This window comes from Alishewanella sp. HH-ZS (assembly GCF_001704375.1).
In the GTDB taxonomy this organism is placed as follows: domain Bacteria; phylum Pseudomonadota; class Gammaproteobacteria; order Enterobacterales; family Alteromonadaceae; genus Alishewanella; species Alishewanella aestuarii.
Genome location: NZ_LZEJ01000024.1, coordinates 1 through 48,042, shown reverse-complemented (window position 1 = coordinate 48,042; position 48,042 = coordinate 1). Strand labels below are relative to the sequence as shown.

The following is a 48,042-nucleotide window of genomic DNA, read 5'->3' as shown; positions in this document are numbered from 1 at the left end:
GCCAAGATAGTTGACGCCGAACAGCCGCTAAAGCCTTCAAATGTGTTCAGGTGCTCAATGGCTTTGATAAAGGTATCGAAGCTGGCAGGAAGTGCTTTGGCACGCTCGTAGGTGCTGTTCAGGCGGCCTGAGCCTGTTGTTGAGTCGGTATCATCACCCTGGGCGCTGCTGAGCTGATCGCTGTGTACCGGTGGTTTGGCTATGGCAACAGATTTGTACTCACATTGTTCTTTGGTTGGCTTGTCTGGCTCTTTACCCGCTATGTCACCAAATCTGTCTGTTGGCAGGTTGAATACTTCCATACAGCTGTTCTTATTGGGAGCCTGCTGGCTTTGAAAATCTTTGTCCAGGTTGCCCTTTACAACTCGTGGGCCTGGCCAACCTGGTTTCTTTTCGTTATCAGGCTTATCCTTACCTTCCTCAGCTCTGTTGTTATCGTTGTCGCGGTATACCGTCAGATGCCGGAAGGGAAAAGCTGCTGTGCAGCGTACTAATGACAATACCAGGTAACGCCATATCTTAGGGTCTTTGGTTGGAATCAGCTTACAGCGTGCGGTCAGATTTGTAAGGCCACTAAATGGAAAGGCGCTTTCTATATGGCTGGATTTGCCATTAAAACGATTCTTCAGCATTTCGTCATGCACTGCAGTAGCGCCAGCCCAGGCTTCTGGCGAATTTATAATTCTTGCCAGCACCCAGCCGTCTTCATCAGAGAAACGTTGGCGTAAGCCAATCACTTCGCGATCATCTTCAGGCTCGGACCAGGTGTGCTCCATATTCAGCACTGAATGCAGGTTGTGTTTTAAATCGCCGGAGAACACTACATCTGCCAGATCGGTCGACACTGCATAATAAAACCGGACCAACTCAGCCATAGGTACCAGAATGCCGTATGGGTCGCCTTCATGCTCTATAGCTACCATTTTGCTGAAGAAGCCATCTTTGCCGAAACGGTAGTGGCTGAAGGGGATTATGTATTGATTCTGCTCTTTGCTGCTGGCGTTTAGTGTACGGGTAGTTCGGTCTGAAATCTCCAGAGAATTAAACTCTGTCACCTGACCGGCTAACTGGGGCTGAAACTCGTTGTTACGCCAAATAGAACCGATACAAAGCATCGGAAGCTGGCCTGTGCCAATCTGGATAGTTCTTTGTTCGCTGTAATCCACCAGGCTTGAGGATGCCGAAGCAAGCTTATTTGGCGTAAGTGTTTTTATATCAGGAGTTTTAAAGGGGGTAATGATGACCTGCAGGGCAGGTTCACGAGCTACTTTTGGGTTGGGCTGAATGGCACCGAACCACTCAAGCCGCCAGTAACGATTATCGGAGGGGAATTCCTTGATCCGTGGAATCCCCTTCACTAAGCCACTTCGCTATTACAACGAAGTGGCGGTACAAAACAGCGATGTACAGTACAAAATAGCATTGTGGAGTACTATTTAGCGTTGTAAGTCACAATATCTTCACCTGCTGCCTGACGGTCTGCATGATAGCTGGAGCGGACAAAGGGGCCGCAGGCAGCATGTTTAAAACCTAACTCATCGGCATAGGCTTTGATCTCTGCAAACTCTGCCGGTGGCATATAGCGTTTTACCGGCAGGTGGTGCTTACTTGGTTGCAGATACTGCCCCACGGTTAACATATCGACCTGATGTTCGCGTAGATCGCGCAACACTTCCAATAACTCGTCTGTAGTTTCACCCAAACCCACCATCAAACCAGATTTGGTGGCAACCTGCGGATGTATTTCTTTAAAGCGCTTAAGCAGTGTTAGTGACCATTTATAATCTGCACCTGGACGAGCCAGTTTATACAAGCGAGGTGCGGTTTCCAGGTTATGGTTAAATACGTCAGGCGGATTCTTACTCAAAATTTCTAATGCCACATCCATCCGACCACGGAAGTCCGGTACCAGTACTTCAATTTTAATCTCCGGGCTATATTTACGAATGGCTGCAATACAGTCGGCAAAATGCTGGGCACCGCCATCACGTAAGTCGTCGCGGTCTACTGAGGTAATCACCACATACTTTAGCTTCATATCGCGAATGGTCAGTGCCAGCTTTTCCGGCTCTTCAGCACTGGGTGGCAGCGGCCGGCCATGGGCGACGTCACAGAACGGGCAGCGACGGGTACAGATGGCACCCAGGATCATAAAGGTGGCGGTACCGTGGTTAAAACACTCGGATAAATTGGGGCAGGAGGCTTCTTCGCACACTGAATGCAGGCCGTGTTTGCGCAGTGCGCCTTTGATTTCGTCGATCCGCTCGGTGCTTTTCGGCAGTTTGATCTTCAGCCATTCTGGCTTGCGTAACATCTCGTCGCGCTCGGTGGGCAGTACCTTTACCGGGATTAATGCCATTTTCTCCGCATCGCGCAGCTTAACGCCGGGTTCCATACGTGCTGTTTTGGTCATTTTAGTTCTCTAACCCTGTTTTAACCACCGGGCTGCTAATTGCCAGATGTTGTTGAAAAAGTTCGGCCATGACGGTTGCGGCCTCAGAGACTTGAAGCGGTCCGCCCAGCTCACTACATTGTACCATTTGCATACCGGCATAACCGCACGGGTTGATCCGGCTAAAGGGCTCCATATCCATCTGCACATTCAACGCCAGACCGTGAAAGGTACAGCCTTTACGTACCCGCAGCCCGAGCGAGGCGATCTTCGCTCCCGCAACATAGACGCCAGGTGCATCGGGTCGGGCTTCGGCGTTGATGTTATAACGGCGCAACAGCTCAATCAGGATATTTTCCAGCATGCTGACCAGCTGGCGCACGCCCAGATTACGGCGCTTGATATCCAATAGTACGTAAGCCACCAACTGGCCCGGGCCGTGGTAGGTGACCTGACCGCCGCGATCAACCTGTACCACCGGAATGTCTCCCGGAAACAGCAGATGTTCGGCTTTACCGGCCTGCCCCTGGGTAAAGACCGGTGGATGCTCTAACAACCAGATTTCATCCGGCGTGTTACTGTCGCGCAGATCGGTAAACTGCTGCATGGCTTGCCAGATCCGGCTGTAGTCTTGCAGACCCAGCTGGCGGATCACCAGTTGCTCGGTAATAGACAAGGTAAGCTCCGTGCTGATTTAAGCGGGCATTATACTGGATAAGTCGCGGATTTCGAGTACCTCTGGCGGCGTAAACTGCTCAGAGTACGTAGCGCACCAGCTCAATTTTGCCAAGCTCAGTGTACAGTAATTCAATATGCGACTTACTGGTGACTGTCACCTGTACTGTCACCGAATGGTAGGTTCCCTTACCGCTGGGCTTAACACTGGGGCTGTAATCGGCGGCGTCGGCATGTTGGCGGATCACCATCATCACCTCGTCAACCAGCCGCGCATCGGCCAGACCCAGTACTTTAAAATTAAACTGGCAGGGAAATTCCAGAAACTCATCAAAACGGGTATTTTTAACTTCAGTGACCATCTGCTTTACTCAGTAAAAATAAAAAAGTCCCGGCCAGGCCGGGACTTAGCTTAATCTCGGTGTGGCGTTATTGAAACTTTAACTTCACAGCATCAACCAGCCGGCTGAAAAAGCCTGCCTGTTCAATACTTTCCAGGGCCACAAGCGGGTAGCTGCCAAGCTGTTCATTGTTCAGCTGCAGCACCACCTTGCCAACCACATCGCCCTTGTTAATGGGGGCGATCAGTTGCTGATCCAACTGGATGTCTGCTTTTAAATTCCGACGCTGACCACGTTGTAAGGTCACAGTCGCATTTTCCGCCAGACCAACCGCAACCGTTGGTTGCTGACCTTTCCACAGTCGCTCGTCGGCCAGTTTTTCACCGGCCTGATGGGTAGTGACAGTTTCAAAAAAGCGGAAACCGTAGGTCAGTAACTTTTTATTTTCGGCGGCGCGGGCGCGTTCGTTAGCCGTGCCCATGACCACCGACACCAGCCGCATACCTTCACGGGTGGCTGAGGTGATCAGGCTAAAGCCGGCTTCTTTAGTATAACCGGTTTTAATGCCATCTACTTCCAGGCTGCGATCCCACAGCAGGGAGTTACGGTTGTGCTGGGTAATGTTATTAAAGGTGAACTGCCGCTCAGAATACAGGGCGTATAAGTCTGGTACATCCCGGATCAGTGCCCGCGACAGTACGGCCATATCACGCGGCGTAGTGTACTGCTCGTCCAGATGTAAACCATGACTATTGCCAAAGCGGGTATTGACCATGCCCAGACGCTCGGCGTGCGCATTCATCAGATCGACAAAGGCACTTTCGGTACCGGCGATATGTTCTGCCATGGCAACACAGGCATCATTGCCTGACTGGATCATAATACCACGCGCCAGATCTGCAACTTTGACCTGAGCGCCCACTTCAATAAACATCAGCGAAGAGCCGGGGAAGTTTCTCGACCAGGCGCGCTCGCTAACTGTAACCATATCGTCCAGACTGATATTGCCCTGTTTCAGCTCCATACCGATAACATAGATGGTCATCATCTTGGTTAAACTGGCAGGGGCCAGCGACATATCGGCATTTTCTTCCGACAGTACCGCGCCGGTATCATAATCGACCAGAATATGCCCTTTCGCGGCCACTTGCGGTGCCTGTGGCATCACACTTTGTGCGCTGGCTTGCGCTACCAGAAATGCACTGCTTACGGCTAAGGTTGCCGCACCAAAAACCTGATAATAACTGTTCATAGCACCTTTCTTATAAGTTCGGGACTAGCTGGAGTGATCAGCCGCACTGACCACCATCGACAAAAAATGCCTGCGGATAGCTGCCGGTGCGGAACTGATTCAGCCATTGTTGCGCCAGTTGGCTATCCGAGGTTGGACCTATTAACAGCCGGTGTAAGCCGTTACCGGAGCGGATCTCCGTTGGTACTGACCACTGGCTGGCAATTTGTTGCTGCAACTGACGCGCTCTGTTGTTGTCACTGATCGCAAACAGTTGGATATAGCATTGTCTGTTCGGTAGTTCAGCACTTCTAATCCGTGTTTCACCGGCACTGGGCGGCGCCGCGCGCTGCATCGGAATGCCTTGTTGCCCTTGTTGCTGCGCCAGCATCGCCGGCGATTTTATCAGCTCAACCTTAACCCTGGCTGTACCGCGTTGTAGCATGCCGATTTTATGGGCTGCTGAATAAGAGAGATCAATAATCCGGTCCTGGTGGAAAGGGCCGCGGTCATTGACCCGCACAATAGCGCTTTGGTTATTATCCAGATTGGTTACCCGCACATAAGACGGCAACGGCAGGGTTTTATGGGCCGCGGTCATGGCGAACATATTGTAGATCTCGCCATTCGAGGTATGGTAACCGTGAAATTTATTGCCATACCAGGAGGCAATACCGACTTCGGTATGCTCGGTCAGCTGTTGTAACGGCAGGTAATCCTGGCCGAAGATATTGTATGGGTTATTACCACCGCGGCTCAACGGCTCGGCCTTGGGTACCGGGTCGGTCATTTCCAGCAAGGTCGGTAAGCGGGGCGGTTTGCTGTCGGTTTCATCACGATAGCGACCGGCATTCGGTGATACCATCGATGGTGGTTTTGCCGCCGGTGTACCCGGGGCTGGTGGTTTGCTGCTACAGGCCGCCAGGGTAGCGGCAGCAAGCAGGGTGATCAGGCTGAGGCGTAATTTAGTCATATCAGGTTTGGGCCATACTGCGTTTATGTGTACTTACCGACATAATAATGCCAAAAGCGGCCATCATGGTCACCATCGAGGTGCCACCATAACTGACCAGCGGTAACGGCACCCCAACAACCGGTAACAGCCCGGAAACCATGCCTATATTGACGAACACATAGACGAAAAATGTCAGGGTAAAGCTGCCGACAACCAATTTGCCATAATTATCCTGTGCCCGGGTGGCGATAAGCAAGCCCCGGCCAATAATAAACAAATAGATAGCCAGTAAAAACAATACGCCGACCAGGCCAAATTCTTCACTTAGCACTGAGAAAATAAAATCGGTATGACGCTCTGGCAAAAACTCCAGCTGCGACTGGGTACCCTGCAACCAGCCTTTACCATGCACGCCACCAGAGCCAATGGCGATCTTGGATTGGATAATATGATAGCCTGAGCCCAGCGGGTCACTTTCCGGGTTGAGAAAGGTCAGTACCCGGCGCCGCTGATAATCGTGCATGCCAAACAGCCAGAGCACGGGCGCAAAGGCAGATACCAGTGCCACGATAAAGGTGATGAGCTTCCAGCTCATCCCGGCCAGAAATAAGACAAAAATACCTGCAGTGGCAATTAGGATAGCAGTGCCCAGATCGGGTTGCTTGGCAATCAGCAGCGTCGGGATCACACACATTAAGAAACCAACCGTCAGATGGCGCTTTTTCGGCGGCAGGTTATGCGAGGCAATAAACCAGGCAATCGCCATTGGTACTGCCAGCTTCATAATTTCGGACGGCTGAAACTTCATAAAACCCAGGTCCAGCCAGCGTTGGGCACCTTTACCGACATGACCAAACAGCAATACCGCCACCAATAGCAGGGTACCGACAATAAACAGCGGCAATGACCAACGCCGGATAGTGAGCGGGTTGATTTGCGCTACCCCGATCATTACCGCAAAGGCCAGACCCAGGCGGATAATCTGCGCTTCGACCATCCGCTCGCTCTGGCCAGAGGCGCTGTAAAGCACCAGCAGACCATAGCCGATCAGCGCCAGTAGGCCCAGTAACAGCGGCGTATCGATATGAAAAAACGCCAGCCGGCTGATGCGGGTTTTCGGGTTAACCAGACTGTCATTCATTGCTATTGACTCCGGCACTGAAATAATAATCCATCAACTGACGGGCAATGGGCGCGGCTGTGCTGCCACCACCGCCAATATTTTCTACGGTAACGGCGACAATAATGGTTGGATCAACCGCCGGTGCATAACCGACATACATGGCATTATCGCGCAGCCGCTCATCCAGTGCATTGGCATCGTATTTGGCATCCTGCGCAATTTTTACCAGCTGGGCAGTACCGGTTTTGCCGCCTGAGCTATAACTGGCGCCACGAAAGGCGTTAAAGGCGGTACCCTTTTGCGTACTGACGGTTTGCTCCATCGCATCGCGGATCACTTGCCAGTTGCGTGGGTTAACCACATTGACGGTCGGTTGCAATTCGGTACTGACCTGCTCGGTGCCGGCATCATTCGTCAGAGTTTTCGCCATATGGGGGATCGGCAGCATGCCATTATTCAGTAAGGCGGCGGTGGTGGTCATCAGCTGGATTGGTGTAGAAGTCCAGTAGCCTTGGCCGATACTGACCGCGACGGTGTCACCGTGATACCAGGGCTGGTTATGCCGGGCGCGTTTCCAACCGCGTGACGGCATATTGGTGTTGGACTCTTCCAGAATATCAATACCGGTTTTTTCACCAAAACCAAGCTTGTTCATATAATCAGAAATACGGTCAATCCCGAGTTTGACCCCCATATCATAAAAGAAGGTATCACAGCTCTCGATAATGGCACTGTAAACATCGACCCAGCCATGCCCCCAGCGTTTCCAGTCGCGGTAACGATGCTCGACGCCGGGTAGCTGAAAGAAGCCCGGATCCCAGATCCGGGTGCTGGGGGTTATAGTATTGGTTTCCAGCCCCAGCAATGCCAGATGCGGCTTAATGGTAGAGGCTGGCGGATATACGCCTTGCGTCACCCGGTTAATCAGCGGCCGGTCCGGTGAATTTAACAACGCATTGTAATTGGTACTGCTGATACCGTGCACAAAGAGGTTAGGGTCGTAGCTGGGATTACTGTAAAACGCCATCACGGCACCATCGCGGGGATCCATTGCAACAATAGCCCCGCGCTTACCTTCCAGTAACTGCTGGGCGGTGAGTTGCAGGCCCACATCCAGATTAAGCTGAATATTTTTACCCGATTGCGCCGGTACCGAGCGTAATACCCGGATCAGGCGGCCGCGGTTATTCACCTCAACTTCCTGATAACCCATGGTTCCGTGTAATTCGGTTTCGTAGTAGCGCTCTAAGCCAATTTTGCCGATATCGCGGGTGGCGGCGTAATTTGCCAGTTGGTCGCTCTCTTCCAGCCGTTTCAGGTCGTTGGTATTGATGCGGCCGATATAGCCCAGCGCATGGGTAAACAAATTACCGAACGGGTAGTGGCGGCTAAGACGGGCTTCGACAGTGACGCCGGGAAAACGGTGCAGGTTAACCGAGATGATTGCCACTTCTTCATCATTGAGCTGCTCTTTCAGCGCTATGCTATTAAAGCGACGCTGTTGGCGCACATCACGCAGGAAGCTTTGTTGTAACTCGTCCGGGATCTCGATTAGCAGCGCCAGCTCTGCCACCGTTTCGGTCATATTTTCGACCTGCTCCGGTACCAACTCGAGGGAGAACACCGGCCGGTTCTCAGCCAGCAAAATACCGTTACGGTCAGTGATCATGCCGCGGTTTGGCGCCAGTGGCACCACTTTAATCCGGTTACCCTCGGAGCGGGTTTGGTAGATCTGATAGGATTTCACCTGCAGGTGATACATATTAACAATTAACACGCAAAACAGCAGGCTGACTACCAGCATAGCGGTCAGCGCCCGCCGGCTGAACAAGCGGGCTTCGGCAGCAACATCCTGCATAGTGACGCGTTTTTTCAGCATGCCTACTCGCGGTGATAAGGGTGATTGGTACTAATACTCCAGGCGCGGTACAGGGCTTCTGCCATCACCACCCTGACCAGCGGATGCGGCAGCGTCAGCGCCGAGAGTGACCATTTGGCTTCGCTGGCTGCAATACAGGCTGGCGCCAAACCTTCCGGGCCGCCCACCAGTAAGCAGACATCACGGCCATCCTGTTGCCATTCCTGTAACTTGCCGGCCAGCTGCGGGCTGGTCCAGTTTTGACCCAGCACTTCCAGCGTCACGATGCGGCTACCTTTGGGCACTGCCGCCAGCATTTTTTCGCCTTCTTGCTCTAAAATGCGTTTGATATCCGCATTTTTACCGCGCTTACCAGCGGCAATTTCAATCAGTTCAAACGGCAGATCACGGGGAAAGCGACGGGCATATTCCTCAAAGCCGGTTTGTACCCAGGCAGGCATCTTGGTACCCACGGCAATCAGGATCAACTTCATAACTACTTAACCGCCCCAGAGCTTTTCCAACTGATAAAAATGCCGGCTTTCTTCCTGCATCACATGCACGACAACACTGTCCAGATCCAGTAATACCCATTCCCCCGAGGCTTCACCTTCGATGCCCAGTGGTTGAACGCCTTGTTTTTTCACTTCTTGCGCCAGGTACCCGGCAATAGACTTTGCGTGGCGGCTGGAAGTTCCAGAGCAGATCACCATAAATTCGGTGACGCTGGATTTACCCCGGACATCTAAGGTCACGATATCGCGGGCTTTCATGTCATCAACCTTGTCTACGACAAAGGCGACCAGTTCGTTTGTTTGCACCCTTATTCCTCATGCAAGCTAAAAGGGCGCTATTTTATCACACTTTGGCAGCGGAAACAGCGCAACCATAGAGCCCATGTTGCTGAATATAACTAAGTACCGCTGGCGGTAGCATGGCCTGCACGGCCGGGTCCACGGCTAACTGCGCACGGACAAAGGTTGCGCTTTGTGGAAAATCCGGATTATCCAACAGCAGGATGCCACCGGCTGGCAGTGTGCTGAGCTCTGGCAGGCTGATGCCGTATTGGGTGAGTAGCGCTGGTGCGTCGCCATCCTGTGCGCTATAGCCGGGGCGCTTAAGTACGATCAGATGGGCCAATGTCAGGATCTGCTGCCACTGATGCCAGCTGCGAAAATACTGCAGTGAGTCCATGCCAATAATAAAACACAGGTGCGCAGCAGGATCTTGCTGCTTTAGCAGCGTCAGGCTATTTACCGTGTAAGACGGTTGTTGCAGGCTCAGTTCCAGCGGTTCGAGCTGCAGCTTTGGCTCTGCACTGATAGCCAGCTCGACCATCCGTGCCCGCTCGACACTGCTGACGCCCGGACTGGCACGGTGCGGCGGCAGATGGCAGGGCATCAGCTTAACGCTATCTAAAGCGCAGTGCGTCAGCACATAACGTGCAACTGCCAGATGGCCAAGATGGATCGGATCGAAGGTGCCGCCAAAAATCCCTACTAGTTTAGTCTGCGTCATACTGTTGCAAAGCAAAGGTTTTGGCTACCGGATGGCAGAATAAGGTCACCAGATGTAATAACGCCAGCGTGGTGTTAGTCAGCCGGCCGGCTTTAAATAAGCGATCAAAGGCCGCCAGTTCCTGTAACAAATAGTTTTGCCAACCCCGGCTAAGTCGCTGCAGGGCTTGTTGATATAATGGCTGGCGTTTCGGCCAGATCGCCAATTGTTTAAACTGTGCGCTCAGTTGGCCTTGTTGCTCCGCCTGGGCCAGCTGTTGCAGGATGCTCAGCTCTTTATGTAATTGCCAGGCGATAATCACCGGCTCAGTGTCCTGTTCCAGCAAGCGCTGCAGCCGGTGTGCGGCTTCGGCACTATGCCCGGCTAATACCGAATCGGTCAGTTGAAACACGTTGTAGCTGGAATGATCGGCTAAAAAGCGGCTAAAGGTCTCGGCATCAATGCGGCTATCCGGATGGGTCAGTGCCAGCTTTTCCAGCTCCTGCCGGGCGGCCAGCAGGTTGCCGGCACAGTGTTGTTGCAGCAAATTCAGCGCATCAGAGCTTAGCTGCAACTGTAACTGGCGGGCGCGTTGCTGCAGCCATTGCAGTTGTTGCCGCTCATCCAGTGGGTAAATTGCCACTTGCACTGCCTGCTCTGACAGTTGTTTAAACCAGGCCAGTTTGCTGACTTCACTAAAGCTGCGACTGCCATGCACCACCAGCACGATATCGGGATGCAGTTTGGCAGCCAGTTGCTTCAGTTGTTCGTTGACGGCAGCCGGCGGTTTGGCTTGTGCCAGTTCCAGTTCAATCAGCCGCCGCTCGGCAAACAAGGACATGGCACTGAGTTCGTTATCCAGCTGCTGCCAGTCGAACTGGGCATCAGCGCTAAAGCTCAGCCGCTCCAAAAAGCCTTGCGGTTTGGCCGCGTGCCGGATCGCTTCGATGGCTTCCAGTTTTTGCAGTGGCTCTTCGCCAAAAATCAGATAACAGGGCGCCAGCCCCTGTTGCAGCTGGGCTGGCAATTGATTGGCGTACAGCTTCTGCATCAGCCCAGGCGAGCCAGTTGGCGGATAATACGGTTGGCAGCCTGCTGGCGTAATTCGCTTAACAGCAGCTCCAGTTCCTGGGCTTTCGCCAGGGCCTGATTCGGATCATCCTGATAATCACGGTATAACTCGAACTGATAAAACTGTTCCTGCTCGCCGGGTAATTGGATCCGATACTCGACTTTGTAAATCAGCTCATATTCGGCAACCTGGCCATTGGCAAACAGCGACAGGGTGCGCCGCTCCAGCGTATCGCGCACCAGCTGCAGCGCCGGTCTGTCTTGCTGGTAACTGCCCAGTAACTCGACCTGATTTTGACTAAAGCGCTGTTTTAACAGCGCTGCCAACTCAGAGTGCGCTTCGCTTTGCACATAGATGGCCGGAAACTGACTGAGCGGCAGATTGCCGCGCAGGTGAAAGCCGCAGCTGCTCAGCAGACTGAACAGCAGCGCCAGCAGTGTCAGGCGCCAGGCCATCTTAGCCCACCACCAGATTAAGCAGTTTACCCGGTACGTAAATCACCTTTTTCATGGCGACGCCGTCCAGATAACGCTGCACATTCTCATCCAGTTTGGCAATCGCCAGTACCGCATCCTGCTCTGCAGCAGCCGGCACGGTAATTTTAGCGCGCACCTTACCGTTGATTTGCACCACCACCAGTTTCTCGTCTTCGACCAGGGCGCTCTCGTCGACGCCAGGCCAGGCGACCTGTTCAATCAGGCTGCTGTTACCCAACTCGGCCCACAGATACTGCGCTACATGGGGCACGATCGGGTTTAATAACTGCAGCAGCGCGTTACAGGCCTCGTGCATTACCGCACGGTCCAGCGGCGTGGCCAGACTGGCTTTTTGCAGCTTGTTACTCAGCTCCATTACCGCCGCGATAGCAGTATTAAAGGTATAGCGCCGACCGATATCGTCGGTAACCTTAGCAATGGTTTTATGCAGCTCGCGGCGCAGGGTTTTTTGCTCGTCATTTAGCGCGTCTAGCTGCAGTTCGCCTGGCGCACCGGCTGCCAGCAGATCATGGATCAGCGTATAGATCCGCTTGATAAAGCGGTGCGCGCCCTCAACGGCGGAATCTGACCATTCCAGTGTTTGCTCTGGCGGCGCAGTAAACATCATAAACAAGCGCACGGTATCGGCACCGTACAGATCGATAACTTTTTGCGGGTCGATACCGTTGTTTTTCGATTTCGACATCTTGCTCATGCCGGCAGATAACACCGGCTGGCCGTCGGTTTTCAGGATGGCCTGGGTAATGCGGCCCTTCTCATCGCGCTCAACCTGTACGTCCTGCGGCGAGAACCATTCTTTGCCGCCATTGTCGGTTTCGCGGTAGAACGTTTCGGCCAATACCATGCCCTGACATAACAAGCGTTTAAACGGTTCGTCGCTTTGCACCAGACCGACATCGCGTAACAGTTTATGGAAAAAGCGGGCATACAGCAGGTGCAGGATGGCGTGTTCAATGCCACCGATATACTGATCAACCGGTAACCAGTAGTTGGCTTTCTCCGGATCCAGCATCGCCTGATCATAATCCGGGCTGCAGTAGCGGGCATAGTACCAGCTCGATTCCATAAAGGTGTCGAAGGTATCGGTTTCATGGAAAGCGGCTGCGCCCTGATATTGGGTTTTCGCCCATTCCGGATCGGCTTTAATCGGCGAAGTCACGCCGTTCATCACCACATCTTCCGGTAAACGCACCGGCAGCTGCTCGGCCGGGACCGGCACCACACTACCATCTGCCAGATTTAACATTGGGATCGGCGTACCCCAGTAGCGTTGGCGTGATACCCCCCAATCGCGTAAGCGGTAGTTCACTTTAACTTCGCCCTTGCCCAGCTGTTGCAGCTTGGCTGCAATGGCGCTAAAGGCGGCGGCAAAGTCCAGGCCGTTAAATTCGGCTGAGTTAATCAGCAGACCTTTTTCGGTATAAGCTGCGTGCTCCAGTGTGACACTGCTGCCATCCGCTGCGGTAACCACTTGCTTAATCGGCAACTGGTACTTGGTGGCAAACTCGTAATCACGTTGGTCGTGGCCTGGCACCGCCATCACGGCACCTGAACCGTAGTCCATCAGTACAAAGTTGGCGACCCAAATCGGGACCTGCTCGCCGGTCAGCGGATGAATGGCGTACAGGCCGGTGGCACAGCCTTTTTTCTCCATGGTCGCCATTTCGGCTTCGCTGACCTTGCTGCCTTTAATATCTTCGATAAAGGCGGTCAGAGAGCTGTTGCTCATTGCCGCTTGCTGCGCCAGCGGGTGCTGGGCGGCTACCGCAACATAGGTCACACCATACAGCGTGTCCGGACGGGTAGTATAGACTTCCAGTTCAGTGTCGCTGTCAGCGACGCCAAAACGGATATTGACGCCCTCGGAGCGGCCAATCCAGTTTTTCTGCATGGTGCGGACTTGTTCCGGCCACTCGGTTAACTGTTCCAGATCCTCTAATAACTCTTCGGCATACTGGGTAATACGGATAAACCACTGTGCCAGCTCGCGCTGCTCAACTAAGGCGCCGGAGCGCCAGCCACGGCCATCAATCACTTGTTCGTTCGCCAGTACGCACTGATCCACCGGGTCCCAGTTTACCGTCGCCATCTTTTTATAAACCAGGCCTTTTTCATACAGCTTGGTGAAAAACCATTGTTCCCAGCGATAATAATCCGGTTTGCAGGTAGCAATTTCCCGATCCCAGTCGTAACCAAAACCCAGCCGTTTCAGCTGTGTTTTCATATAATCGATATTGGCGTAGGTCCACTTAGCCGGCGCGGTCTTGTTATTAATCGCAGCGTTTTCAGCCGGTAAACCAAAGGCATCCCAACCCATAGGTTGCAGCACATTTTTACCCTGCATCCGCTGAAAGCGGCTGATCACATCACCGATGGTGTAATTGCGCACATGGCCCATATGCAGGCGGCCACTTGGATAAGGGAACATCGATAAACAGTAAAATTTCTCTTTGTTTGGATCTTCAGTTACTTTAAAAACATTCTGATCCTGCCACTGCTGCTGCAGGGCGGTTTCAATCTGCTGCGGGTTATATTGCTGTTGCATTGAGCTCTTCCAGAAAAGTCGGGGATGACCCGGCGTCAGCCTCAGGCTGAAATGGGTAAAAAAAGTGGCTATAGCATACCTTAGCCGCGGTTTGACAACAATAAGCTACCCTTTGTCTATACTCAGAATAGCGTTGCTAAATTACCAGTGGAGTACAAGATGGCAGACTTTAACGCGAAATACCGCAACTGGCTTAAAGATCTGAGTCAGACGCTGCAACAGGCAGGGCAGGAACAGCTGCAAAGTATGCTGGATGTTGCCGACACCCTGAAAGCTTATCTGAAAGCTGGCAAGGAGCTCAGTGCCTATGAGACGCAACTGTTTCTGGAAACGCTGAAAAGTCAGTGGCAGCAAGCAGCTGCCGAGGAGCAGCAACCTTCGATGTGGACTGAGGAGCTGTGGGAGCAATTAAGTCAAATTACCGACCGGACGCAAGTAGAGTGGGCCGAGCTGATTGACGATTTCCAACATCAGGGCGTGTATTATCAGGGCGAATATGTTGGCATGGGCCGCTATCGCTGCAGTCAATGTCAGCACAGTATCGATTATACGCACCCGGCCGAGCTGTTAAGTTGCAGCCACTGTGGTGGCGTACAATTTTTCCGCGACGGCTTGCCGGTTTAGCAGGCTAGAGCCAAGCAGGGGATAATTGCGCTAAAGGACACTTAGTTGCAGTGAGTAAGCTAAGATGGCGATTTTCAATCGTTTTCAGAGGTTAAAACTGCTATAATCCCCCGTCATTTTATAAGGCGGCTGCTAATAAGCACGAGCAGAATCTCTTCTAATTGATTGAAATACAACGAGGGTGGGCCGGTGTAAATAACGCAATATCTGGATAATTTGCCTGGTGCAGTTATTTTTTATGTCTGTAACGCACTAAAGCGAAAAAGCTGTTATTCGCTGGTCGCTACCGGCAGCCATTTCTGTGGTAACAGTAAAGTCACTGCCGACAGGCAACTGCCATTTTGTTGTTATCGATACTGTCAGACTCTTGTTGGATGCTCTATGTTAAATTCCTTACGCCAAACCTGGTTTTCCAATGTGCGGGGCGATGTGCTTTCTGCCTTGGTGGTCGCGCTGGCCTTAATTCCTGAAGCCATTGCCTTTTCGATTATTGCTGGCGTCGATCCTAAGGTCGGCCTTTATGCCTCTTTTTGTATCGCGGTGATTACCGCCTTTGCTGGTGGTCGGCCGGCGATGATTTCGGCGGCAACCGGCGCCATGGCGCTACTGATGATTACGCTGGTGCGGGAACATGGTCTCGAATATTTACTGGCCGCAACCTTATTAACCGGGTTACTACAAATCCTGTTTGGTTTACTAAAGCTGGGCGAGCTGATGCGTTTTGTGTCACGCTCTGTGGTTACCGGCTTTGTTAATGCACTGGCGATCCTGATTTTTATGGCACAACTGCCGGAACTGAGTGGGCAACATGGTACCTTGGTGGTGTATGGCATGACCGCGGCGGGCCTGGCCATTATCTATTTGTTTCCTTATGTCACCAAAACCATTCCATCCCCTCTGGTGTGTATAGTGGTGTTAACCGCTATCGCTGTTTATTTCCAGCTCGATCTGCGTACTGTCGCCGATATGGGGGAGCTGCCTGATAGCTTACCAGTCTTTTTATGGCCTGATGTGCCGCTGAATGTTGCAACGCTGCAAATCATCTTCCCTTATGCGTTGGCGCTGGCCGTGGTGGGTTTACTCGAGTCACTGATGACCGCAACCATTGTTGATGATCTGACCGATACCAGCAGCGATAAGAATCGGGAATGTGTCGGGCAGGGTATCGCCAATATTGGTTCTGGTTTACTGGGTGGCATGGCTGGCTGTGCCATGATCGGGCAATCGGTGATTAATGTGAAATCCGGTGGCCGCACCCGCCTCTCGACCCTACTGGCTGGTATTTTCTTGCTGCTGTTTATTGTATTTTTAAGTGACTATGTCGGCATGATCCCGATGGCGGCGCTGGTTGCTGTGATGATTATGGTGTCTATTGGCACCTTTAGCTGGAGCTCGGTGCGGGACTTACGTAAAAACCCGCTAAGTTCCAGTATCGTGATGATCGCGACGGTGGTGGTAGTGGTCTTTACGCATAATCTGGCTTATGGTGTACTGCTTGGTGTGTTACTCAGTGCCTTGTTTTTCGCCAATAAAGTGGGCCAGATCCTCTACATCAGTTCTAGCCTGCAAGCCGGTGGCCGCGAGCGGCATTATCAGGTGGTCGGGCAGGTCTTTTTTACCTCGGCCGAGCAATTTGTCGCCGCCTTTGACTTTAAGGAAGCACTGGATAAGGTGCAGATTGATTTAAGTCGGGCGCATTTCTGGGATATTACCGCCGTTAGTTCATTGGATAAGGTCGTACTAAAGTTCCGCCGTGAAGGTACCATGGTTGAGCTGCTGGGGTTAAATGAAGCCAGCGCTACCCTGGTGGATAAATTTGCTGTGCATCAACAGCCTGACGCAGTCGAAAAATTGATGGGACACTAACGATGACAAAGCATGTCTACGCCTGTATTGATGCCTCACCCTATGCTGAGGCGGTTTGTGATGGTGCGATCTGGGCCGCGAAGGCGCTGACCGCGCCCCTTAGTCTGGTGCATGTGATTGACCGGGCTCAGCATACCCAAACGCCGGATTTAAGTGGCAGTATCGGTTTGGGATCGCAGGAAGTGTTACTGCAACAACTGGCAGAGCTGGATGAACAACACAGCAAGCTGGCATTGCAGCGTGGCCATCATATTCTGGATGCGGCGCATGCCCGGGCTAACGCCGCCGCAGTCGCTGAGATCAGCGAACTGATGCGGCACGGTCCGTTACTGGAGTCATTAAAGGCACTGCAGGATGATACCCGGTTATTGGTATTAGGTAAGCGAGGCTTAAGCAGTACCGATGCGCATGGGCAGCTGGGGATGCATATCGAGATGATTATCCGCAGTATGCAAAAGCCTATTTTACTGACGCAGCAGCGTTTTTCCGCGCCGAAGCGGGTGATGCTGGCCTATGATGGCAGCGCTACCGCGCAAAAGAGTCTGGAAATGCTGGCCGCCAGCCCGCTGTGTCGTGGCCTACCGGTACATCTGGTAATGGCCGCAGTACGCAGTGAACAAGCCGAAAAACAACTGGCCGAAGCCGCCAGTGTGCTAACGCTGGCCGGTTTTGATACCCGTACCGCGATAGTGACCGGCGAGCCGGACGAGGCCCTGCACCAGTACCAGCAGGAACAAGTCATTGATCTGCTTGTGATGGGCGCCTACGGCCATTCGCGGATCCGGCAGTTTATTCTGGGTAGCACCACCACGGCGATGCTGAGTAAAGCCCGCTGCTCAATGTTAGTGTTACGGTAATTACTGGCGCTTGCCATAAAGATAAAGAGTAGCGTGATGTCAAAGAAAGTCTATTGTGTGGCACAGTTTCTGCCAAAAGCCGGTAAAGAAGCTGAGCTATTTAAGGTGTTGCAAAGCTTAGAACCTAATACGTTGCGGGAAGACGGCTGTTTGCAGTATGTGGTGACCCGGCAGATCCAGAGTCCTTTTGCTGATGGTACGAGTTTTCCGATTGCTTTTAATGAAATCTGGGCCGATTTAGCCAGCTTTGAAGCGCATTGCCAACGCGCCGAAATTAAAGCCTTTTTTGAACAATATTGTCTGGCAGAAAATGGGCTGGCGGCCCGGTGGAATGTCTGTATTTATACGGACGAGCCAGCCAACTACGATGCACCTAAACTGAGTTAAGCGTTAAGCTTAGTTTTTCGGACACGACAGGTCGCTTAAGCAACCTGCTTTTCTGCCAGATGTAACTCCATCAGCGCCTTTAATAGCCGGAACAAGCGGATAGAGGCATCGATTTCTTCCTTGCGGTTGGTCAGGCTTTCAACGTTCAGGCCCAGCGGCACCTCCAAATTCGCGCAGTGGGTTAAGATCTGCGTCAGATTGTCGCGGCAGATCTTAATCGATTCGTTCAGTGGGTTTTCGGCATCCAGAATACGATAACGCGAGGCCTGTGGCACCGAAATACCGAGCCATTGCATAAAATCCAGCGTCTGTTCACTGCCGCACGGGGTAAAGGTTAAAATCAGACGTTTTGGCGTCAGACCTTGCTGTTTACAGCTGCGGGCATAGCTGGTAATCAGATCAATGGTCGCCTGGGCGTTATATACCGCCTGCGAAATAAAGAACTGACAGCCCTGGGCCGCTTTATCAATTAAGCGTAAATGTTCATCGCCTTTTTTGGCATGGCGTTCGGCAATGGCAACTCCACCCAAAAAGAAGCTTGCCGGATGGGCGGCGAGCTGCTGATAGGCATGCGGTAAACTGAGCTTGATCTGGCCATGTGATGAAGGGCTACCCACTAACACCAGATTTTTCAGGGCAAAAGTTGCGGCACTTTCACTAAGCCAGTGCTCAAATTCGCTGCTATCACGCTGAGCCACACTTTTATAAGTAATGACATCCTGCGCCGATAGCTCGCGTAACAACCGGCTGTATTCGCGCGGGTCCAGAGTGCTCTGAAACGGGAAAGGACGCTCGGTGGCAACCCGGCTACTTTCATCCTGAATATCATAGACAATCAGGCCATCGTATTCGAGCTGTTGCAAACGGCCTAACAACTTACCCGCGATCCGCAAGCTTTTATCAGCAGCGGTGCCGGCTTTGGGTGGAGTAGTACCAATCAGATATACCCCTTGCTGTGGATCTGCAATTTTCTCTGCCAGTGATAATGCCATAATGCTGTTACTCCAAAACCTGATAGCATAAGTATACAGCTATTTAGACGTCTGGCTATCCATTTGGCGTGAAAGTTTTTTCAATCAAGATGAAAAAAATTCAAGTTGAGCCGGCTAAGGCGACAAGGCCAACTTAGCCGCCATCGTGCAGCAGTGCGCCCTTAACGGCCAACTCTGTCAGTAAGGGTAGCGCAAATTCGGTCAGTTGCGCTGCGCTGTAGGGCGCGAGTTGTGGTGCCAGGCTGGCAGTCAGTTGTGGTAAGGTTTGTCCCGGCTGCTCCGTCAGCAGATGTAACAGCAGTAAGCTGGCCTGATTTAACTGCACAAAGATCACTTCATCCTGCCAATCGCGGTAGATTAGAAAGGCCTGGCCTGGTCCGGGTTCGTTAACCTGATAATCCGGGCTCAGATGCTGCACCGGATACTGGTATACCGCTAACAGGCTGGCTTCGGTTAGCCTTAACCTGGCCGACATTAGTTGTGCCGGTATCACGGCCTGCTGTGCTGACGTGACGGCTAGTGTCCCGACATAGAGCTCAGCCCATTCGTAATGGGCCAGTTCGGCTAAAAACGGCGGATCGGCGGCAGCGGGCTGATATTGCTGCAGAAAATCGACAAATTGCTGGGCAATATGCAAGAAATAGGGCGAGTGACAGCGATAATCGGCGAAAAAGCGTTGTTTCAGGCTTAGCCAGGCATCGGGCTGATAAAGGGTGCTGAGCACCGGGAAGGCATTATCGATAAAGCCGCTGACATTATTGAAGAACAGCTGCTGATAGATCTGCAGCCGTGCTGTTGGCACTGTCTGCTCCGCATAGGGCTCTTGGGGGTGGCGAATGGCCCGGGCGAACGCCAGTTGGGTTTGCTGTAAGTTAGGGGCTGTCGGCTCAGTCATACTGCTGCTGGTCTCGGGCTGGCAACTTGCTGCAATTGCTTAATCTGCGACAGTTCCTGGCAAAGGTCGGCCAGCGGCGGGATATTAAAGTCCCGCTCGTATAAGGTCGGTTTTACACCATGCTGCTGATAGCTAAGACGCAACAATTGCCAAACCGGATCAGGAATGGCAGCGCCATGGGTATCAATCAGTAAGTCGGCCGCTTGCTGGTAATGTCCGGCAATATGGTAGTAGGCAATGCGCTCGCTTGGCATCGCAGCTAAAAAGGCTCTGGCATCGTAGCCATGGTTGATGGAATTGACATAGATATTATTTACGTCCAGCAGCAGCGGGCAGTCGGCTTCCGTAAGCACCGCCAACAGAAATTCCAGTTCACTTAATTGCTGTGCTGGCGCAGCATAGTAGGAGACATTCTCGATAATCAATGGCCGCTCCAGGATCTGCTGCACCTGTTTAATCCGTGCCGCCACATAATGTACCGCTTCCTCAGTAAAGGGGATCGGCATCAGGTCATACAGATGACCGTCGGCAGCACAATAACTCAGATGTTCGCTATAGCGCAGGATCTGATGCTGGTCGAGAAAGTGTTTTAGCTGCTGCAAAAAATCCAGATCCAGCGGATCCGGGCCACCAATATTTAACGACAGGCCATGACAAAAAAACGCATAGCGTTCGGTCAGTTGCCGGAAATCCTTCGCCAGTTTACCGCCATAAGGTAACCAGTTCTCTGGCGCAACCTCAAAGAAATCGATGATAGCTGGCTTATCTGCTAACAGTTCTGGCAGCAATTCGCGGCGCAGGCCAAGGCCTGCGCTGCTGCTACTAAAGTGAGCGAGTGGTTTCATTTGGCGTTAGATAGAGCCGCATTTACCTTCGCCGCACTTCATTTCTTTGGCTTTATCACTGGCTTTTTTCTTGGCATCAGCGGCTTTTTCCTGACCGGCAGCTTTAGCTTCAGCGGCCTTAGCTTTGGCATCGGCTTTATGCATCTCGGCACCGCACTTGCCTTCACCGCATTTACCTTCGCCACATTTCATTTCTTTGGCTTTGTCGGCAGCCTGCTTTTTGGCATCCGCCATTTTTTTCTGCATTTCGGCGCCGCATTTGCCTTCACCACACTTACCTTCACCGCATTTCATTTCTTTGGCTTTATCGGTGGCTTGCTCTTTTACCTTAACTTTAACCCCGGTATTGTCCTGAGTGGTCACTTGATAGGCCATACTCAGTTGTTGCGCCTGAAATGGGTTGCTATCCGCCAGGGCATTACCTGAGCCCAGTGTAAGGGCGCCCAGCGCCAGAGTTAATTGCGTTTTGGTTAATGTATTCATCACGTTTTCCTCGTTTGTTCAACTGGCCAGCATTTCCGCTGGCCATCATCAGAAAATAAAAGTCTGTTCAGTACCCGGTAATACAGCGCCGGTTTAGTTTGCTGTTACGACGTAGTTAATAACGGGTAATCAGTTCCAACCAACTCGCCGGCAAATTTTCAGTCGCGAGCACCAATAGGGTTTGATCAAGGTTGGTTAAGATTAACAACGCCACCAAAATTAAACTATAACCCAAAATCTGGCGGCCGCGCTCACCTTTGGCAGCAAACTTGGGTAAAAAGCGATCTGCTGAGCCTGCCATCAGATAAGCAACGATAATCAGCGGCAGGGCTGCACCTAAGCCAAAGACAAACATCTGTAGCGTCGCGCTTACTATCGATGCCGAGGTGTTAGTAAAACTTAATGCTGCACCTAACACAGGTCCGGCACAGGGGCTCCAGATGGCACCTAACAACAACCCCAACCACAAGGTCCCACCGGGCTTTTGTTCCAGGCGGCTTGCCAGGTTATCCGCTTTTGCCGCTAATGGCGCCAGTAGTGAAGAAGAGCCGCTTTTAAATACCGGCACCACCAGCATCACACCCATCAATAAGATAATAATGGCAAAGACAGGTCTGCTTTGCGCAATGCTAATATCGAGTAACTGGAGTAAGCCATTTAGGCTTGCGCCCATTAATGCAAATCCAATCGCTAAACCCAGTCCGGTCAATACTGGTGCATAACGGTGTTTAGCTAACCCTGACGCCGCCATTACAGGCAGCACCGGCAGAATACAAGGGGACAGTGTAATCAGCATGCCAGCCAAAAACAGCAAAGGTAAAACGGAGACGTCAGGTAACATGGTGCCTCCGCTTACAGCGCTTTCATCAGTTCAGTTTTGATCGCATCAGCCTCGGTCAGCCCTCGGGTTCTTGATACTTCAACCCCGTCCCGGTAGACAATAATGGTGCTCTGGCCGGTTACACCAAAGCGTTTGTTCAATGCTTTTTCGGTAACCTGGTTATATTGCAGTACGGTGAGATTAGCGAACTCGGGCAGTTGCAGCGTGCTTTCGATGACTGGAATTTGTTTGCTACACACCGGACAGCCTGGCTTGGTCGCAACCAGCACAAAACTGCCTTTTGCTTCAGCCAGCTGAAAACTGTCTGCGGAATAAGCGGGTAAACTCAGAGTGCCAGCGTATGCAGCAGGCAACTGAGCGAATGTCAGAGTGATGACGGTGCTGATTAAAGCCGCGGTCAGTAACGAAGTCTTCATACTATGTTCCTTTTAGAAAGTCAGATTAAATGTGCCAGAACACGCTCTGGTCGCTAGTTATTGCCTGACGCTAAGTAAAAGGTTACAAAAAAAAGCGAAAATTATTTTATGCGGGTCTGTAACCTTTTGCTGTTTACCGGTCAATACTCCGATACAGGCAGATATGCCACGGGAATGAATAGAGAAATCTGATGGATGAGTGGTCGACTTTGCTAGTTAGAGCACAACAAGGGGATAACGCAGCCTATGAGCGCTTTTTGCGCCAGGCAGTACCCTTTATCAAGCGTCGTGGGCGACGTTATGTGAATAGCGACCAACTTGACGACCTGGTTCAGGAAAGCTTGTTAACGATACATCGGGTGTTACACAGCTATCAGCCGGGTTTGCCGGTTGAACCCTGGATTAGCGGTATTTTACGGCATAAATTTTACGAGAACCGGCGCCAACAGATCCGCCAGCAAGCAGAGACTTACCCGGAGGATGACTCCTGGCATCCAACAGTCGTGGCAGATCACGAGGATCAGGCGGAGGCATTGCAGCGATTATTATTACCGCTAACAGAGCTGCAAGCGGAGGTTCTTTACGCAACCAAGGTCGAGGAAATGTCAGTGGCGGAAACGGCAAATATGATGCAACGCAGTGTGGCATGGGTAAAAGTCAATGTGCATCGCGCGTTAGTGCTGCTACGCAACGAAATAAAAGCCGGTAGCACCGGGGGAGAGCGCAGATGAAGGATAAAACAGAGCAGTTAATCAACCAGCTGCTGGTGCGGCACAGCGCCGTTGTCCCAATGCTAACCGACAGACTGATAATGATAGGGTTGTTATTGTCATTTTCGCTGGCACTTTTGCTGCTAGCACCTTTGGGTTTCAGAGCGCAGTGGTCAGTATTGGCGCTGTTAAAAACGGTTGCGCTTTTCGCGTTCACCTTTGCGCTGCTGCGCTGCACCCAATTAAGCAGTCAGCCAGCCGAGTATTCCTATAGAGAATATCAGGGTGCGGCGCTGAGTGCGTTGGCGGGAGGGGCGGCTTTGCTGGCTATTGGTTGGCTGGCACCAGAGCTGTCGCTGACTGACGCCCTTGCTGAGCCATCATTCTGGAGCTGCGTAGCGTGGATTGGTGTTGTGGCATCGTTTTGCCTGCTGGGTTTGTTCCGTTTACTACGCCGGGCTAAACCACTTTATCGTTGGCGTTTGGTGCTGAGTTGTAGCGGTTTAGCGGGTTTTCTGGCCGCCACGGTTTACTCTTTACATTGTCCGGTGGATGCGCTGGCCTATTTAAGCACGGCCTATCTGTTGGCTATGCTGCTGGTTGTCAGCATTGGCTATGGCTTGAGCCGACGGCTCTGGCATTGGTAGCAGTTAGTGTTATACGGTTTAATGCACGCGATAAAAACGGCAAAAATAGTCGACGATAGCCGTAGCATCCAGGCGTTGAAACTTCAGCTGATGCCGCTCCATCAGTGCCTTGCCCAGAGTTCTGAGCGTATACTCCAGTGGTGCACCGGTCGGCCGTTCTAACTGGTGCTCTTTAAACAAAAAGTCCAGCGCTACCGAGGTATAGGATTTGCCCGGCTGCGGTCTGGCCAGCTCCAGCTCCTGCAGGCGAACCCCCAGGTTACGGATTTTTTGCAGGCAGTCGCGCTCGTTCATCTGATACTCCGGTTTACAGTTATCGCACTTACCTGCTTATCGGCGTTAACGCAGAAAACTTTAGCCACAGCCTACAGCGCAGTAACCGGCTTTTTGTTACTATATAAAAAACTTACCTTTATTGTTAAGGCACTAAATGACGCAATTAGAGCAGCAACTGGCATTGACGCCGGCACAACTTGGCCCGCAACTGGATTCAGCACTGGTCTCCGATATTCTGCAGCAACCTGCTGTTCCCGCCGCCTTTATCGGCCAGGACCGCGCCCGAACTGCATTGGAGTTTGCCATTGGGATGGATATGCCGGGCTATAACCTCTATGTGATGGGGGAGCCGGCTTTGGGGCGCTTTACGCTGGTACAGGAAATTCTGCAGCTGGCCGCCAGTGAAAAAGCCACGCCGGAAGAGTGGTGCTACCTGAACAATTTTGATGACGAACGGGTACCTATTACGCTGCGCTTGCTACCGGGTGAAGGCCGGGTGCTGGTCAAAAAGCTGGAAAGTTTGATTGATGATTTGCTGGATACCTTTCCGGCTGCCTTTGATAACCCTGGCTATCAACGCAAGAAAAAAGCCATTCACCGGGCCTTTGATGAGCGTTATGAACAGGCCATCGAACAGGTTGAGAAGAAAGCGCTGGAAAAGCAGGTGGTATTGTACGAAGAAAATGGTGCGGTAAGCTTTTCGCCAATCATTGATGGCAAGCCTTTGGATGATCAGGAATTTACCAAGCTATCTGAAGAGCAGCGGCAGTATTTCTATGATTTGGTATCGGAGCTGGAAACGATCCTCAACGAACAGCTGTTGGAATTGCCGCAGTGGAAGCGGGAATTGTCGGAGAATTTGCGGGCGCTGCGCAAAGATACCATTGAGCAAGCGATTAAGCCGATGCTGAAAAAGCTGGAGCATCACTACAATGCCGAGTTGGGGGTCTTAAAATACCTGCGTGAGATGCGACCGGAACTGGTGAAAGCGGTAATGGAGCTGCTGCCGGATGAATCGGAAGGCGAGAAAGGCGAGGAGCCGGTTAGCCGCGAAATCTTTATCGAAGAGTTTGTGCCTAATGTGCTGGTACATCATGAAACGATGTCTGGCGCGCCGATTATTTTTGAACCTAACCCCAGCTATGGCAACCTATTTGGCCGGGTGGAATACAGCTCGGCCGGTGGTTCCTTATTTACCAATTACCGGATGATCCGCCCCGGCGCCCTGCACAAAGCTAATGGCGGTTATCTGATCCTGGATGCCGATCGGCTATTAACCCAGCCCGCCGTGTGGGATGCGTTAAAGCTGGCATTAAAGGCCGGTGAAGTGGTGATTGATACCCTTAGCGATCATGCAGTAACGAACTCGACTATTATTACGCCGCGCGCCATCCCGCTCAGCGTTAAGGTGGTGTTGCTGGGTTCGCGCGATCTGTACTATTTAGTGCAGGATTTCGACGAAGAATTTAATGAGTTATTCCGGGTACTAGCCGATTTCGAGCACTATTTGCCTTATTTGCCGCAAACCTTAAGCGATATGGCAGCGCAAATTCAGCTGCAATTGCAGGAGATGGGTTTACTGTCGCTAAGTAGCTGTGGCTTGCAGCAGCTATTGCAGTTTAGTTTCCGTCAGGCTGAACACCAGCGTAAGCTGTCTGCCCGTTTTGCCGACGTGCTGGAGTTAGTGCGTGAAGCCTGCTTTTTTGCCCGGCAGCAACAGGCTGAACAATTAACCAGTGAGCATGTCCGCCAGGCGCTGGCAGGGAAAAAATACCGCACCGGCCGCATCAGTGAGGCGTTTTTAGAAGATATTCAGGAAGGACATATTCTGATCGATACTGACGGCCTGGCAGTCGGTAAGATCAATGGCCTGACGGTACTGGAAATCGGTGATACCGCCTTTGGTACCCCAGCGCGGATCAGCGCGACGGTATTCGCCGGTTCCAGTGGCGTAGTGGATATCGAGCGAGAGGTGGAGCTGGGTAAAGCGATCCACTCCAAGGGTGTATTATTACTAACCGGTTATCTGGGGGCCAAATATGCCCGCGATTTTCCGCTGACCTTAAGCGCGAATATTGCAATGGAGCAGTCCTACGGCCACATTGACGGTGACAGCGCCTCACTGGCTGAAGTCTGTGCCCTGATCTCGGCCATTACCGAGATTCCAATCCGGCAAAGTCTGGCGGTGACCGGCTCGATTAACCAATACGGTCAGGTGCAGGCAATAGGCGGTGTGAATGAAAAAATTGAAGGCTATTTCCGGCTCTGTCAGTCACGAGGCCTGACTGGTGAGCAAGGGGTGATTATTCCGGCCAGTAATCAGTTAAATCTGGTGCTGGATCAGGATGTGGTGACTGCGGTTGCTGCCGGGCAGTTCCATATTTACACCGTTAAAACTGTGGATCAGGCATTGGAGCTGTTAACCGGTGAAGTCGCAGGAGAACGTAATAACCGCGGTCAGTATCCGAAAAAATCCCTTAACGGTCGGGCGTTACTGCGCCTGGCGGAAATCGCCGAGCTGGTTAACGGCGGTAGTGAGGAATAACGGCGAGTTGCAACAAGCCAGTAAAAACAAAGCCGCGATATCGCGGCTTTCTATTATCAGGGCTAGCTAATAACTGATACAGCGCTCAGCTACACTTTTTACCTTTGCAGCTGCCGCCACCACCACCAGTGTCGCCACCACCCGAGCTGCCGCCGGCACAACCATGGGTTGCCAGGTAATCATGCGCCGCTTTCGCTTTGACAATACCTTTACCAAACTTCACCGCATCGCCGCCCGTCGGCCGCACTGCGGTCGCTTTTAAGGCATTGCGGATTTCAGTACCGGTACACTGCGGGAAGTTAGACCATACCCGCGCCGCCAGACCCGCAACAGCTGGTGTTGCCATCGAGGTACCGCTCATATAACCATAATCTGACGCACCGTTACTGATCGAAGCCGAGGTTGCAGCGACCAGAGCGCTGCGATCTTCAAAGGCGGCGCCAACAGCAGGGATGCTGGTTTGATTGCTGGTGCCAAGGGTGCCATACAGCATCCCGGGTTCGTTATTAATCAGGATCGCGCCAATACCGCCCGACAACTGACAGTTACGTACCTTGTCGTGGAATGAGATAGTACCACGATCAATAACACAGATCTTACCGGCTGCGGCGCTGTTAGTGCTGGTCGCCAGGCCCATAAAATAGGTGCTGCCTGAGGCATCGCCGGTGTTTTCCATCGCTGATGCGGCGTAGCCGTTATTCCCTGCGGTGAGTGCTGCAAAGGCGGCACCACCAGAGGGGTAAGTGGATAAGGTATCCACGCCACCCGCAGTCACTTCGACACAGAGGCCTTCATTCGTGGTCTGATTTTTGCCAACGCCGGTAGTGCAGGATGGATACTGCGAAAATGAGGCAATCTGATCATTGGCATCATTAGCTCCGACCATCATTACCGATGGATAGCCAGCCGGGAAAGAGCGAACGTTATTACCGCTGTTACCAGCTGCCGCCAGCACCAGACCACCATTATTGGTAAAGTTGATAAAGGCATTCTCTTCAGTACTGTTGGCGCGGCCGCCTCCCAGACTCATATTGATAACTTTGGCGCCATTTTGTGCACAAAGATTAGCAGCATGGGCTAAATCAGAAGAATAGCCCCAGCCACTGTTATTAAAGACCTTGATAATATGCATCGGCGTGCCCGGTGCCATCCCGATCACACCAAAGCCGTTGTCCGCGGCGCCGATCGTGCCGGCAACGTGGGTGCCGTGCGGGCCGCCATCGCGGAACCAGTCACCGGTACCTGAGTTACTGGTGCCGCTAATGCTACCCCAGTCAAAATCAGCATTATAACCACCGGTTTCGCCAGTATCCCGGGCAATACCTGAGTCAATCACACAGACCTTGGGTGAGGCGCCCAGATTAAACGGGGTTTGATGTGCCTGTGACTGCAGATAAGCATAGGGGGTTAATTGCTGCACTGTCGGATCGCCGGCGGTATCGTTGTACAGCGCCATTGGGTAACGCTTGGCGTCCTCTTCAATCAGCTTAATATGCGGATTCCTGAGCAAGCCTTTAACCTGGGACAGATCTTTACCGCTAAAGGTAGCGGCGATAAAGCCGTCTGAATCAACATGGATCTCGGCGCCCAGTTGCGCAGCCAGCGCTTTAACGATGCCTTTTTTATCGTTATCGACCTGAATAATAAAACGATCTGACGCGACGGCCTGACCGGCTAAACCCAGAGCAACCAGGGTTGCCAGGGCCAGAGGGGTAAGGTGATTTTTTTTCATGAGACTTCCTTCATTGCTGTGGTATTGGCCAAGGGCCTTATTATTATTTTTGTCGCATCTAGGTGGCGACTTATCGCAAATGACTTTGCTGCAGAAGTTTTGTCATGAATTGCCAATAATTGCAACCGGCAAACTGGGTACAGCAGAAAAAATAGTCGGGTGGAGGCTACACCCTATGTTGCAGGGGTTAACGGCTTGGCCGCGCGCGGCGATAAGCGGCAAGCAGTAATAGCAAAGTACTAAAACCAAAGACTGGCAGATTGCCCAGGCGCAGGTACAGAGTATTCGCATCGGTCAGCGATAGCTGGTCACTTAATACTGCTTCAGTAAACTGCGGCGCGCGTTGCCGGATCTGGCCATCGGCATCTATGGTCGCGGTGATGCCATTATTGGTGGCGCGTAACAGCGGTAAACCAAATTCCAGTGCCCGCATACGGGCAATTTGCAGGTGCTGATGCGGGCCTATGCTATCGCCAAACCAGGCATCATTACTGACGGTCAGTAACAGCTGGGTCTCGCTGGTCAGATTGGCGCGGATCTGCGCCGGGAAGGCAATTTCAAAGCAGATCGCAGGCAATAAATGAAAGCCATTGGCAGTCAGGTTGGGTTGCACATAGCTGCCGCGGTTAAAAGAGCTCATCGGTAAATCGAAAATCGGTGCCAGCTGGCGCAGAAAGCTCTCAAATGGCACGAATTCGCCAATCGGCAGTAAATGATGTTTGCTAAAGCGGTTGGCGTGGCCATGGAAATAGTGACCACTATTGGCATCGGCAGTTTGTTTACCCAATACAATCAGATTATTCCACGCTTCCTGGGTTTTCAGGTTGTAATCGATAATGCCGGTAATGACCGCGGTATCGCTATAAAACGCTGATTTATCCAGGTTCTCCAGAAAGTCATCGGCCAGAGGTTCAATACGCGGCACGGCAGCCTCCGGCCAGATCACCAGTTGGTGTTGACTCAGATGCGGCCGGGTCAGATCCAGATACTTCAGCATGGTCGGCCATTCCTGCTCCGGCACCCAGCGCAGCTCCTGCTGCACATTGCCCTGTACCAGCAACACACTTAACTGCTCGTTGTTGTGGTGCCAGCCTTTAAACTGCACCAGCATTGGGCTCAGCAGGCAAAGTAGTACACTAACTACGGCTGGCCAGCAGCGCCCAGGCCAGGAAAGACGCTGCAGCAGATTGGCCAGACTGGCTGCGATAAAAACCAGCACGGCGCTGATACCGATTTCACCCAGCAGCGGCGCATAGTGCCTGAACAGTGAATCCGTTTGACTGTAGCCGAGCGATAACCAGGGAAAGCCAGTAAGCAATACGCTGCGCAGCCACTCACTAAGGGTCCAGCACGCCATTAGCAGCAGTGGTAAGGCGAGAGTGCCCAGCAGGCGACGACTGAGCCAGGCTGTATAGGCCGGAAACAGTGCCAGATAGGCGACTAATAGCGCCATTAAACTCAGACTACCAGCCAGCGGCAAGCCACCAAACTGGTCGATACTGACATGTACCCAGCTGATGCCTAGCCCAAACCAACCGACACCATAGCTAAAGCCATAGCCGGCGGCCTGGCGCGGGTTGGCGCTGTTGGCAATGGCTGCGCTAAACCAGGCCAGCGTTAATAGCGGCAACCACCAGAGGGTATAGGGAGCGAAAGCCAGAGTATTGGCTAAACCGGCCAGCAGTAAACTGACGGCAACCAACCAGGGCCGGGACCACAGCGCTTTGATGATTAGCTTCCTTCTGCTTCGCTCGGGCGCGAGCGGATCACCTGTAACTGCATCAGGCGGCGGCTATTGGCTTTACTGACTTTAAAGGTCAGATCGCCCAGCGTAATCGCTTCGCCCTTTGCTGGCATATGGCCAAAGGCATGCAACACAATACCGCCAATGGTATCGGCATCTTCCTCGTCAAACTGGGTACCAAAGGTTTCGTTAAATTCATCCAGTGGCGTCAGAGCGCTCACCTGAAATACCCGCGAAGCCATCTTCTTGATATCGTGCTCTTCTTCATCGTCGTGCTCATCTTCAATCTCGCCGACAATTTGCTCCAGAATATCTTCAATCGTCAGCAGGCCGGAAACGCCACCGTATTCATCCACGACGATTGCCATATGGTAGCGTTTTTGCCGGAATTCCCGCAGCAGGGCATCGACTTTCTTACTTTCCGGGATGATGACCGCCGGGCGCACCAGATCGCGCCACTGCCAATCGGTATTGCTGGGGTCCAGTGCATACTGCAGCAGATCTTTGACTATCAGAATGCCTTCGATATGGTCTTTATCTTCATTTACCACCGGATAACGGCTGTGATTGTTTTCCAGCAGAATGGGTAGGACTTCGGCCAGCGGTTGCTCGATATCCAGCGTGGCCATCTGGGAGCGGGGGATCATAATGTCGCGGGCCCGCATATTGGATACGTCCAATACACCCTGCAACATATTCTTGGTATCGGTATCAATCAGCTCGCGTACGGCGGCTTCGCTGATAATGTCTTCCAGATCCGAGATATCCTGTGGCTCTGCGCTAAAAATGCTGGCAATACGTTCTAACCAGCTACGCGACGCAGAGCCGCGACTAGAGTGGGGATTGTCGTCACTCATCAGTGAACTTTAGCTCCATAACAATTGAACATCAGATTTCATCCAGTAAATAGGGGTTGCTGATACCAAGTTGCTGCAGAATCTGAATTTCTTCTGCTTCCATCTGCTCAGCATCAGCGTCATTTATATGGTCAAATCCCAATAAATGCAAGCAGCCGTGCACCACCATATGTGCCCAGTGTGACGCCAGCGGCTTGCCCTGCTCAGCTGCTTCCGTAGCAACGACTTGCGCACAAATCACCAGATCGCCAAGCAGCGGCAGCTCAATGCCGGGAGGGCATTGAAACGGAAAACTCAGCACATTAGTCGGTTTGTCTTTGCCGCGGTATTGCAGATTCAGTTGCTGGCTCTCTGCGGCATCCACAACCCGGATTGTGACCTCAGCCTGCTCCTGAAACGGCAAGATGGCCGCGTCCAGCCAGGTTTGAAACTGAGTTGTGTCAGGCAGATCCTGAGCACTGCTGGCCAGTTGTAAATCCAGGATAATACTCATCGGCGACTCCCGCTACGTGCTGGCTCTTCAGTTTTTGGTTGCGCCGCTTCATAGGCTTCATAGGCCATCACAATGCGCTGCACTATCGGATGGCGCACCACATCTTTGGCATTAAAGAAGTTAAAGCTGATTTCCGGCACGGCACTGAGCACATCAATCGCATGTTTCAGGCCTGAATACTGACCGCGGGGCAAGTCGACCTGTGTGACATCACCGGTGATCACGGCTTTAGCGCTAAAACCGATGCGGGTTAGAAACATCTTCATCTGCTCGATGGTGGTATTCTGGCTTTCATCCAGAATAATAAAGGCATCATTTAGCGTACGGCCGCGCATATAGGCCAGCGGCGCAATTTCAATCACGCCACGTTCCAGATATTTCTCGACCTTTTCAAAACCGAGCATTTCAAACAGGGCGTCGTACAGCGGGCGCAGGTAAGGGTCGACTTTTTGCGCCAGATCACCGGGTAAAAAGCCCAGTTTTTCGCCGGCTTCTACCGCCGGACGGGTTAACACTATCCGTTTGACCTGGCCACTTTCCAGCGCATCCACCGCACAGGCCACGGCCAGATAGGTTTTACCGGTACCAGCCGGGCCAATGCCGAAACTAACATCATGTTGCAGCACGTTTGCCACATAGGCAGCCTGATTCGGGTTGCGGGGTTTGATTAAGCCTTTTTTGGTTTTTAGTGAAAATTCGCGCTGGGTGCCTTCCTGCCCCTGATACTGAATATCAAAGTGTTCACTAATAGTCAGATGTACCTGCTCCGGGCTGATAGCTTGCACTTGTTGCTGGCCATTCAGCGTTTGCTGATACAGCTCGCGCAGGATCAGGGCGGCGGCGTCAATATTAGCTGTGGGACCGTCGATGCGGATCTGGCCGGCGCGATGGCTGATCTCGACCAGTAAGCGCCGTTCCAGATGCTTCAGATTATCGTCATAGGGGCCGCAGAGTAAGGTGAGCCGCCGGTGGTCGGCAGGCTCAAGTTGTAATTCAATACTGCTACTGTCGCTGTTCAAGCTGGCTCTCTCTATTGGTTCAGACGCAGGCTTAGGGGACGTATGCCGTCACGCCTAACTCATCGGTTTTTGGCTGCCGGGCCAGAATTTGTGCCGGGGCGGTCTGGCGGCGCAGTTCCATTTGTTGTTCAGTTCGCAATACAGTACCACGCAATGAGTTACTGAATACATCGGTGATCTTAACATCAACAAACTGACCAATCATCTCGGGTGAGCCTTCGAAATTCACTACCCGGTTATTTTCGGTACGGCCGGTCAGCTCCATAATATTCTTTTTCGAGGGTCCTTCCACCAGGATCCGCTGTTCAGTACCCAGCATACCACGGGCGATTTTTAATGCCTGCTGGTTAATCCGGTCCTGCAGAATATAAAGGCGCTGTTTTTTGGTGTCTTCGCTGACATCATCCGGCAGATCGGCGGCTGGCGTACCGGGGCGGGCGCTATAGATAAAGCTAAAGCTCATATCAAAATCAATCGCCTGGATCAGATCCATGGTGGCCTGAAAATCTTCATCACTTTCACCGGGGAAGCCGATAATAAAATCGGATGACATGCTGAGGTGAGGGCGGATCTTCTTCAGTTTGCGGATCTGCGCTTTATATTCCAGCGCGGTATGGCCGCGCTTCATCAGCGTTAAGATCCGATCCGAGCCAGACTGTACCGGTAGGTGTAAATGGTCTACCAGCTCCGGCACATCACGATACACTTCAATAATATCGTCGGTAAATTCCACCGGATGCGAGGTGGTGTAACGAATACGGTCAATACCGTCGATGGCGGCCACTAAGCGCAGTAATTCGGAGAAATGACAAATACCGCCATCATGGGTGGCGCCGCGGTAAGCATTGACGTTTTGCCCCAGCAGGTTGACTTCACGCACCCCTTGCTGGGCTAATTGGGCAATTTCAAATAACACATCATCCAGTGGCCGGCTGACTTCTTCACCGCGGGTATAGGGCACCACGCAGAAGGTACAGTATTTCGAGCAGCCTTCCATAATGGAGACAAAAGCAGTCGGACCTTCGGCCTTTGGCTCTGGCAGACGGTCAAATTTCTCGATTTCCGGGAAGGAGACATCAACCACCGGTGAGCGGTCACCGCGCACGGAATTGATCATTTCCGGTAACCGGTGCAGGGTTTGCGGGCCAAATACGATATCAACAAAGGGGGCCCGCTCACGGATGGCACTGCCTTCCTGTGACGCCACGCAGCCGCCAACACCGATAATCAGCTCCGGATTCTTTTCTTTCAGTGGCCGCCAACGGCCCAACTGGTGAAACACCTTTTCCTGAGCCTTTTCACGAATCGAGCAGGTATTCAGCAAGATCACATCGGCCTCTTCTGCCTCTTCGGTCAGCGTATAGCCATGTGTGGCATCCAGCAGGTCCGCCATTTTCGATGAATCGTATTCGTTCATCTGGCAGCCCCAGGTTTTAATATGCAGCTTCTTACCCATTATTCTTGCCTGTGTTGTCGCCTGTAAAAAAGGGAGCGTATTTTAGCCTGTCTGACGACGCAGTACCAGAGCGGGACGCTAAAGTATTCCATTCAGAGTAAGCGCTGCCGTGTAGTGATATAACCAGCATAGAAAATCACCAGCACCCCGGCAGCCCAGCTCATGGTGACCGGCTCCTGCCAGAACAGGTAACCAAAGGCGCCGGCAAAGATCACACTGCTGTAAGTCCACATGCCAATATCACTGGCCGGCGCGATGGCATAGGCACGGGTCATCGCTAACTGGCCCACCGCTGCCAATACCCCCATGCCCAAAAATGCCAGCCAGACTTCGGTATTTAGCGGCTGCCAGTAAAAAGGCACCGGCACCGCCGACAGCACAGCCGTTAACAGCGAAAAATAAAAGACGATACGCACCGCCGGCTCGGTATCAGACATATAGCGGATAGTGGTTTTGGTCACCGCGACCAGGATCGCAGACGCCAGCGCCACCAGTAAGATCAGATTCAGGTTAGGGTCCGGGGTGGGTAATGCCAGTACCACCCCGGCAAAGCCGAGCACAATGCCGGCCAGCGTGATGCGCGAGGGCCGCTCTTTTAGCCAGAAGCGGGCGATGATTGGCACCACAAAGGGGGAAAGCAGCAGCACCAGCATGCCCTGTGCCAGTGGCAAGCGGGCCAGTACATAGAAAAAACAGTACATCGAAATAATACCGGTCAGGGCCCGGCTGGCATGCAGATACCAACGCCTTGTTTTCAGCAGGCTAAAACCGTGTTTAAACAAAAACGGCAGCATTAGCAGCAAGGCAAAGAAATTACGGAAAAACACCACCTGGGCTTCACTGGCGGTGGCGCTGGTAAACTTTACTACGGCGCCAATGCCGGCAAAACAGGCCTCGGCCAGCAATAACAGCAGGGCACCTTTAACGAGATGGGGAGCCATAATGCATCCGGCGAATTACAAAGCCGCCAGTATACCGCTGAATCGTGACAAAAGCCTGAACCAGCGACTAAACAGCGTTTAAATCTGCCAGTTTTCGTTTTCACTGTAAGGCGCTGGTGCAAATTGTTCTGATTGCAGCAACGCCAGCAGGGCCTCGGCAGGTAAGGGTTTGCTAAACAGGAAGCCCTGGATCAGATAGCAATGGCGTTTATTAAAAAACGCCAGTTGCTGTTCGGTTTCTACCCCTTCCGCCACGCAATACAGGCCGAGACTGCCAGCCATGCTAAGCATGGCATCAATAATGGTTTCGTCGTTATGGTCGATACCGATGTCCTGCACAAAGCTACGATCAATTTTAATTGCATCCAGTGGCAGCTCCTTTAAGTATTTCAGTGAAGAGTAGCCGGTACCAAAATCATCCAGCGCCAGCTTAATACCGGCGTCGCTAAGTGATTGCATGGTGCGGATCGCACTTTGCTGATCGCGCATCAGCGCACTTTCGGTAATTTCAAAACGCAGTGCATGGGCTGGTAACCGGTATTTTTTCAGTAGTGCCAGCACGGTTTCCGCCAGTGCCGGTTGTTCCAAGTGTTGGGTGGTCAGATTGACTGATAAATAGAGTGCATAACCGGCCTGGCGCCATTGCTGCAGATCTGACAGCGCCCGTTCCAGTAGCTGTTGTGTCATATTGACGATCAGTCGTAAATCTTCGGCTAACGGAATAAATTCCGCCGGCGAAATCATGCCGTCACTACTTTGCCAGCGTAACAGTACTTCCGCACCGACAATACTATGCTCGCGGCTGTCGATAATCGGCTGGTAGAAGTTCACAAACTCCTGCTGCGCTATGGCTCTACGTAAGCGGGTTTCCCGCGCCAGTTGCATATGGGCTTTTTCGTTCATTTCCCGGATAAAGAACTGGAAGTTATTGCGACCCGCTTCTTTGGCATGGTACATGGCGACGTCGGCATGCTTCATCAGCTCAGTGCCATTTAACGCATCATCCGGGTAAATGGCGATGCCAATACTGGGTGAGACGGCGACGGTCTCGGAGCCAAGCTGCATCGGCTCACTGATGGTATGCAACATTTTGCGGGCGACATGACTGATATTGTCATTACTCTTATAACCTTCGAGCAGTACAACAAACTCATCGCCACCCAAACGGGCAACCGTATCACTGTCGCGCAGTGTTAGTTTCAGGCGCCGGGCAACCTCTTTTAACATCAGATCGCCGATATCATGGCCCAGGGAGTCATTGATATGTTTGAACTTATCTAAATCAAGGAAGCACAATGCCAGTGAGCGCCGCTCGCGTTTGGCCTGCTCGATAGCATGCAGAATGCGGTCCATCAGCAGGGCCCGGTTCGGTAAGCCGGTTAATGCATCATAGTTGGCCAGATAGCGTAACTCGTCTTCGGCTGCCTTTTGCGCGGTGATATCAGTAAATACCAGTACAAAGAAACTGACGTCCTGTTCGCCGACTGCGCTGATATTAATCAAGGTCGGACGTTCGCGGCCATCAGGCGTGATCACCTGCTCTTCGCCCTGCCAGTGATCGCCTTTGGCCATGGTTTTCAGCAACTGGGTGTAATAGCGGCGACGTACCAGACTGATCCCAAGATGATGCACCCGCGGGCTGTCAAGATAAGGTTCGATACCGCCAAAGGCCTGGCAGAACGACTGGTTTGCCGCCAACACCCGTTGCCGGGTATCCAGGATCACCACCCAGTCGCGGGTTTGCTGGAAGGCTTCACCAAACAGCCGGGCTTTTTCTTCGTTGGCCTTGGTTTCGGTAATGTTGCTGTAGGTGCCGGTGACACGGCTGGGCTGCAAAGCACTGTCCAGTTCGATCACCCGGCCCCGGTCACGGAACCATAACCAGCGGCCATCCTGATGCCGCATCCGATAGGTGATATCCAGCATTAGCTCAGGTTGGGCCAGCACTCTTTGCCACTGTTGTTCAACATTGGCCAGATCGTCGGGGTGGATCAGTGAGCAATGTTGTTGCCAGGTAATGCGGTTCATCAGCTCTGAGGTACCGAGCATTCTGGGCAGGCGGTTAGATTCCAGGCTGTTATTACCGGCCTGCCATTCAAAGGCGCCGCTGTTAATCGACGATAGCGCCTGATTGAGCCGCTGTTCGCTGCTTAACAGTTCTTTATGAGCGCGTCTTAGTAATAGTTGCTGCTGGCGCCGGCGCTGCCAAACCAGTAAGGCTGTCAGCATCAATACTAAGGTATACAACAGGTAAGCCGGCACAGAGCGCCATAAGGGCGGGGTGATGGTCAGCCACAGGCTGGCCACTTCACTTTGTTCACCGGTAAGGGGGGAGATTGCCAGCACATTAAACTGATAGTGACCCGGTGCCAGTTGCGGAAAAATCACCTGGTTGCCTTGTTGCTCGGCAGTATGTTGTTGCTGTTGACCGCTGAGCCAGAAACGGTAGCGCAGCCGGTGATTTTGCTGAAAGCTCATAGCGCTGAACTGTAAACGAACGCCACTTTGATTATAGGGCAGAGTAAAGCTGCGATTGTTCAGAAAACCCTGAGCTAGCGGTTGTTGCAAACTGAGGTTGGCGAACTCAGTGATAACGACTCGAAGTGGCACCTGCTGGTAATTCACCTGCGCCGGGGAGAGCAGCATGACGCCATTTTTGGCGCCAAAGGCCAGACGACCATCACTCAATTTTAACACTGCATCCGGGTTAAAATCGTAGAATGCCAGGCCATCAGCTTTACCAAAATACTCAACTTGTAGATTGGTGGTATCCACTCTGGCCAGGCCATGGCGTGAGGAAAACCAGAGATCGCCCACAGCATCACTGGTCAATGCCAGAATTTCGTCACTGCGTAATTGGGATTGCACTGAGAAATGTTTCAGTAACTCAAAAGTATCGGGTTGAAAAGCATATAAGCCTGCGCCCTTGATCCCAAGCCATAACACGCCATTGGCGCTGAGGTGCAGTGTCGAGGCATAGCGGTTTAACTGCGGACGCTGATCCGGCAGGCTGAACACCAGTTCTACCTCTCCGCTGGCAGGATCATAACGCCACAGCTTGTCTGAGGTGCTGAGTAACAGGGTTTTGCCATTGTCGGCCGAACCCAGAAACTCACCAAAGTATTCCATTGGTAGCGCGGCAGTCAGCTGTTCCAGCGCGGTGATCTGGTTTCGTTCAGGGTTGTACCGGTAAATTGCCTTGTTTTGCACAAAGTAAAAAGTGCGCTGAAAATAAAACAGTGAATGTAACCCCGGACCGAGCAGATCGGCCTGGGCAATGGCAATGGGTTCTAGTTCACCACTGGCCGGGTTAAAGCGTTGCAAGCCGGCATAATAACTCTGCAAATACAGTTTGTCGGCAAGTGCGACCAGTTTCTGGATCCGGCCCTGGTGCAGACTGGGTGTGGCATTCGTATTCACCAGGTACTGTTTAACTTCAGCAGTTTGCGGATTAAGCCGGTTTAAACCATTCTGGGTTGCCAGCCAGATATCACCTTGCAATTCAGTCATTGACTGTACATTGGGGTGGCTAAGTGCAAAACCGGTGTTCGCAGACCAGCTCTGGAAGGCATCGGTTTGCGGATGATAATAAAATACGCCTTCCCCCCGGTTTGCCAGCCAGAACCCCCCTTCGTTATCCAGGGCGATATCAACCAGCGTATTATCCTGTAATTGCTGATTGCTTTGGCTAAAACACAGTAATAATTCAGGGACGCTTTGGCTGGCGGTCAGTTGCCAGAGTCCGCTATCTGTCGCGAGTAGCAGATTATCGCCGCGGTAGCGTAGATGCCAGATATTCCGTTCTGCCACCAGGGTTTGTGCCTGATATGGCGTACCATGGTGCAGAAAATTGTCGATATCCTGCCGCGCTATACGGTAGAGGCCACTGACAGTACCAACGTATAGCTGCTCGTTTGTTGCCAGCAAGTATTTGGTATGTTGTTGTGCGGTGCTTGGTGTAGCGATCTCTGCTGGTAAATGTGGCAGATACCGATGCTCGCCACTGCTGAGATCCAGGTGGATCAGGCCATTAAAAGCGGCGATAAACAGCTGCTGCTGTTGCACCAGCAGATGACGGATCCAGCCTGCAGGGTAACCAATATTCGCCAGATCGAACACCTTGTCCAGTTGCCGATCTTTAATACGCAGCCGGTACACGGCCTGATTCACCACAAATAGTAAATGCTCAGCATCTAATTCAGTAACTGTGAGGATGGTGGCTTCTACCGGATGTCCGGGTTCACGCGGCGCTTTTACAAACAGCTCAAAATCACCGCTTTGCACGTCATAGAGGTACAAACCGGTATGATCCGCACTTAGCCAGAGCCGGCCCTGGCTATCTTCCAGAATATCGTTAAAGGCAATTTCCGACAGACGATGGTCTTTGCTGTGCAGTTCGATTAACTGATTGCCATCATAACGGTTAATACCGCCGGCCGTGGCGATCCACAGGAAACCATGGCGATCCAGATGCAGATCTCTGACCATGCCGTTGGATAAGCCTTGTTCCGGCGTTAATGGCAATAATGTTGTTTGCGCTTGCACGCTCAGCTGGCTGCAGATCAGCAGTAGCAAGGCAACAAAGACTGTTCGCACTAATTGTTCCTTTCACTGGTCAGGTCGGCGCTGCGTCACTGCTCTGATATCTGGCTATTGTATTGAAAAGACAGCGCCGGCGAACTCAGGCTGATAGCAAAGCTACCTGAGTCGGCTAAGCAACATATAACGAGCAGACAGGGTTTGTCCAGTCTGTCGCGATACGCTAAGTGATCTGTCGGCGCAGAGGTTTAGCCTGGCATTGCGACAAACCATAGCAGGCAACAGCACAGGCACAGTAACAGCAGCCAGATATAGAGCTGATAATCGAGCAGGGTCAGCAGCCGTCTGACATCTGCGACCACCGGCTCATAGCGTTGTTGTAGGCGTGGCCGGCGAACCTCATGTTGCTGATAACGAGCCGGACCGCCCAGACTTACCTTCAGGGTACGGCTAAGTTGCTGTAACAACAGGCGGCGGCTAACAGGAAAGGCTTTACCCTCAGTCCGTTCGACCGGTGCTTGTGCCTGACGGCCAATACTTTGCAGGTGCAACAAAATGGCGCCGAGTAGATAAGCTGGCACATTAAACAGGCGGCTGCACAGCGCCGCGGCACGGCCAAATTCCCGGAACTCAGGCCGTTTAACTGACCACTGCTGACTGGCTATCTGGCATAAGCGACAGCACAGGGCGCCGGCGGCACCGGCAATAAGGTACCAGAAGATGATCGCCACAACCTGTTGCTGAAAGCGTACGGTCAGGCTCTCCAGCGCGGCCTTTACCAACCCTAACTGACTGAGCGCTTTGCTATCGCGCAATAGAAGTAGTTGAGCTTGTTGCCTGGCTTGGGCCAATTGCCCTTGCTCCAGCTGGCGGCACAACGATAGTCCCAGCTGGCGGTAGCCGGCCCAGCTAAAACAGCAGAGTAAGATAATGGCATCCAGTAACAGGGGCCAGGATGACATCAGATAGAAGCCATACCACAATAGCAGGGGCAGACTCAGCACTAACAACAGCGCCAGCAAACCGGCAAGACGCTGTTGTGCTGCGGGACGCCGGGCATCGGGATGGACTTTCAGCGCCAGTTTTTGACAGAAGCGGGCGACCAGGCTAACCGGGTGCAGTTGCAGGCTGACCGGCAGCAGCCAGGCAGCCTGCAAACTGACCGCGCAAAGTGCTGCGGCAAACAGCAGCGATTCGGCCATCCGTCAGTTACAACGTTAAGTCGCCAACTGCTGCCAGTAACTCCAGCACCATGGCAGAGCTGTGCTTGGAGGCAACTTCAAGATAGGCATCAAAGGATTGCGGCGATTCTTTGCCGGCAATATCGCTGAGGCTGCGGATCACAACGAAGGGGGTTTGCAGCATATAACAGCTTTGTGCAATGGCGGCGCCTTCCATTTCTACTGCCAGCATCTCTGGAAATTGTGTGCGGGTGCGGGCAATCCGCTCCGGATCGCACATAAAACTGTCACCGGTAGCAATCAGCCCTTTCTTGGTTTTACAAAAACCCAGGGTACTGATGCTTTGCTCTGCGGCCCGCACCAGCGCCGGATGCGCGCTAAAGGCCGGTGGCATCTGTGGCACCTGACCTAACTCGTAACCAAAGGCAGTGACATCGACATCATGATGCCGGACCTCGGTACTGATCACCACATCGCCGACATTCAACTCCGGATCAAAACCGCCTGCTGAGCCAGTGTTAATAATACAGTCGGGTTTGAACTGACAAATCATCAGGGTCGTCGCCACAGCCGCAGCAACTTTACCGATCCCTGATTGCACCAGCACCACCTGTTTGCCGGCCAGTTCACCCAAATAAAAGGTATAGCCGCCCAGCTGCTCGGTACGAACCTGGTTAATTTGTTGTTTTAGCAGGGCGACTTCCTGCTCCATCGCCCCAATAATACCAATCAGTTGCATGTGTTGAATCCGGATTAGTCGAAAACAACATTATAAAGCCAGTGCCCCGGAAAAGCACCGGCTTTCTAAACGGTCTATTGATGTAAGCGGATGCTCTGCGCCGGCTTGCCGGACGTTAAACGGCCACTCTGATAGTCGCGGATAGCTTGTTCAATTTCCTCCACACTATTCATAACAAAGGGACCATATTGCACGACGGGCTCGTTCAGCGGCTTTGCGGCCAGCAACAATACCCGGCAGGATGTCAGTGCCGTGAACTCGACGTCGCCTGAGGTTCCCAGCACCGCAGCATGATGCTCTTTGACTTTACTACCCGCCACGTTAATTTCGCCACTAAAAGGGTAAAGCAACACATTGTGGCCATCCGGTACCGGAATACTGAGGCTAGCGCCAGCCTCGACAGTAAAATCAAAATACAGCGGTGCTGTGCTCAGGCCTTGAATTGGACCAGCCCATTGCTGCCCTGGCTGTTCAAGGACTCCTGCGATAACTTTTGCGCTGATCCCTGCTGCAAGCTGAGCTGTCGGGATCTGCTCAGGAGCAATATCGACATAAGCTGCGTCTTTCATTTTTTCAGCGGCGGGTAAATTCAGCCATAACTGAAAACCGCGCATCAGGCCTGATTCCTGCTGTGGCATTTCGGAGTGGATAATACCGCGGCCGGCCGTCATCCATTGCACACCACCACTCTTCAGATGGCCTTTATTACCCAGGTGATCTTCATGCAACATATGACCATCCAGCATATAGGTGACCGTTTCAAAGCCCCGGTGTGGGTGGGCCGGAAAGCCGGCAATATAGTCACTGGCTTGTTCAGAGCCAAAACAATCCAGCATCAGGAAGGGATCTAACCGCAGTTGCGGTTGTTGTCCCAGGCTACGTTTGATTTTTACTCCAGCACCGTCCGATACAGTAACGGCTGGGATCAGTTGTTTGATGCTACGCATAGTCACCTCCGGTTAAGTTGTTGGTGCTATTAAATCTGATAATCGTTCGAAAGATAAGTGCAAAATTCGGCACTCTTTGTTCGCTTATCTAGAACTATCTCGCCACTTAGCCGCGATTCATAGCCGGTTAAGGCTAGCCGGCTAAATTAGGTCCCTGTGTAAAGCGCTAATTTAGCGCAGCAACCTTTATCTGGAGTTGTGATATGAACAAGACGTTTATTGCTCTTACTGTGCTTAGCACACTGACGCTGGTGCCCGCTGAAGCAAATGTCCGCTGGAATTATATTGGTGCCGGCTATACTGACGCTGGCGGCGATGGCCCTTATATCGGTGGCTCAGTGCAGTTTGCGCCAAACTGGGTCTTGCGTGCCGATTACAGTCGCCAATCACGGGGCCGGGCTGATTTCAATGTTGTCGATCTGGGGGTGGCCTATTTAACCGGCTTTAAGCTGGATTTCTCACCGCAAAGCCAAACCTATCTGCTGGCGGGTGTGAATTCTTATTCCGGCGATGCGGATGAAAGCGGTCTCTACTTTGGTGCTGGCGTTAAACATGCGCTGACACCCCAGGCCGAACTCTTTACCGAAGCCAGTTATCATACTATTGCCGATAATTACGGTAGCCTGGGGGCGGGTATTGCGTTTTATCTTAGTCGCGACTGGGCAGTGCGCAGCAGCCTGGCACTAAACAGTGGTGCAGCAAAGAACGAATTTCGTCTTGGCGTTTCTTATCAATTCTGAGTTAAGCCGCGCCAGACTGACAGCAGCCTCTGCTGCTCTGTCAGCTGGTGCCAGATTTTATTTGCCAAGGTAGTGTCAAGGGCATTGCAGTTGGTGGGGCAGGCTTTTAAGATGAGCCCTCTGCAATTGTTGCCGGGAGGGGCCACATGCTAGATGATTTTTTTATTCAACTCAGTACTGAGCCGGATAGTATCAGTTTTGCGCAAAGTATTGCGGTAATTGAACAACATTATTATTTCACACCGGTCGCCTTCCAAAACGGTGAGCTTAGTAATGCTGCCGGCGAAAATACCGGTTCTTGTAAAATTCTGGCCTTTGCACAATTACATCAATTGTCGGAAGCGCAAACGCTGCAATTATTCGGTGAGTACTACCGGCAGGTAATGGAATCTCCGGCTGGTACTGACCACCAGAATATCCGCAACTTTCAGCGTAGTGGTTGGGCCGGGGTGAGCTTTTCGGCGCCGGCTTTGCAGCTAAAACAAACTTAACGCTATAATCTTTCTCGCTTTTACTGGCGAAGCCAAACCTGCTTGCTATGCTTGGTATCAGGATGTTAAGCAAGCAGGAGCACTAATGCGTATCAATCAACCCGTCACCCAGCACGAACGTACCTTTAGCCCCGATGTTAAACTGATCTCCACCACCGATTTACGTGGCATGATACAGCACTGTAATGATGACTTTGTCAAAATCAGTGGTTTTACCCGCGAAGAACTGATTGGCCAACCGCATAATATAGTGCGGCATCCGGATATGCCGCCGCTGGCCTATAAAATTATGTGGGAGCATTTAAAAGCCGGCCGGCCCTGGATGGGGCTGGTGAAAAACCGCAGTAAAAATGGCGATTATTACTGGGTCGATGCCTATGTGACGCCAGTGACTGAACAGGGTAAGGTGGTGGGGTATGAGTCGGTTCGCTCCTGTCCCAGCCGGCAAAATGTTGAGCGCGCTGATAAGCTTTACCGGGCGATCAATGCCGGCAAATATTCGACCCGGCATTGGCATTTTAATGCCGAAAAAGCCTATATGTTGCTAACGCTGGTCGCGGTCGGTCTTGGCTACTGGCTGATGCCGGGTGTCGGTCTCCCGGTATTGTTGCTGGCCTTGTTGGTAGGCCATTTCGTGGTAGCGCACTACAGTCGAAAAAGCGCGTTACATAGTCTGGAGACCCTGTTACACAACGCCTTTAAGCATGAATTAGCGGTGTTAACCTTTACTGATGATGAGCCGGATCTCGGGGCACTGAAAGTCAGCATTATGAGTTCGGAAGCGCATTTGGGGGCGGTGTTAACCCGGATTGAAGACGCGGCTAAATCTGTTGCCGGGCAAGCGGAGCTGGGGCAACAACAAGCCGATGCCAGTCGGCAGAAAATCCGTTTACAACAGCAGGAAACGGATCAGACTGCTGCGGCGATGCATCAGATGACCACCACCATCAATGAAGTGTCCGGGCACGTGCAGGAAACGGCGGGCCGGGCTGAGCATGCTAATGAGTTGGCGGCACTGGGACGGGATGCTGCCCGCACCACGCGCAAAGTGATTGAGGATTTGCGGCAAACGGTGGCTGAGATTGCCAGCTCGGTGGCGGAGGTATCAGAGCAAACCCAAAAAATTGCCTCGGTGGCGCAAATGATTGAGCAAATTGCCGAGCAGACCAATTTGTTAGCACTTAATGCCGCTATCGAGGCGGCTCGCGCCGGGGAGCAAGGACGGGGTTTTGCTGTTGTGGCCGATGAGGTGCGTAATCTTGCGCAGCGCACCCAGCATTCTACCAAAGAAATTCATAGCATTATCAATGAGCTTGGTAGCAGAGCGACCAATGCGGTACGGGTGGCGGCTGCGGGTACGGAAGGCGCCGAAAGTGGCTTACAGCAAGTCAGGCAAACGGCCGAAATGCTAAATGGTATCTCAGAAGCGGTTAATGCGATTACCCAGATGGCGCTGCAGATGGCGACAGCGGTCGAGCAACAGGCGCATGTTGCAGAAAGTGTTAATCAGCAGGTGGTAAATATTGCCGATCTTTCCACGCAAAGCCTGCAACAGGCTGATGCATCAGCCGCAACGACAGTGCAAATGCAGCATATTGCGCGCGAGTTACACGAATTAGTGGTGCGCTTTAAACGCCGGTAAAAAGGGCGGCGACAGTAAACTGAGCTTACTGTCGCCGTGACCTGTCGGTGACTATACCGAGATATTGATATTTTGACCCAGATTCCCCACCGGCTGTGCCATTGAGGTTTGTTCAACAGTTTGCATTGCACTTTGCACCAATAAATTGGTCATTTGTGCTTGCTGATTCTGTTGTTTCTTGGCCATAACAGCACCCAGTACCTCAAAGGCCTGAGCAGACGCCAGGGCGCCAACGGATTGACTCATTTTTCCCTCCGGTTAGCTTAACGGCGATCTTATATCGGCGTTGTTGTTTTTAACTTTAGTTATTTTTAGCGGCAGGGACAATAGCAGGCTGAATAAAAGGGTGAATGCCGCCTGTTGCAGCAGGCGGCATTCGATCTTAGCGCGGAGTGACTCATTTCTCCTGTGCGTTAAGAAGCTTGGATCAGCGCAGTAGACTGCGCTTTAATTTGTGAGTGTGAAAGCGCCGGTACTGCCCTCAAGGCAGGCGCTGCTAAGGTTGCGGTAGTGGGCTTTAACGAGCGGATTGGTCGGGTTGGCCCCTTTTTCACTAAACCCTTTAACGTCGGTTCGACCTTGGGCGCTGGCTTGCCTAGTTTTTGCGCCAGCGCAGCCTGTAATTCAGTCACAGTATAACCGGATTTAATGGCAATACGCAGATAGGGGATACCAGCTGCCTCCAGGGCACCGCTGACAAACCAGTCAGGTACCGCCTTATGACCATCCCTGTGCTGTACATTGACCAGATCGACTACGGCGATTACTTTCATCGATTCAGGCTCACACAGGATAAAATCCAGATACTTGGCATTTAATTTTAACAGCGTGCTGCGCCGGGTTTTGTCATTAGCACTGTCCCGTACTTCCAGTACATCGGCCAGTTTCACCCGATTCAATATTTTGTAATCAGCTGCCGCGGCTTTTTCCAGCAAACTCAGAAAGGAGCGCTCGACCGGACTAAACAAGCTTGGTTTAGCCTGCACCTGAAATGGATTACTATTGTCAATAAAACGGCTGGCGACCAGGGCGACCAGCACCACCAGCAAAACTAATAACAGCATGACAAATTCCATGCATCCTCCGACGAAAAATTGACAAGACCTGTAAGGTAGTGATGTCTAAGCATAAGCTGTGCCACAATTATTGTTGCCGCCACGATTTTGATATTTTCTGTAAGAATGCTTGTCATAGTCGCCATTAATGGCTTTTATGGAGAAATCCGGCTTATAGTAACTTCATCTGAAACAGTACAGAGGCAGCAACATGACAACAGCGATTACCCGTGGCGGCTTAACCATTAAAGCGCCGATCAGCGATGCCTATCAGCAGATCCTGACTGAACCGGCCTGTCAATTTGTCAGCGAGCTGGTACAGCTATTCCGGCCCCGGTTAAAAGCCCTGTTAGCCGCTCGGGCAGAGCGGCAGGCGCAATTTGATGCCGGTGCCTTACCTGATTTTCTGCCTGAAACCCAAGCCATCCGCGACGGCGCCTGGCAGGTTGCGCCCTTACCAGCCGATTTGCTGGATCGCCGGGTGGAAATTACCGGTCCGGTGGATCGCAAGATGATCATTAACGCCCTGAATGCCGATGTCAAAGTCTTTATGGCGGACTTTGAAGACTCACAAACGCCAAGCTGGGATGGTGTGATTGAGGGCCAAATCAACCTGCGCGATGCTAATCTGGGTACTATCAGCTATACCGATCCACAAAGCGGTAAACACTATGCGTTAAAAGACAACCCGGCGTTGTTAATTGCCCGGGTCCGCGGTTTGCACTTATGGGAAAAGCATATTGAGCTGGATGGTGAGCAAATTCCGGGCAGCATTTTGGATTTTGCGCTGTATTTTTACCATAACTATCAGACCCGCCTGGCGAAAGGTACCGGCGTGTATTATTACCTGCCGAAATTACAAAGCCATCTGGAAGCGAAATGGTGGGATGATATCTTCCATTTTATCGAGCGTAAGTTTGCTGTGGCGACAGGTACCATCCGCGCCACTATCCTGATCGAAACCCTGCCAGCCGTATTCGAGATGGACGAGATCCTGTATATGATGAAAGATCATATTGCCGCGCTGAACTGTGGGCGCTGGGATTACATTTTTAGCTATATCAAGACCTTAAATAACCATCCGGATCGGGTATTACCAGATCGGCAGGTCGTGACCATGAATAAGCCGTTTTTAAGTGCTTACTCGCGACTGCTGATCAAAACCTGTCATAAGCGCGGTGCGCTGGCGATGGGCGGTATGGCGGCTTTTATTCCGGCTAAGGATCCGGCGGCTAATGCCGCGATTTTAGAGCGGGTGACTGCCGATAAAACGCTGGAAGCCAGTAATGGCCATGACGGTACCTGGGTAGCCCATCCGGGGCTGGCAGCTACCGCCAATGCGGTCTTTGACCAGGTGTTAACTGGCGGTAAAACCAATCAACTGCATGTGCTGCGCGAGCAGGATGCGCCGGTCACGGCCGCTGAGTTACTGGCGCCTTGTGATGGTGAACGCACTGAGCAGGGGATGCGCACCAATATCCGGGTGGCGCTACAATATCTTGCCGCCTGGATCAGCGGCAAGGGTTGCGTACCGATCTATGGTTTGATGGAAGACGCTGCGACGGCGGAGATTTCCAGAACCTCGATCTGGCAGTGGATCAAACATGGTAAGCAGCTGAGTAATGGTCAGCTGGTCACCAAAGCATTTTTTGCTACCTTACTGGAGCAAGAAGCCGAAGTAGTGTTCGCCGAGGTGGGCGCCGAGGTCTGGCATAGCCAGAATTTTGAACGCGCCAAAGCCTTATTGCTGGACATTACCACAGCAGATGAACTGGTGGACTTCCTGACCCTGCCAGCTTATCAACTGCTGGATTGATGTAACAAGACCTGAAAAAACCTGATGTGCAAGGCGCCCCTGTGGCGCCTTTTTCGATGGTGCGCCGGGCATGGCGCGCA

At 52.3% G+C, this 48,042-nt stretch carries 45 protein-coding genes; 11 read left to right on the top strand and 34 right to left on the bottom strand.

Features of this window, described 5'->3' with window-relative positions; all coding sequences use genetic code 11:
* The 14 genes from A9165_RS10960 to leuS form a co-directional block, all read right to left on the bottom strand.
* A partial coding sequence (locus tag A9165_RS10960; protein WP_141686154.1) for a hypothetical protein occupies positions 1-1,358 on the bottom strand: 1,358 nt, incomplete at its 3' end.
* Positions 1,359-1,432: 74 nt separating this feature from the next.
* A complete protein-coding gene (gene lipA / locus A9165_RS10955; RefSeq protein ID WP_065955897.1) occupies positions 1,433-2,413 on the bottom strand; it encodes a lipoyl synthase in 981 nt (326 codons plus the stop codon).
* Between the two features lies 1 nt (position 2,414).
* Positions 2,415-3,068, bottom strand: a complete 654-nt coding sequence (lipB, locus tag A9165_RS10950; protein WP_008608723.1) for a lipoyl(octanoyl) transferase LipB — start codon at positions 3,066-3,068, stop codon at positions 2,415-2,417.
* 79 nt (positions 3,069-3,147) lie between these two features.
* Positions 3,148-3,429 (bottom strand): DUF493 family protein YbeD, encoded by a 282-nt coding sequence (gene ybeD / locus A9165_RS10945; RefSeq protein WP_065955896.1) that lies wholly within the window; start codon positions 3,427-3,429, stop codon positions 3,148-3,150.
* Between the two features lie 67 nt (positions 3,430-3,496).
* Positions 3,497-4,660: a D-alanyl-D-alanine carboxypeptidase family protein gene (locus tag A9165_RS10940; protein WP_065955895.1), complete on the bottom strand. Its 1,164-nt coding sequence runs from the start codon at positions 4,658-4,660 to the stop codon at positions 3,497-3,499.
* A 37-nt stretch (positions 4,661-4,697) separates the two neighbouring features.
* Positions 4,698-5,612 carry a septal ring lytic transglycosylase RlpA family protein gene (locus tag A9165_RS10935; protein WP_065955894.1) on the bottom strand — a complete coding sequence of 305 codons (915 nt, stop codon included), beginning with the start codon at positions 5,610-5,612 and terminating at the stop codon, positions 4,698-4,700.
* A 1-nt stretch (position 5,613) separates the two neighbouring features.
* Positions 5,614-6,735 (bottom strand): rod shape-determining protein RodA, encoded by a 1,122-nt coding sequence (gene rodA / locus A9165_RS10930; protein ID WP_065955893.1) that lies wholly within the window; start codon positions 6,733-6,735, stop codon positions 5,614-5,616.
* Positions 6,728-8,596 (bottom strand): penicillin-binding protein 2, encoded by a 1,869-nt coding sequence (gene mrdA / locus A9165_RS10925; RefSeq protein ID WP_176714619.1) that lies wholly within the window; start codon positions 8,594-8,596, stop codon positions 6,728-6,730. The genes rodA and mrdA overlap by 8 nt, the downstream gene beginning before the upstream one ends.
* A gap of 2 nt (positions 8,597-8,598) precedes the next feature.
* Complete coding sequence (gene rlmH / locus A9165_RS10920; protein WP_008608716.1) at positions 8,599-9,069, bottom strand: 23S rRNA (pseudouridine(1915)-N(3))-methyltransferase RlmH; 471 nt, start codon at positions 9,067-9,069, stop codon at positions 8,599-8,601.
* A gap of 6 nt (positions 9,070-9,075) precedes the next feature.
* Entirely contained in the window at positions 9,076-9,396 is a 321-nt protein-coding gene (gene rsfS, locus A9165_RS10915; protein ID WP_008949876.1) for a ribosome silencing factor, read from the bottom strand.
* 37 nt (positions 9,397-9,433) lie between these two features.
* Positions 9,434-10,093 carry a nicotinate-nucleotide adenylyltransferase gene (nadD, locus tag A9165_RS10910; RefSeq protein WP_065955892.1) on the bottom strand — a complete coding sequence of 220 codons (660 nt, stop codon included), beginning with the start codon at positions 10,091-10,093 and terminating at the stop codon, positions 9,434-9,436.
* Complete coding sequence (gene holA / locus A9165_RS10905) at positions 10,080-11,123, bottom strand: DNA polymerase III subunit delta (protein ID WP_008949874.1); 1,044 nt, start codon at positions 11,121-11,123, stop codon at positions 10,080-10,082. The genes nadD and holA overlap by 14 nt, the downstream gene beginning before the upstream one ends.
* Positions 11,123-11,599 carry an LPS assembly lipoprotein LptE gene (gene lptE, locus A9165_RS10900; RefSeq protein WP_065955891.1) on the bottom strand — a complete coding sequence of 159 codons (477 nt, stop codon included), beginning with the start codon at positions 11,597-11,599 and terminating at the stop codon, positions 11,123-11,125. The genes holA and lptE overlap by 1 nt, the downstream gene beginning before the upstream one ends.
* A 1-nt stretch (position 11,600) precedes the next feature.
* Positions 11,601-14,186 carry a leucine--tRNA ligase gene (gene leuS / locus A9165_RS10895; protein ID WP_065955890.1) on the bottom strand — a complete coding sequence of 862 codons (2,586 nt, stop codon included), beginning with the start codon at positions 14,184-14,186 and terminating at the stop codon, positions 11,601-11,603.
* Positions 14,187-14,345: 159 nt separating this feature from the next.
* Here leuS and A9165_RS10890 point away from each other — a divergent pair, with 159 nt between their 5' ends.
* The 4 genes from A9165_RS10890 (at position 14,346) to A9165_RS10875 (ending at position 17,920) form a co-directional block, all read left to right on the top strand.
* Positions 14,346-14,810, top strand: coding sequence for a hypothetical protein (locus tag A9165_RS10890; RefSeq protein ID WP_065955889.1), 465 nt, complete (start codon positions 14,346-14,348; stop codon positions 14,808-14,810).
* A 381-nt stretch (positions 14,811-15,191) separates the two neighbouring features.
* Positions 15,192-16,676, top strand: coding sequence for a SulP family inorganic anion transporter (locus A9165_RS10885; protein ID WP_065955888.1), 1,485 nt, complete (start codon positions 15,192-15,194; stop codon positions 16,674-16,676).
* 2 nt (positions 16,677-16,678) lie between these two features.
* Positions 16,679-17,533 carry a universal stress protein gene (locus A9165_RS10880; protein WP_065955887.1) on the top strand — a complete coding sequence of 285 codons (855 nt, stop codon included), beginning with the start codon at positions 16,679-16,681 and terminating at the stop codon, positions 17,531-17,533.
* Between the two features lie 36 nt (positions 17,534-17,569).
* A complete protein-coding gene (locus tag A9165_RS10875) occupies positions 17,570-17,920 on the top strand; it encodes a putative quinol monooxygenase (protein ID WP_008608705.1) in 351 nt (116 codons plus the stop codon).
* 35 nt (positions 17,921-17,955) lie between these two features.
* Here the strand turns inward: A9165_RS10875 and A9165_RS10870 are convergent, their stop codons facing one another.
* The 6 genes from A9165_RS10870 to A9165_RS10845 all read right to left on the bottom strand — a co-directional run bounded on the left by A9165_RS10870 (position 17,956) and on the right by A9165_RS10845 (position 22,392).
* Positions 17,956-18,912: a hypothetical protein gene (locus tag A9165_RS10870; protein ID WP_065955886.1), complete on the bottom strand. Its 957-nt coding sequence runs from the start codon at positions 18,910-18,912 to the stop codon at positions 17,956-17,958.
* 133 nt (positions 18,913-19,045) lie between these two features.
* Positions 19,046-19,807: a DUF2063 domain-containing protein gene (locus A9165_RS10865; RefSeq protein ID WP_065955885.1), complete on the bottom strand. Its 762-nt coding sequence runs from the start codon at positions 19,805-19,807 to the stop codon at positions 19,046-19,048.
* Positions 19,804-20,652: a DUF692 domain-containing protein gene (locus A9165_RS10860; protein WP_065955884.1), complete on the bottom strand. Its 849-nt coding sequence runs from the start codon at positions 20,650-20,652 to the stop codon at positions 19,804-19,806. The genes A9165_RS10865 and A9165_RS10860 overlap by 4 nt, the downstream gene beginning before the upstream one ends.
* A gap of 6 nt (positions 20,653-20,658) precedes the next feature.
* Positions 20,659-21,135 carry a hypothetical protein gene (locus A9165_RS10855; RefSeq protein WP_065955883.1) on the bottom strand — a complete coding sequence of 159 codons (477 nt, stop codon included), beginning with the start codon at positions 21,133-21,135 and terminating at the stop codon, positions 20,659-20,661.
* A gap of 115 nt (positions 21,136-21,250) precedes the next feature.
* Positions 21,251-21,976: a cytochrome c biogenesis CcdA family protein gene (locus A9165_RS10850; protein ID WP_065955882.1), complete on the bottom strand. Its 726-nt coding sequence runs from the start codon at positions 21,974-21,976 to the stop codon at positions 21,251-21,253.
* An 11-nt stretch (positions 21,977-21,987) separates the two neighbouring features.
* Entirely contained in the window at positions 21,988-22,392 is a 405-nt protein-coding gene (locus tag A9165_RS10845; RefSeq protein ID WP_065955881.1) for a thioredoxin family protein, read from the bottom strand.
* A 191-nt stretch (positions 22,393-22,583) separates the two neighbouring features.
* Here A9165_RS10845 and A9165_RS10840 point away from each other — a divergent pair, with 191 nt between their 5' ends.
* Positions 22,584-23,123, top strand: a complete 540-nt coding sequence (locus A9165_RS10840) for an RNA polymerase sigma factor (protein WP_065955880.1) — start codon at positions 22,584-22,586, stop codon at positions 23,121-23,123.
* Positions 23,120-23,749: an NrsF family protein gene (locus A9165_RS10835; protein ID WP_065955879.1), complete on the top strand. Its 630-nt coding sequence runs from the start codon at positions 23,120-23,122 to the stop codon at positions 23,747-23,749. The genes A9165_RS10840 and A9165_RS10835 overlap by 4 nt, the downstream gene beginning before the upstream one ends.
* Positions 23,750-23,767: 18 nt before the next feature.
* Here A9165_RS10835 and A9165_RS10830 read toward each other — a convergent pair whose 3' ends face one another.
* Positions 23,768-24,043: a hypothetical protein gene (locus tag A9165_RS10830; protein ID WP_008608700.1), complete on the bottom strand. Its 276-nt coding sequence runs from the start codon at positions 24,041-24,043 to the stop codon at positions 23,768-23,770.
* Between the two features lie 136 nt (positions 24,044-24,179).
* Between A9165_RS10830 and A9165_RS10825 the strand changes: the two genes are divergently transcribed.
* Positions 24,180-26,570: a Lon protease family protein gene (locus A9165_RS10825; protein ID WP_065955878.1), complete on the top strand. Its 2,391-nt coding sequence runs from the start codon at positions 24,180-24,182 to the stop codon at positions 26,568-26,570.
* 85 nt (positions 26,571-26,655) lie between these two features.
* Here A9165_RS10825 and A9165_RS10820 read toward each other — a convergent pair whose 3' ends face one another.
* The 11 genes from A9165_RS10820 to A9165_RS10770 all read right to left on the bottom strand — a co-directional run bounded on the left by A9165_RS10820 (position 26,656) and on the right by A9165_RS10770 (position 42,218).
* A complete protein-coding gene (locus A9165_RS10820; RefSeq protein WP_065955877.1) occupies positions 26,656-28,302 on the bottom strand; it encodes a S8 family serine peptidase in 1,647 nt (548 codons plus the stop codon).
* 187 nt (positions 28,303-28,489) lie between these two features.
* Positions 28,490-30,004 carry an apolipoprotein N-acyltransferase gene (gene lnt, locus A9165_RS10815; RefSeq protein WP_065955876.1) on the bottom strand — a complete coding sequence of 505 codons (1,515 nt, stop codon included), beginning with the start codon at positions 30,002-30,004 and terminating at the stop codon, positions 28,490-28,492.
* Positions 30,005-30,033: 29 nt separating this feature from the next.
* A complete protein-coding gene (locus tag A9165_RS10810; RefSeq protein ID WP_065955875.1) occupies positions 30,034-30,903 on the bottom strand; it encodes an HlyC/CorC family transporter in 870 nt (289 codons plus the stop codon).
* Positions 30,904-30,934: 31 nt separating this feature from the next.
* Positions 30,935-31,396, bottom strand: a complete 462-nt coding sequence (gene ybeY / locus A9165_RS10805) for an rRNA maturation RNase YbeY (protein WP_008949861.1) — start codon at positions 31,394-31,396, stop codon at positions 30,935-30,937.
* Positions 31,393-32,415, bottom strand: coding sequence for a PhoH family protein (locus A9165_RS10800; RefSeq protein ID WP_008949860.1), 1,023 nt, complete (start codon positions 32,413-32,415; stop codon positions 31,393-31,395). Before A9165_RS10800 ends, ybeY begins: the two co-directional genes overlap by 4 nt.
* A gap of 31 nt (positions 32,416-32,446) precedes the next feature.
* Positions 32,447-33,871: a tRNA (N6-isopentenyl adenosine(37)-C2)-methylthiotransferase MiaB gene (gene miaB / locus A9165_RS10795; protein ID WP_065955874.1), complete on the bottom strand. Its 1,425-nt coding sequence runs from the start codon at positions 33,869-33,871 to the stop codon at positions 32,447-32,449.
* 92 nt (positions 33,872-33,963) lie between these two features.
* A complete protein-coding gene (locus tag A9165_RS10790) occupies positions 33,964-34,812 on the bottom strand; it encodes a DMT family transporter (protein ID WP_008949858.1) in 849 nt (282 codons plus the stop codon).
* 78 nt (positions 34,813-34,890) lie between these two features.
* On the bottom strand, positions 34,891-39,408 hold the full coding sequence (locus A9165_RS10785) for an EAL domain-containing protein (RefSeq protein ID WP_065955873.1): 4,518 nt from the start codon (positions 39,406-39,408) through the stop codon (positions 34,891-34,893).
* Between the two features lie 191 nt (positions 39,409-39,599).
* Entirely contained in the window at positions 39,600-40,553 is a 954-nt protein-coding gene (locus A9165_RS10780; RefSeq protein ID WP_065955872.1) for a cobalamin biosynthesis protein, read from the bottom strand.
* Positions 40,554-40,560: 7 nt separating this feature from the next.
* The gene (gene mtnN, locus A9165_RS10775; protein WP_065955871.1) at positions 40,561-41,271 is read right to left on the bottom strand and encodes a 5'-methylthioadenosine/S-adenosylhomocysteine nucleosidase; all 711 of its coding nucleotides are present in this window, start codon (positions 41,269-41,271) and stop codon (positions 40,561-40,563) included.
* A 74-nt stretch (positions 41,272-41,345) separates the two neighbouring features.
* On the bottom strand, positions 41,346-42,218 hold the full coding sequence (locus A9165_RS10770; RefSeq protein ID WP_065955870.1) for a pirin family protein: 873 nt from the start codon (positions 42,216-42,218) through the stop codon (positions 41,346-41,348).
* 203 nt (positions 42,219-42,421) lie between these two features.
* Between A9165_RS10770 and A9165_RS10765 the strand changes: the two genes are divergently transcribed.
* From A9165_RS10765 to A9165_RS10755, 3 genes are all read left to right on the top strand, one after another.
* Positions 42,422-42,958 (top strand): hypothetical protein, encoded by a 537-nt coding sequence (locus A9165_RS10765; RefSeq protein WP_065955869.1) that lies wholly within the window; start codon positions 42,422-42,424, stop codon positions 42,956-42,958.
* A gap of 146 nt (positions 42,959-43,104) precedes the next feature.
* Positions 43,105-43,449 (top strand): HopJ type III effector protein, encoded by a 345-nt coding sequence (locus A9165_RS10760; protein WP_008608679.1) that lies wholly within the window; start codon positions 43,105-43,107, stop codon positions 43,447-43,449.
* An 85-nt stretch (positions 43,450-43,534) separates the two neighbouring features.
* Positions 43,535-45,091, top strand: a complete 1,557-nt coding sequence (locus tag A9165_RS10755; RefSeq protein ID WP_065955868.1) for a PAS domain-containing methyl-accepting chemotaxis protein — start codon at positions 43,535-43,537, stop codon at positions 45,089-45,091.
* Between the two features lie 51 nt (positions 45,092-45,142).
* On the opposite strand, the gene A9165_RS10750 is transcribed toward A9165_RS10755, so the two are convergent.
* Entirely contained in the window at positions 45,143-45,337 is a 195-nt protein-coding gene (locus A9165_RS10750) for a hypothetical protein (RefSeq protein WP_008608675.1), read from the bottom strand.
* Between the two features lie 167 nt (positions 45,338-45,504).
* Entirely contained in the window at positions 45,505-46,155 is a 651-nt protein-coding gene (locus A9165_RS10745; RefSeq protein ID WP_238534589.1) for a DUF2726 domain-containing protein, read from the bottom strand.
* Positions 46,156-46,357: 202 nt separating this feature from the next.
* Here A9165_RS10745 and aceB point away from each other — a divergent pair, with 202 nt between their 5' ends.
* The gene (aceB, locus tag A9165_RS10740) at positions 46,358-47,962 is read left to right on the top strand and encodes a malate synthase A (protein WP_065955867.1); all 1,605 of its coding nucleotides are present in this window, start codon (positions 46,358-46,360) and stop codon (positions 47,960-47,962) included.
* The last annotated feature ends 80 nt before the right edge of the window (positions 47,963-48,042 follow it).

What these genes read in the sequence shown, in the direction of transcription:
- leuS (WP_065955890.1), bottom strand. Translation starts at nt 14,186, where the DNA reads ATGCAACAGCAATATAACCCGCAGCAGATTGAAACCGCCCTGCAGCAG.
- A9165_RS10885 (WP_065955888.1), top strand. Translation starts at nt 15,192, where the DNA reads ATGTTAAATTCCTTACGCCAAACCTGGTTTTCCAATGTGCGGGGCGAT.
- A9165_RS10750 (WP_008608675.1), bottom strand. Translation starts at nt 45,337, where the DNA reads ATGAGTCAATCCGTTGGCGCCCTGGCGTCTGCTCAGGCCTTTGAGGTA.
- A9165_RS10835 (WP_065955879.1), top strand. Translation starts at nt 23,120, where the DNA reads ATGAAGGATAAAACAGAGCAGTTAATCAACCAGCTGCTGGTGCGGCAC.
- A9165_RS10845 (WP_065955881.1), bottom strand. Translation starts at nt 22,392, where the DNA reads ATGAAGACTTCGTTACTGACCGCGGCTTTAATCAGCACCGTCATCACT.
- A9165_RS10780 (WP_065955872.1), bottom strand. Translation starts at nt 40,553, where the DNA reads ATGGCCGAATCGCTGCTGTTTGCCGCAGCACTTTGCGCGGTCAGTTTG.
- A9165_RS10755 (WP_065955868.1), top strand. Translation starts at nt 43,535, where the DNA reads ATGCGTATCAATCAACCCGTCACCCAGCACGAACGTACCTTTAGCCCC.
- A9165_RS10825 (WP_065955878.1), top strand. Translation starts at nt 24,180, where the DNA reads ATGACGCAATTAGAGCAGCAACTGGCATTGACGCCGGCACAACTTGGC.
- rodA (WP_065955893.1), bottom strand. Translation starts at nt 6,735, where the DNA reads ATGAATGACAGTCTGGTTAACCCGAAAACCCGCATCAGCCGGCTGGCG.
- lptE (WP_065955891.1), bottom strand. Translation starts at nt 11,599, where the DNA reads ATGGCCTGGCGCCTGACACTGCTGGCGCTGCTGTTCAGTCTGCTGAGC.
- A9165_RS10870 (WP_065955886.1), bottom strand. Translation starts at nt 18,912, where the DNA reads ATGGCATTATCACTGGCAGAGAAAATTGCAGATCCACAGCAAGGGGTA.
- lipA (WP_065955897.1), bottom strand. Translation starts at nt 2,413, where the DNA reads ATGACCAAAACAGCACGTATGGAACCCGGCGTTAAGCTGCGCGATGCG.
- ybeY (WP_008949861.1), bottom strand. Translation starts at nt 31,396, where the DNA reads ATGAGTATTATCCTGGATTTACAACTGGCCAGCAGTGCTCAGGATCTG.
- A9165_RS10865 (WP_065955885.1), bottom strand. Translation starts at nt 19,807, where the DNA reads ATGACTGAGCCGACAGCCCCTAACTTACAGCAAACCCAACTGGCGTTC.
- A9165_RS10840 (WP_065955880.1), top strand. Translation starts at nt 22,584, where the DNA reads ATGGATGAGTGGTCGACTTTGCTAGTTAGAGCACAACAAGGGGATAAC.
- A9165_RS10855 (WP_065955883.1), bottom strand. Translation starts at nt 21,135, where the DNA reads ATGAATACATTAACCAAAACGCAATTAACTCTGGCGCTGGGCGCCCTT.
- holA (WP_008949874.1), bottom strand. Translation starts at nt 11,123, where the DNA reads ATGCAGAAGCTGTACGCCAATCAATTGCCAGCCCAGCTGCAACAGGGG.
- A9165_RS10890 (WP_065955889.1), top strand. Translation starts at nt 14,346, where the DNA reads ATGGCAGACTTTAACGCGAAATACCGCAACTGGCTTAAAGATCTGAGT.
- A9165_RS10765 (WP_065955869.1), top strand. Translation starts at nt 42,422, where the DNA reads ATGAACAAGACGTTTATTGCTCTTACTGTGCTTAGCACACTGACGCTG.
- A9165_RS10940 (WP_065955895.1), bottom strand. Translation starts at nt 4,660, where the DNA reads ATGAACAGTTATTATCAGGTTTTTGGTGCGGCAACCTTAGCCGTAAGC.
- A9165_RS10880 (WP_065955887.1), top strand. Translation starts at nt 16,679, where the DNA reads ATGACAAAGCATGTCTACGCCTGTATTGATGCCTCACCCTATGCTGAG.
- mrdA (WP_176714619.1), bottom strand. Translation starts at nt 8,596, where the DNA reads ATGCTGAAAAAACGCGTCACTATGCAGGATGTTGCTGCCGAAGCCCGC.
- aceB (WP_065955867.1), top strand. Translation starts at nt 46,358, where the DNA reads ATGACAACAGCGATTACCCGTGGCGGCTTAACCATTAAAGCGCCGATC.
- A9165_RS10935 (WP_065955894.1), bottom strand. Translation starts at nt 5,612, where the DNA reads ATGACTAAATTACGCCTCAGCCTGATCACCCTGCTTGCTGCCGCTACC.
- A9165_RS10760 (WP_008608679.1), top strand. Translation starts at nt 43,105, where the DNA reads ATGCTAGATGATTTTTTTATTCAACTCAGTACTGAGCCGGATAGTATC.
- A9165_RS10820 (WP_065955877.1), bottom strand. Translation starts at nt 28,302, where the DNA reads ATGAAAAAAAATCACCTTACCCCTCTGGCCCTGGCAACCCTGGTTGCT.
- A9165_RS10850 (WP_065955882.1), bottom strand. Translation starts at nt 21,976, where the DNA reads ATGTTACCTGACGTCTCCGTTTTACCTTTGCTGTTTTTGGCTGGCATG.
- mtnN (WP_065955871.1), bottom strand. Translation starts at nt 41,271, where the DNA reads ATGCAACTGATTGGTATTATTGGGGCGATGGAGCAGGAAGTCGCCCTG.
- A9165_RS10745 (WP_238534589.1), bottom strand. Translation starts at nt 46,155, where the DNA reads ATGCTGTTATTAGTTTTGCTGGTGGTGCTGGTCGCCCTGGTCGCCAGC.
- nadD (WP_065955892.1), bottom strand. Translation starts at nt 10,093, where the DNA reads ATGACGCAGACTAAACTAGTAGGGATTTTTGGCGGCACCTTCGATCCG.
- A9165_RS10860 (WP_065955884.1), bottom strand. Translation starts at nt 20,652, where the DNA reads ATGAAACCACTCGCTCACTTTAGTAGCAGCAGCGCAGGCCTTGGCCTG.
- A9165_RS10770 (WP_065955870.1), bottom strand. Translation starts at nt 42,218, where the DNA reads ATGCGTAGCATCAAACAACTGATCCCAGCCGTTACTGTATCGGACGGT.
- rlmH (WP_008608716.1), bottom strand. Translation starts at nt 9,069, where the DNA reads ATGAAGTTGATCCTGATTGCCGTGGGTACCAAGATGCCTGCCTGGGTA.
- A9165_RS10810 (WP_065955875.1), bottom strand. Translation starts at nt 30,903, where the DNA reads ATGAGTGACGACAATCCCCACTCTAGTCGCGGCTCTGCGTCGCGTAGC.
- ybeD (WP_065955896.1), bottom strand. Translation starts at nt 3,429, where the DNA reads ATGGTCACTGAAGTTAAAAATACCCGTTTTGATGAGTTTCTGGAATTT.
- miaB (WP_065955874.1), bottom strand. Translation starts at nt 33,871, where the DNA reads ATGGGTAAGAAGCTGCATATTAAAACCTGGGGCTGCCAGATGAACGAA.
- A9165_RS10790 (WP_008949858.1), bottom strand. Translation starts at nt 34,812, where the DNA reads ATGGCTCCCCATCTCGTTAAAGGTGCCCTGCTGTTATTGCTGGCCGAG.
- A9165_RS10830 (WP_008608700.1), bottom strand. Translation starts at nt 24,043, where the DNA reads ATGAACGAGCGCGACTGCCTGCAAAAAATCCGTAACCTGGGGGTTCGC.
- A9165_RS10875 (WP_008608705.1), top strand. Translation starts at nt 17,570, where the DNA reads ATGTCAAAGAAAGTCTATTGTGTGGCACAGTTTCTGCCAAAAGCCGGT.